Origin of the sequence: Devosia sp. 67-54, assembly GCF_001899075.1 — a bacterium.
GTDB lineage: Bacteria > Pseudomonadota > Alphaproteobacteria > Rhizobiales > Devosiaceae > Devosia_A.
In genome coordinates this window covers 447,554-502,383 of the sequence record NZ_MKVA01000005.1, presented here as the reverse complement: position 1 = coordinate 502,383, position 54,830 = coordinate 447,554, and the positions used below count along the sequence as shown (strand labels likewise).

Here is a 54,830-nt window from a genome sequence, read left to right as displayed (position 1 = left end):
CGAGCTGATCCAGAACGGGACTCTGCCGCCCCGGGAGCCGTGGCAGTCGATGCCCAACACCGGCACCTGGTAACGGCGCGCTAACCACGCGCCTTAGCAGCCGCTTCACCGCGTTTGCCTAGGATTGTTCCGAACTCGATCCCCCGCGGGGGACGGAGCGATCCTCGGAGCAATGGATGCGACGGCTATTCTTGGTGCTGCTCTGCGCGGCGACACTGGGCGCGTGCTCACTCTCGCCGTCGCGCGATCCCTACGCCGGCTACCAGCAGAACTTCGGCACCTACGTCACCAATTCGGGCGTCAACACCTTCTGCCTCGTGCCCAACCTCAGGCTCGCCATCTGGAGCATCGAGACCTTCTTCAGGAAGCGCGTGGTGGTCAGTTCGGGCTATCGCGACCCGTGGCACAATGCCGACGTCGGCGGCAAGGACGCCAGCTATCACATGAAGTGCATGGCGGCCGACATCTTCATCCCCGGCGTCGACAAGTCGCGGCTCATTGCCTACGCCTACCGCAACCCGCTGGTCGGCGGCCTCGGCTGCTATCCGGGCCGCAGCTTCATCCATATCGACGTGCGCAGCCGCCCGCGCGGCTGGGATCATCCGGTGACGTTCTCGGGCTGCTGATCAACAGCGGTTGGACGATCGGGCGCTCTTGCGACCGATCGTCCAGAGCGCAAACAAAACCTCTACCGGTTGGACGATCGGGCGCTCTTGCGACCGATCGGACAGAACGCAGACAAAAAACCTCTGCCGGTTGGACGATCGGGCGCTCTTGCGACCGATCGTCCAGAGCGCAAACAAAACCTCTGCCGGTTGGACGATCGGGCGCTCTTCGCGGCCGATCGGACAGAGCGCAGACAAGGCCATCGCCCAGGCGACGGAGAGATGCGCCGCGCTGCCCGCCGGATGAGCGGATTTGGCGCTTGCGCCGGCCCCGCTCCGTCTCTATAGACCGCGGGCGCCGGAGGCGCCCATCGTCTATCGGTTAGGACGCCACCCTTTCACGGTGGAGAGAGGGGTTCGATTCCCCTTGGGCGCGCCAGTCCTCGGTTGACGGGCAGCGGCGAAGCTTATACTTGGACCTGTCTCCGCGCCCATCGTCTAGCGGTCAGGACACCGCCCTCTCACGGCGGGAACAGGGGTTCGATTCCCCTTGGGCGCGCCACTCTCCCCGCCACTGTCGGAAAGACTGGCCCCGCACGCTGTCGCGCGGAGCCATAGCTGTCAGAACGGCGCCTTCAGGCGTTTCGCCTCGATGATCTCGCCGTCGCAACTGTCGACCAGCAGGCGGTAGCTGCTCATGCCGCGCCGGGCATCGACGGCGAACGCGTCATCGAGCTCGCGATAGTTGCGGAAGCGGCCAAAGCCCCGGTCGCTCAGATCGTTGAAGATCGCCCGAAGGCTGATGCAGTCGTAATAGCCCGGCGGGCCGTGCGGGCCATGCCATCCATGCCAGCCATGCGGGCCGCCGCCCGGCCCCCAGGGGCCGGGACCGCCCGGACCGCCGGGGCCCCATGGGCCGGGACCGGGGCCGAAGCCGGGAGGTGGCGGGGGTGGCGGCGGGTCGCCGATGGTGAATCCGAACTGGAAGGTCGGAGGCGCCGCCGTGGCGACTCCGACATTGGCGGCCGCCAGCAGCGACCCCAAGGCCAATGCGCCGATCAGGAGCTTGGTTCTCATCTATCCCTCTCAATGGCCACGTACCGTGGCCGATTCGCACACCGGACCTGTCCGCCGCTCACCCACCCCAAGGCCGTCGGCATCGCGATGTGCGCACGCACCGGCACCACGCCGGCCACGTTGTGTCGCCAATAGTGCTGGAAAAAGGAGAAATTACGCCGCGCGGGTCTGCTCGTTTACGCGCGTCGGCACGCCTGCGGTAGCCTTGCGGCTGTCCCACACCACCCAGTATTTGCCGTCGGCATCGGGCACCAGCACTTCGCTCGCCCGGTCCATGTGCGCCATGAACTGCGCCTGGTTGCGGGCTTCCATGGCGGCGGCCTCGCGGGTGTCGTGCGGCCCGTGGGCCCGCCCCTCGAAGTCCACCCACCATTTCCCCCGGCTCTGAATCACGATGTACAGAGCTGTCGCCATCTCAGGTCCCGCCGCACCACCCGAATGCCGTGGATTACCACGCGTCGCCGAGTCCGGCGCTGCGGCGTTTCCGTTACGCACAGAAGCTTTGCGGGGTGTGATGGCGGCGCCAGCGAATTACCAAAGCTTATGCCAGATTACTGATCGATAATGTTACTTTTACCGGCCGGACGACCATATTCGAGGCTGGAGCGCTCCTTGTGCCGGAGTGTGGATCATGGGTCGCGACATGAAGTTCATCATCCGCATCGCCATTGCCGTCGTCGTGCTCGCCGCCGCCGGGATCGGCGGCTGGATGTACCTCGCGCCCTCCGAGGCGCGGGTGGAGCCCTCGACCGTCAAGGTCGAGCGCGGCGACGTCGAGCAGACCGTGCTGGCGACCGGCTCGCTGCAGGCGAACTCGGTGACCAGCGTCGGCGCCGAAGTGTCGGGCACCATCCAGACGCTGTCGGTGAAGCTCGGCGACACGGTGAAGAAGGGCGACCTCATCGCCCAGATCGATTCCACCAACCAGCAGAACGCCGTGAAGTCGGCGCAGGCCTCGCTGCTGAACATGCAGGCGCAGCTTCAGGCCAAGCAGGCCGACCTGACCAGCGCCCAGGCCGCGCTCGAGCGCGCCAACAAGCTGGCGCCGCAAAAGCTCATCTCCGATGCCGACGTGATGACCGCGCAGGCCGGGCTGGCCTCGGCGCAGGCCGCCATCGCCTCGCTCAACGCCCAGATCAGCCAGGCGCAGCTCGCGGTCGACGACGCCAACCTCGCCCTCTCCCGCACCAAGATCACCGCGCCGACCGACGGCACCATCGTCGCCGTGCTGGTGACCGAGGGCCAGAGCGTCAACGCCAACCAGACCTCGCCGACCATCGTCAAGATCGCCAATCTCGACACCATGGTGATCAAGGCGCAGATCTCGGAGGCCGACGTGACCAAGGTCGCGCCGGGCCAGAAGGCAACGTTCACGATCCTGGGCGACCCGAACACCAAGATCCCGGCGACGCTGCTCTCGATCGAACCGGCGCCGGACGCGATCACCACCTCGGACACCGGTCTCTCCTCGTCCGACAACGCCGTCTACTACAACGGCCTGTTCTCGGTCGAGAACCCCGACCACCGGCTGCGCATCGCCATGACCGCGCAGGTGACCATCGTGGTCAATTCCGCCAAGGACGTGCTCACCCTGCCCGCCTCGGTGCTGACGGCCGGCCGCAACGGCACCTATCGCGTCGGGGTCTACAAGCCCGACGGCACCGTCGTTCCGACCCAGATCAAGGTCGGGCTCAACAACAACATCACCGCCGAAGTGAAAAGCGGCCTCAGCGAGGGCGACCTCGTGGTGGCGCCGCGCTCCTCCTCGGCGCCGGCCACCCAGACGGGCGGGCGCGGCGGCCGCTTCGGCGGCGGCCCGGCCATCTTCGGCGGCCCGCGCGGAGGCTGATCGTGGCCGCCCCGCTCATCCAGCTCCGCGGCCTCACCCGCCGCTTCGTCACGGGCGCCGAGACCGTCACGGTGCTCGACGACGTCAACCTCGACATCGAGGCCGGCGAGATGATCGCCATCGTCGGCCAGTCCGGGTCGGGCAAGTCGACGCTGATGAACATCCTCGGCTGCCTCGACCGCGCCAGCGAGGGGACCTACACCTTTGCCGGCCGAGATATCAGCAAGCTCGGTCCGGACGAGCTTGCCGAGCTCCGCCGCGAGCATTTCGGCTTCATCTTCCAGCGCTACCAGCTCCTCGCCGACCTCAGCGCCGTCGAGAACGCCGCCATGCCGGCGATCTATGCCGGCGTCGACAACGGCGCCCGCACGCGCCGCGCCACCGATTTGCTGGTGCGGCTCGGTCTCGGCGACCGCCTGCGCAACCGGCCCGGCGCGCTCTCGGGCGGCCAGCAGCAGCGCGTCAGCGTCGCCCGGGCGCTGATGAACGGCGGCGAGGTGATCCTCGCCGACGAGCCGACCGGCGCCCTCGATTCTCGCAGCGGCGCCGAGCTGATGGGGCTGCTGAAGGAGCTGCACGCCGAAGGCCACACCATCATCATCGTCACTCACGACCAGAAGATCGCCGAACAGACCGATCGGATGATCGAGATCAGCGACGGCCGCATCATCGCCGACACCCGCACCGGCGCCGCCGCCACGCCGGCCGGCGCGCAGGCCGCCCGCAAGGGCAAATTCTCGCCGTTCCAGGTGTTCGACCGCGGTGTCGAGGCACTGCGCATGGCGCTGCGGGCGATGTCCGCGCACAAGCTGCGCACCTTCCTCACCATGCTTGGCATCATCATCGGCATCGCCTCGGTGGTGTCGGTGGTCGCCCTCGGCCAGGGCAGCCAGCAGATGGTGCTCGAAAACATCGCCTCGATCGGCACCAACACCATCAACATCTATCCCGGCACCGGCTTCGGCGACCGCGGCCAGGGCCGTATCCGCACGCTGGTGGCCAGCGATGCCGACGCATTGGCGAAAGAGCCCTACGCCGACAGCGTCACCCCGCGCGTGTCCACCAACCAGTCGATCCTGTTCCAGAACGTCGCCGTGAACGCGCAGGTCTCGGGCGTCGGTGTCGACTATTTCCGCGTCAACGGCTCGACCCTTAACGAGGGCGGCGAGTTCGACAGCACCGCGGTCGACGAGCGCGCCCAGGTGGCGGTGATCGACACCAACGCGCAGACGGCCATCTTTACCCACGGCGAAAACCCGATCGGCCAGGTGATCGTGGTGGGCAAGGTGCCGGTGCGCGTGATCGGCGTCGTCGCCGTCACCTCGACCTTCGGGCCGGGCAGCTCCAACCCCTCGATCTATCTGCCCTACACCACGGTGATGGATCGCATTCTCGGCCAGCATTACCTCAGCCAGATCACCGTGCGCGTCGCCGACAGCGCCGACATGGACACCGCCGAGACCGAGATCACCGACCTGCTGACCCGGCTGCATGGCGGCAAAACCGACTTCTTCCTGCAGAACACCAACACCATCCGCGACACCATCCAGTCGACCAGCCAGACGCTGACGCTGCTGATTTCGGCCATCGCCGTGATTTCGCTGATCGTCGGCGGCATCGGGGTGATGAACATCATGCTGGTGTCGGTGAGCGAGCGCACCCGCGAGATCGGCATCCGCATGGCCGTGGGCGCGCGCCGCGGCGACATCCTGCGACAATTCCTTACCGAAGCGGTGCTGGTCTGCATCGTCGGCGGCATCGCCGGTATCGCGCTGAGCTTCGGTGTCGGCTTTGCGCTGACGCAGTTCCTCTCGGGCGCCCGCGTCTCCTACTCCACCCTGTCGATCGCCGCGGCGCTGCTGTCCTCGACGCTGATCGGCGTGGTCTTCGGCTTCATGCCCGCCCGCTCCGCCGCCCGGCTCGATCCGGTACAGGCGCTGGCGCGCGAATAGGAGCGTCTCCGGGAAAGGCGTACCCGGCGCCCTATCGCGCCCCGTCGATGCCGGTCTGCACCACCGCCTGCATGGCCTTGCGGGCCGCGTCGGGATCGCGGGCGGCGATGGCGTCGACGATGGCGCGGTGCTGTGCCACCGAGGCCTTGAGCCGGGCCGCGCTCTCGACCGGCGAGGACGCGGTGAGCATGGCGACCAGCGCCACCTCGATCAGCGTCGAGATCGACAGGAAGAACGGGTTGTTCGCCGCCTCGGCCACCGCCAGATGCAGGCCCAGATCGGCGTCGACGAAATCCTGCTGGCCGATGTCGGGATTGTCCATCCGGCCCGCCCAGTCCTCGAGCCCCTGCAATTGCCCGGGCGTCCGCCGGCTCGCCGCCAGCGCCGCCGCCTCCGGCTCGAGCGCCATGCGCATCTCGCCCAGATGCTTGAGGAATTCCGGCGCAAAGCCGATGCGGGCGTGCCAGACCAGCACGTCGGGATCGAACAGGTTCCAGTCGGCGCGCGGCCGGACCCGGGTGCCGATCCGCGCCTTGGCCTGCAGCAGCCCCTTGGCCGACAGCGTCTTCAGCGCCTCACGCAGCACCGTCCGCGACACGCCGTAGCGTTCGATCAGTTCGCCGTCGCCCGGCAGCAGGCTCCCCTGCTGCTGTGCACCGGACACGATCTTGAGCCCGAGGTCGTCGACGACGCGCGAGGTGTGCGAGCGCGCCGGCCGCGCCGTCTGGTACTGGTGTGGACTGGGCCGTTGCGGCACCGGGCAAGCCTCCGCGTGCCGTCAAACTACTCCCGCGACCTTAGCTGGCGAACGCGTTCGAATGCCACAGCGATGATGATGGCAAGACCGATTACCGTCCCTTGCCAGAACGGATTGATCCCGAGCAGGCCGAGGCTGTTGCGGATGATCTCGATCAGCGCCGCGCCGACCAGCGCGCCGATGGCGGTTCCGGTGCCCCCGATCAGGCTCGCCCCGCCGATTACCGCCGCAGCGATGACCTGCAGTTCCATGCCGGCGCCGATATTGGTGGTGACCGCCCCGAGCCAGCCCGTCTCGACGATGCCGGCGATCGCCGCCGTCAGCGACGAGATCATGAACACCACCACCTTGATCGGCCGCACCGGGATGCCGCTGAGCTCGGCCGCATGCTCGTTGCCGCCGATGGCGAACACGTGCCGCCCGAACCTGGTCCAGCGCAGGATGAAGCCGGCGATGGCGGCGAGGATCAGCGTGTAGATCACCGGCAGCGACACTTGCGCGCCGAGGATGTTGAGCGAGCCGCCCCCGAGATAGAGCAGCTTGTCGTGGTCCGGTCCGAACTGGAACACCGTCTGGTTGTTCGACACGATCATGGCGAAGCTGCGCCCGGCCGACAGCATGCCCAGCGTCACCACGAACGATGGAAACCCCAGATAGGCGATCAGCACGCCGTTGAAGAGCCCGACGCCGAGGCCGGTCAGCAGCGCCGCCGCCACGCCCACATAGAGCGGCGCCCCGGCATGCATCACCGTTGCGATCACCATCGAGCACAGGCACAGCACCGAGCCGACGCTGAGGTCGATGCCGCCGGTGATGATCACGAACGTCATGCCGAGCGCGATGATCGCCGTGAAGGTGAAGTTGCGGGTGATGTTGAAGACGTTCTGCGGCGTCAGGAACGCCCGCGTCTCGAAGCTCAGGAAGACGCAGGCGAGCAGCAGCGCGATGAACACCCAGAAGGCCTGGCTGCTGAACAGCGCCGACGTCCAGGTGTGCTGCCGCTTGGCGATGGTTTGCTCGAGGGTCATGGCCATGGTTACACCTGTTCGATCGCGCCGGTGATGAGGCCGGTGACCTCCTCCGGAGAACTGTGGGCAATACGTTTGTCGGCGACCTTGCGGCCGCGGCGCAGCACCACCACGCGGTCGCCCACCGAAAACACGTCGGGCATGCGGTGGCTGATCAGGACGATTGCCACCCCCTGGTCGCGCAGGTGCTTGATGTGGTTGAGCACCTCGGCCACCTGCCGCACCGAGATGGCCGCGGTCGGCTCGTCCATCAGCACCACCTTGGCCTTGCTGAGCATGGTGCGGGCGATGGCCACCGCCTGGCGCTGGCCGCCCGACATCTGCCGGATGAGGTCGCGCGGCCGCGTTTCCGATTTGAGCTCGGTGAACAGCTCCGCCGCGCGCCGATACATCCCCTGGTAGTCGAGCACGCGCAGCGGCCCCATCCCCTTGCGCATTTCGCGCCCGAGGAAGACGTTGGCCGCCGCCGTCAGATTGTTGCACAGCGCCAGATCCTGGTGGACGATCTCGATGCCGTGGCGGCGCGCGTCGACCGGCCGGCTCAGCGCGATCTCCTGCCCGTCGAGCTTCATCGACCCCGAGCTCGGCAGGAAATTGCCCGCCATCATCTTGACCAGCGTCGACTTGCCCGCGCCGTTGTCGCCCATCAGCCCGACGACCTCGCCGGGCTCGAGCGACAGCGACACCTCGTTCACCGCGTGGATCGCCCCGAAATGCTTCGAGATATTGTTGAGTTCAAGAACCGGCACGTTGCGTCAGCCCTCCCCTGTCGCCAGCCGGTTTTCGGCTGGCCTGCCCCGCCAACGATGAAGGCCTCTCCCCCGAGGCCGACCCCGCGCAAACCTTGCAGCGGTCAAATTGGTCGTCAACGCGTGCGCAGTCAATAAAAAGTATGACTTATTATTGACGAACGTGCCTCAGCTTGCTTAGCTCGCCCCCGTAGGGTCGTTTGGAGGCCGGTGGCCGTCTTGGGGCGGCGCCGGGAACGAACCCTCCGTTCAAAGGGAGGACTACCGATGAAGAGTCTCATTCTGCTGGCGGCGACCGCCGCGCTGGCCTTGGCCGGGCCGGCGGTTGCGCAGGACAAGAAGCAGCTCGTGATCGTGGTGAAGGGGCTCGACAACCCCTTCTTCGAAGCGATCCACCAAGGCTGCCTGAAGTGGAATTCGGAGAATGCCAGCTCCGAATATGAATGCTTCTACACCGGCCCGGCGTCCACGTCGGACGAAGCCGGCGAGGCGCAGATCGTCGCCGACATGCTGGCCAAGCCGACCACCGCGGCCATGGCGATCTCGCCCTCGAACGCGCCGCTGATCGCCCAGACCATCAAATCGGCCAATCCGCAGATCCCGGTCATGACCGTGGACGCCGATCTCGCCAAGGAAGACGCCGGTCTGCGCAAGAGCTATCTGGGCACCGACAACTACCTGATGGGCAAGCGCATCGGCGAGTACGTCAAGAAGGCGATCCCGAACGGCGGCAAGGTGTGCACCATCGAAGGCAACCCCGCCGCCGACAACATCCTGCGCCGCGCCCAGGGCTTCCGCGACGCGCTGACCGGCAAGGACGGGCTGACTGCCCTCGCCGGCGAAGGCGGCTGGACCGAAGCGCCCGGCTGCCCGGTGTTCACCAACGACGACGGCGCCAAGGGCGTGCAGGCGATGACCGACATCCTCGCCGCCAACCCCGACCTCGTCGCCTTCGGCATCATGGGCGGCTGGCCGCTGTTCGGCGCGCCGCAGCCCTACCGTGACCTCGTCGGGCCGCTGAAGGACAAGCTGGCCAGCAACAGCTTCGCCATCGGCGCCGCCGACACCATCGGCGACGAAGTGGCGATCGCCAAGGAAGGCCTCGTCACCGCCCTCGTCGGCCAGCGGCCGTTCGAGATGGGCTACAAGGCGCCCTCGGTCATGATCAGCCTGATCAAGGGCGAAAAGGTCGACGATCCGGTGTTCACCGGCCTCGACGAGTGCACCAAGGACAACACCGACACCTGCATCCAGAAGTAGGTCGCCGGAACATCAGTCTCCTCGGCGGGGGGCACGCTTCGGCGTGCCCCTTGCTTTTTGGCATGCGCCGCATGCGACCAATTATTGTGTCGAGACGGCTTTGCCGGGCGGCACTAACATGTCAGTGTCCGCTCGCCCGAATGCAGAGGATTCCAATGGTCGTGTTCAACAAGCGCAAGGTCGGCAGGACGGCGCTCGAGGTCACCGAATTCGGCTTCGGCAGCGCCACGCTGGTGGGCGCCGGCGGCACTATGGTGCCACCCGAGCAGGCGATCGCCACCATCCACGCCGCCCTCGACGCCGGCATCGGCTATTTCGACACGGCGCCGCATTACGGCTTCGGCCGCGCCGAGCACCTGCTCGGCGATGCCCTGCGCTTTTCCGACAAGCCGTTCGCGCTCTCGACCAAGGTCGGCCGGTTGCTGCGGCCGGTGCGCTCGGATGCCGAGCGGACCGTGCAGCACGGCTGGACGCAGCCCTTTCCGTTCGAGATCGCCTACGACTACAGCTATGACGGCATCATGCGCTCGTTCGAGGACAGCCTGCAGCGGCTGGGCCTGGGCAAGATCGACATCCTGCTGGTGCACGACATCGGCACCAAGACCCACGGCGTCGAAGGCAACCGCCGGCACTGGGCCGACCTCGCCGGCGGCGGCTACCGCGCGCTCGACGAGCTCCGCCGCCAGGGGCTGATCTCGGCCATCGGGCTGGGCGTCAACGAATGGCCGGTGCTGATGGACGCGCTCGCGATCGGCGACTGGGACGTCTTCCTGCTCGCCAACCGCTACACTCTGCTCGAACAGACCCCGCTCGATCCGCTGTTCACCACCTGCCGGGAGCGCGGCACCTCGGTGATCGCCGCCGGCCCGTTCGCCGCCGGCATCCTCGCCGGCACCAACATCTGGGGGCCGGCGACCGGCGCCTACCAGGCCGCCCCGCCGGAGATCATGGCGCGCGTCGAGGCACTGCGCGAGGTCTGCCGCAGCCACGGCGTGCCGCTCGGCGCCGCGGCGCTGCAATTCGCCCTGACCCATCCGGTGGTGTGCTCGGTGCTGACCGGCCCGAAATCGCCGGACGAGCTGCGGCAGAACCTCGACTGGTGGACGACGCCGATCCCGCCGGCGCTGTGGCGCGATCTCGTCACCGCCGGCCTGGTCGAGTCGAACACGCCGCTGCCGGCCTGACGTCACCAAACCCGCCGTCGCGCGTTGGCGTGCATAGGCTGCGACGCCGTTCTATTGCAGCGTCTGCGCGCCCTTGCCCAGCACTTCCTTGACCTTGGAGTTGATCTGGTCGAGCGAGTACGGCTTGGCCAGGAACTCGACCGAGCGGTCGTCGGCGATGTCCTGCCGCACGCTCTCTTCGGCATAGCCCGACACGAAGATCACCTTGAGGTTGGGCAGCCGCTCGCGCACCTTGATCAGCAGCGCCGGCCCGTCCATCTCGGGCATCACCACGTCCGAGATCATCAGGTCGATCTGCCCGCCGATATCGGCCAGGACGTCGAGCGCCTCCTCGCCGCTGTCGGCCTCGAACACCTCGTAGCCGGTGGCGCGCAGCGCCCGCGCCGAGAACGAGCGGACATTGTCCTCGTCCTCGACCAAGAGGATGCGTTCATGTCCGGTAAGGTCCTTGACCACCGCGGCCTGCTGCCGGGCGACCACCTCGCCCTCCGCCGGCACGTGCCGCGGCAGGAAGATCCTGAACACCGTGCCCTTGCCGACTTCGGATTCGGGATAGATGAAGCCGCCGGTCTGCTTGATGATGCCGTAGACGGTGGAGAGGCCGAGCCCGGTGCCCTTGCCGAGCTCCTTGGTGGAAAAGAACGGCTCGAAGATCTTCTCCATGATCTCCGGCGTCATGCCGGTGCCGGTGTCCTCCACCTCGATCAGCACGTAGTCGGCGGCCGGCATGCCGGTGTAGCTGAGCCCCGCCGCCTCGGCCTCGGGTACGTTGCGGGTACGGATGGTGATCGAGCCGCCATTGGGCATCGCGTCGCGGGCGTTGACCACGAGGTTCACCACCACCTGCTCGAGCTGCACCAGATCGGCCTTCACCGGCCAGATCGCCGGACCGTGATCGACGTGCAGCGCGATCTGCTCGCCGATGAGCCGCTTGAGCAGCACCGTGAGATCGTCGACATGCGTCGGGATTTCGAGGATTTGCGGCCGCAGCGTCTGCCGGCGCGAAAACGCCAGCAATTGCCGGGTGAGGCCGGCGGCGCGGTTGGCGCTCTGCTTGATCGACATCAGATCGGCAAAGCTCGGATCACCCGGCTTGTGCTTGAGCAGCAGCAGGTCGGAAAAGCCGATGATGGCGGTGAGGACGTTGTTGAAATCGTGCGCCACGCCGCCGGCGAGCTGGCCCACCGCCTGCATCTTCTGGCCCTGCGCGAACTGCGCCTCGAGCTTGCGCTGCTCGGTCATGTCGAGGGCGTAGACGTTGACCCGCTCGGGCGACCCCTCGGCCTCCTCGGAGCCGGAAATGTAGAGCCGGATGGCATGCTCGCCCTCGCGGCTGAGCTGCGCGTCGACCGGCTCGATCTCGGATTTGTTGGCGAGCGCCGCCTCGAACGCCTCGGCGAAGCGGGCGCGGCTCTGTTCGCCGAGCAGCTCCGGCATGGCGACCCGGTCGAGCGGCTTTTCGCTGCCCGACCAGTCGAAGATGCGGCTGAATGGCGCGTTGGTGCGGATGATGCGGCCATCCTTGTCGAGGGTGGCGATGGCGAACGGCGTGTCGTTGAAAAACCGCGAAAAGCGGATTTCGGAGGCACGCAGCGCCTCTTCGCCCTGTACGCCGTTGCGCCGGTCGAGCACCAGCGTCCGCGTCTCGCCCAGCTCGCCGTCGGCCATGCGCGCCGCCCGGTGCAGCAGCCGTACCGGAAACGAGGTGCCGTTCTGCTTGACGAGGTCGATGTCGATGATCTCGGTGCGGATTTCGCCGTCGGCCCGGCCGCGCATCAACAGGCTCGCGCCGTCGCCGCGCACGATGTCGCCGAGCCGCACCGTGCCCGCCTCGAACTCGGCGAGGTCGTGGCCCAGCCAGTCGGCCAGCGTCGAGTTGAGATACTGCACCCGCCCCTGCGGATCGGCGGAAAAGAACCCGGCCGGCGCGTGGTCGAGATAGTCGATCGCCCGCTGCAGCTCGAGAAAGGCGTTGTCCTGCCGCTCGCGGTCGCGCGTGATGTCCTCGACCGACCACAGTACCAGCGGCCTGCCAGCATCTTCGGTTTGCGGCAGCGCCCGCACCGCCAGCCGGTACCAGACCGGCTTGTTGGAGCCGCCCAGCGAGCCGCCGAGACCGCCCACCAGCCGCACGTCCTCGGTCGCGGGGCGGCCATCGCGCGCCGCGCGCGACAGCCGATAGATCGCCTCGCTGGCTTCCGGCTGCCCGGCGAACAGCCGCGGTACCCCGACCGGCACCCCTTCGCTCACCCCGCCGGCCAGCTCGCCATACTGTGCGTTCACGTAGGAGATGCGGCCGTCGCGGTCGCTGACCACGGCCCCGAACGGCAGGCTGTCGACGATGGCGCGCGACAGGGTCTGCGTCTCGCCCGCCGACGAGAACCGGAAAATCCCCGCCGTCAGCGCGAACAGGCAGAACACGCCGACCACCGCGAGCAGGCCGACGAACACCAGGATCACGTCGGGCGGGATGTATTCGCCCAGCGTCGAGATCGCCACAGCCACGACGATGAACGCCGCGGCCAGCGCCACCACGCGCCACAGGCCGGAGATGTTGCGGGTGCGGGAAAGCAGCGGGCTCGGATAGTTGTCCTCGTCAGCCGGCATGCTGGACATCCATTCGCCCCTCGCTCGCGGCCGAATCACCGCCCCAAAGCTCTAGCAAATGGCGGAGTCACCCTCTAGCGCGCAGAAGCCACTGCGCCCGCAATCCTCATGCTTTCCAGGCCCGCTTGTCGCGCATGCGCATGACGAAGCCGATCACCTGCGCCACCGCCTTGAAATGCTCGGTCGGGATGCTCTCGTCGACATCGACCGAGGCGAACAGCGCCCGCGCCAGCGGGGGGTTTTCCACAATGGGCACGTCGTGCGCCTTCGCCAGCTCGCGGATGCGGAACGCCACGTCGTCGGCGCCCTTGGCGAGGCAGAGCGGCGCCGACATCGAGCGGTCGTATTTGAGCGCCACCGCAAAGTGCGTCGGGTTGGTGATCACCACCGTCGCGTTCGGCACGTTGGCCATCATGCGGCGCCGGCTGCGCTCGTTGCGGATGGATTTGATGCGGCCCTTGATCTTGGGGTCGCCCTCCATCTGCTTGTACTCGTCGCGCACCTCCTGCACCGTCATCTTGAGCCGCGTCCACCAGCGCTGCCGCTGATAGACGTAGTCGGCGAGCGCGATCACCGTGACGATCGCCAGCACCGCCCCGAAGATCTTGAGCCCCATCTCCTGGAACGTCGGCAGCAGCGCCCCCGGATCGAGCGTCACCATCATCTCGAGCCGGTCGCGGTCGCTCCACATCACCGCAAACACCACGCCACCGACCACGCCCAGCTTGACGAGGCCCTTGACGAAATTGACCAGCGCGTCGCGCGAGAACAGCCGCTTGCCGCCCTGGATCGGCGAGATCTTGGAAAATTTCGGCGTGATCGGCTCGAGCGACAGCAGCGGCCGGTGCTGCACCAGATTGGCGGCGATGCCGAACACCATAAGAACCGTCAGCGGCACCAGCGCCACGGTGAGGATGGTGACGGCGAGCCCGGTGAAGAAATTCGTCAGCGCCGGCCCGCCGATATCGAACTGATCGGCATTGGCAAGGAGCGTTTTGAGGGAGGTCGCGAGCCCAGTGGTCGTCGGCGCCGCCATCAGCGAGAACAGCAGCCCCGACCCGGCGATCATGAACCAGTTGTTGACCTCCTGGCTCTTGACCACGTCGCCGCGCTTGTGCGCGTCGTCGAGTTTCTTCTGCGACGGGTCTTCTGTTTTCGAGGATTGTTCCGGCGCTTCGTCGCTCATCACCGCCCCCGGAACAGCTCGAGCTCATTCTGGAAATGCGTGAGGTACCAGCCCATCATCATCGACAGCAGCAGCGCCACAAGGCTCAGCCCGACCCAGATCGAGGCCGGCATGGCGACGAAGAACACCTGCAATTGCGGCATCATCCGCGCCAAAAGGCCCATGCCGAGGTAGAACACCAGCCCGAGCACGATGAACGGCGCCGACATCTGCACGCCGATGACGAACGCCGACGCCGCCGACTGCACCGCCATCTGCGCGGCGTCGCCGAACATCAGCGGCTCCTTGGGCGAAAAGATCATGTAGCTGTCGCGGATCCCCATCAGCGCCACATGGTGCAAATCCGTGGCGAAGATCAGCGTCACCCCCAGCATCGACAGGAAGGCGCCGATCAGCGCACCCTGCGTGCCGCCATTGATCGGATCGGCCCCCTGCGCGCCCGACAGCCCGGTCTGGAACGCGATCACCGCGCCGGCCACCGCGGCCGCCATGGTGACGAAACGGATGATGGCCCCCAGGATCAGCCCCACCGCAATCTCGTGCAGGAGATAGACGATGGTCTGCAGCACTTCGCTCGGCAGCGCCGGAAGCTGCGGCTGCACCAGCGGATAGAGCACCAGGCTGAACACCAGCGCAAAGCTCAGCCGCATGCGCGCTGGGATGGTCATTTCGCCCAGCGCCGGCAGCAGCATCAGGATGCTGCCGACCCGCGCGAAGATCAGCACGTAGAAATAGGCCGTCTCGGGCAGCCAGTTGAGCGAGATCATCCGCCGGTCACGATCATGTCGGCCAGCCGCGTCATGAAGCTCGACATGGTGGCGCCCATGAATGGCAGTGCGATCAGCATGGTGACGAAGATCGCGAGGATCTTGGGCACAAACACCAGCGTCTGTTCCTGGATCTGCGTCAGCGCCTGCACCAGCGCGATGACGATGCCCACCACCAGCCCGACCAGCATCATCGGCGCCGCGACCAGCACCATCACCCATATGCCGTCACGGGCGATATCGAGAACCTGGGCGCCGTTCATGCGAGTATCCTAGATTGGCATCCGCATGATTTCCTCATAGGCGGAAATCACCTTGTCGCGGATCGCCACCATGCTCTCCATCGCCAGTTGCGTCTGGCTGACGGCGGTGACGACATCCACGACGTTGGCCTTTCCGTTGAGCAGATCAAGCGACATCTTGTCCGAGGCCTTGCCGGAGTCGATGACGCCCTGCACCTGGTCGGCCAGAAGCTTGCCGAAATCAGGCGCTTGTCCCGCCTGCCCTAATGCGCCGCTCGAAGGCTTGGCGGCGTCGGTGATCAGCTTGGAGGCGTTGCTGTAGGCCGCGGCGACGGCGTTGAACGGCGTGGTCATCTGCTGATTCTACTCCGCTCAGCCCTTGAGGATGTCGAGGGTGCGCCCCAGCATCTGCCGGGTCACGGTGATGACGTTGAGGTTGGCTTCGTAGGTGCGCTGCGCCTCGCGCATGTCCATCGCCTCGATCAGTGGATCGACGTTCGGATATTTGACGTAGCCGTTCTTGTCGGCCGCCGGGTGCCCCGGCTCGTAGCGCTCCTGGAAGGCGGTCTGGTCGAGCGCGATCTTGCCCACCTTCACCACCTCGCCGCCGGCGTCGGCGTCCATCACCGCCTTGAACGTCGGGATGCGGCGCCGGTACGGCTCGTCGGTCGGCGTCTTGCCGGCGGAGTCCGCGTTGGCGAGGTTTTCCGCGATCACCCGCATGCGCGCGTTCTGCGCGTGCAGGCCGGTCGCGGCGATTTTCAGTGAAGAAAGGAAATCCGTCATCTGGGCGATCCTCAGGCCGAGCGCCCAAGGGCGGTGCGCAGGATCGCCATCGAGCGGGTATAGAGCGCGGTCACCGTCTGGTAGTCCATGTCGTTGCCGGCGACCTTCATCATCTCGTCTTCGAGCGTGACGCCGTTGCCGCTGGGGGTGATCTCGAAGGGCGTCTCGCGCGCGGCGTCGAACCCGCCGGTGTCGCCGGCGCTCGACACCGAAATGTGCATCGGACTGGTGCGGGCGACGCTCACCTGCGCCACCGACTGCACCTGGTCGTCGAAGCTGAGCGGCTTGAGGTCGCGCTCGATGTAGCCGGGCGTGTCGGCGTTAGCGATGTTTTCGGCCAGCACTTGCTGGCGCGACTGATGCCAGCGCATCTTGTCGGTCAGCGCCTGCAGCAGCGGAATGCTTCCTAGTCCGGCCATCTTCAGACTCTGTTCACCACGGTAGGCAAACTTTGCCGGGCGATGGTTAAGGGCTGGTTAACCACATGGGAACGTGCTGCCTTCGTCTCGCATTTTGCACAATCTGCCGGTAAGACTCGGCAAATTCTGCTTAGGTTCGGTCGTAAAGGGGGACGGCGACCGTGGAGCATTTCGATATGCAATTCATCGCGTCCCTGTTCGGCGGGTCGGAAAACACCCTTCTGCACTCCGCTTTTGCCCTCGGCATCGTCCTCGTCCTGATCGTTATGGGCTTGTGGCTGCTCAAGCTTTTGACGCGGGGCACGGCCCGCCTCGGCACCGCGCGCAAGCGCGTGCAGGTGGTCGACACCGCCATGGTCGACGGCAAGCGCCAGGTGGTGATCATCCGCCGGGACAACGTCGAGCACCTGATCATGACCGGCGGTCCGCAGGATCTGGTGATCGAATCCGGCATCGCCGCGCCCGAACCGGCGCCGGCGCCTGCCGCCCGCCGTCCGCAGCGACCGGCCGCACCTGCCGCCGCCGAGCCTTCCGACATCCGCACCCCGACCCCGCCCGAGCGGCCGGTGCCGCGCGAGGCGGTCGACCGGCTGCGCGACCTTGCCCGCCCGGCGCCGCTGACACCGCGCACCTCGTTGCGCCACACCAACCTGCTGCGTCCGGTCGACGGCAGCGACAAGGTTATCCCCATGGGCCCGGGGCTGCGCGTCGAGAATTCCGCGGGGGCCGGCGACGACTCAGCTAAACCCACGCCAAATGGCAGTGGGCATACCCCCTTTGGCGGCAGAAGCAGGCTCCTCCGCGGTCTCCGGCGCGGCACCGACAGCTAGAGCCCTCCCCCGCGGCCTGCTGCTCGCAGCGCTCGCCCTTGCCGTCATTGCCCTTCCCTCCGTCGCGCAGGCGCAGGACATCTCGGTCAATTTCGGCGACGATACGACGCTGACCCAGCGCGCCGTCCAACTCGTCGGCCTCATCACCGTCCTCGCCCTCGCCCCCTCGATCCTGATCATGGTGACGAGCTTCACCCGCATCGTGGTGGTGCTGTCGCTGCTGCGCACGGCGCTCGGCCTGCAGAGCGCGCCGCCCAATTCGGTGATGGTGTCGCTGGCGCTGTTCCTGACCTTCTTCATCATGCAGCCGACGCTGCAGGCGTCCTACGACCAGGGGGTGGCGCCGCTTCTCGCCGGCCAGATCCAGTTCCAGGAGGCGTTCGACCGCGGCTCGGTGCCGCTGCACGATTTCATGGCCGCCAACGTCCGAGAGCAGGACGTGCAGCTGTTCTACGACCTCAGCAACGAGCCGCCGCCGGCCGACGCCAAGACCATCCCGCTGAAGATCCTGATCCCGGCCTTCATGATCTCCGAGCTCCGCCGCGCCTTCGAGATCGGCTTCCTGCTGTTCCTGCCCTTCGTCATCATCGACATGGTGGTCGCCTCGGTGCTGATGTCGATGGGCATGATGATGCTGCCGCCGGTGGTGATCTCGCTGCCGTTCAAGCTGATCTTCTTCGTCCTGGTGGACGGCTGGCACCTGGTCGCCGGCTCGCTCGTGCGCAGCTTCACCGGCAGTTAGCCGCCGGCTACACCGCCGCCTTGGCGCTCGCCTCGGCCGGCGCGATCTTGGGATCGACCGGATAGATCTTGCGGTAGGCGTTGAGGAAGCCGGTGACCGTATCGATGCTCGCCACCGCCTTGGCGGCCGCCTTGAATTCGAGCCCGGTGACCTGCGCGTCCGGGCTGGTGATGTAGGCAAACATCGGACCTTCCGGCGTCTGCGCCAGCCGCTCCGAGAACTTCGCCCGCAGCCGGCTCATCCCCAGCGGATCGTTGGCCAGCACCAGACCCACCGCCGCCTTGACGATGTTCATCCGCGCGTCCTGGTTCAGCGGCTCGGTCGGATCGGCGGAATAGATGGTTTCCAGCAGGTCCGACGCCGCGCTGTAGTTCTTGGCCTTCCAGTAGCCGTCCACCTTCAGCAGATCGGCGTCGCGGCCGTCGATGCGGGCCAGCAGGTCGAGCGCCAGGTCTTCGCGGTCGGCGTCGATCAGCGCGCGCGCCTCGAGGATGCGGCGCTGCCGCTCCAGCGTCGGCGACAGATTGGCCATGCGCGTCTGGTTGAGGGCCTTGAGCGCCCCTTCCGGGTCGCGGTTGGCGATGCGGATCAGCGCCAGGTCCGCCGCCACCTGCGCCTGCGCCACGCCCTTCAGCCGGTTGTCGATCTGGTATTGCAGCAGGTCGGCCGCCTGCCCCAGCAGGTCCACCTGCACCAGCCGCCGCGCGAGGTTGCGGATCATCTCGTCGCCCTTGGCGCCAGCCGGCGTGAGCTCGCGGAAATCGTAGTAGAGGCTCAGCGCGTCCAGGTCGCCGAGCTGGCTCGCCCCGCCATTGAGGAAGAGGTCGGTGAACTGCTGCTGCGTCTCGGTCAGCAAATCGTCGACCGGCTTGCTCGGCGGGCTGTGCGCCGCCGCGTCCCGGGCCGTCTCGAAGCCGAGCCGATAGTCCTTGTTGGCGAAATAGAGCTCAGCCAGGAGCTTGTCCATGTCGACTTCGAGCGGGTTGCCGCGCCACAGGATCGCCTCGGCCGCGAGCGTCTGCGTCGCCTTGGTGAGGTCGATCTTGCCGGTCTGCCTGAGCAGCAGCAGCGTGCGGTACACCGCCTCGGCATGGGTCGGACGCACGTCGGCGGCGATCACCTGGCCGTAGGTGTCGAGCGCCTGCTGCGTCTGCCCCATGCTCTCGGCGACGCGTCCCTGGAACAGCTGGTAGAGCGTCACATCCTCGGGCGAGAGCTGCGCGAAGGTGATCAGCTTGAGGTATTTCTGCGCCGAGGCGAGGTCGTTCGTTTCGAGCGCGGCGCGGGTCGCCGCGAACAGGAATTTCTGCTGCACCCACACCGGATAGTTCTCGATCACCGCATCCGAGGCGAGCGCATCGGCGCGGGCGCCGGCATAGTCGTGCGCCGCGGTGCGCGCGATCGTCCGCCACATCAGGGCGTCGACTTCGTCGGCGAAGCCGGGGCTGTTGAGGATCGCCAGCGCGTCGGTGGGCCGATAGGCGATGACGTCGGCGATCGCAGTGCTGAGCTGCACCTTCTTGCGCAGCTCGTCGGTCTTGAGGTCGCGCTCCAGCACCTTGAGGACGCCGAGCGCCTCGGGCCCGAACTGGTTGCCGATATAGTATTGCGCCAGCGTCAGGCGCGCCACCTCGCGCGCCTGCCCTTCCTTGCTCGCCGCCACCTCGCTCAGATCCTCGGCGTGCTTGCTGAACACCGCCGGATTGTCCTGCTTCAGCGCCGCGAAATCGACGAAGCTGTCGCGCACTTCCGACGCCCGCCCCGCATCGAGCGCCCGCGGCCCGTTCTGGTCCGACAGGAACAGCCCGTCCGGCGACGAAATCAGCGCGTGGTCGTCGACGATGCTCACCTTGAGCTCGTCATTGTCCGGCCGCACCACCAGCCCGTGCACCGAGCGCAGCGCGTCGAAATCGACATAGCTGAGATCGCGCACCGTGCCGCGCGCCGGCGGATAGGCGGTGACGATGTCGAGCACGTCGCCGACATTCGGATCGCGGAAGCTGTGCACCTTGTACGGCTTGCCCAGCAGCGCCGTCATTTCGAAATGCCCGTCCTGGTCGCGGCTGCGCTTCATCTCCAGCGGCTCGGTCGCATCCAGCAGCACGTCGCCGATCGACAGCACCCATGACCGCCCCTCCGACGCCAGCGTCGCGAGCTTGGCCGTCGACAGGTCGACCCGCACGATCTGCGTCTCTCCCGCCGACGTCACCTCGAAGGCCGACGCGATCGACGACAGCGCCGGCGATTGCGCCGGCTGGTTGATCTGCGTCGGAGTGTCGAACAGCATCCACAGCGTATTGCCGCGCCGGAACACGGCCGAGGCCGTGTCGCGCTCGAACGGGAACATCATGCGCACCGTCCCCGAGACCATGTCGATCTTCGGCGTGATCGCCGCGCCGGTCGGTGCGTCGGTGCCTTGCGTGGCCTGCAGCTCGGCCGACGCCGAGGTCTGGCTTTGCGCCTGCCGAGCCGCCTCGGCGGCCGCTTCAGCCTCGGCCCGCTTCGCCGCCACTTCGGCGGTCACGCGGTTCTTGTCGATCTCGGCCGGCGCGAGGTCCACGTCGAAGGTGAAATGCTGCGGGTCCGCCGCATAAAAGCGCGGCGCGACGCCGTCGGCGAGGGTCAGCACCACCGAGCTGCCCGCCGGCGACACCGAATTGGTGACGGCGGTGATCTGCGCCGGCATGTCGGCCGCGAGGTCGGCGACATCCACCGCCACCGGCCAGTCGAAGGTGATCGTGGCGGTGTTGCCCTCCTGGCTGAACTCCGCCTTGGTGTCGGTGCTCCAGTCGAACTCGGCGCGGTAGAACGTCGGATTATGCCCGATATGGATGGTCGCGCGCGGATTGAGCGCCTTGGCGTCTTCCGCCTTGCGGCGCTGCTCGGCGAGGATCTCCGCATTCTTGGCGCGGCGCGCCAAATCCGCCACCACCTCCGGCGGCAGCGACGGCGGCAGCCCCTGCCAGCCGACCGGCAGCAGGTCGATGAACAGCTTTTCGCCCGCCTCCATGCTGTGGATGGTCACCGGGTTCCGGAGCCCGAAGCGCACGCCCTTGCCGTCCGGATCGACGCGGCCGATGGTGAGGTATTGCGGCAGCGTCGACGCCATGTCCGGCATCGCCATGTTCACCGGCCCCGAGAAGGTCACGGCAAGCACGTTGTTGTCGTAGTTGATCTTGTAGCCCGGCAGGTCGAGGCGGGTCGAAAACTCCAGCACCAGCCGCCCGAAGCCGGTCTCGGCCGTGGCCTGGAGTTGCACGCGGTCGTCGGCGGTCGCGGCGAAGGCGAGGGCAAGCCAAGCCAGCACGGCCAGGATTGGCCGCACCGGCACGCTCGCCCGCCGCACAAACTCACTCATCGCCGGCCGCTACTCAACGCATACGCAAACAGGCGTTAAGCATAGCGGCGGCGGCTTAACGCGCGCCTAAGACAGCATGGATTTTCCGGGGCCTTGCGGTGGCGGCGGCGCCTTAGTGGCCGACGATCTGCGGCAACTGCGACAGGTCCTGGCCGCCGGCCACCTGCGCGACCGTATCGGTGTCGCCGGTGGTCGCCAGCGCCGTGGTCAGCGCCTGCGCCGGCGCCGCGCTCATCGCGGCGAGGATCGGCGACATCTTCCGCGGATTCATCGCCTGCGCCACCTTGATCAGCACGTTGAGGTCGAGCGTATCGAAGATCTTGGCCGCGTCCTTGGGCTTCATCGTCTCGTACATCGACACGATCGCCTTGAAATTGGCCGCCTCGGACGCCTGCTTCTGGTCGACCAGGCTGGCCACCTGCTGCTGCAGCGCCGCCAGTTCCTTGGTGCGCTCGTCGAGCTTCTTTTCCGCCGCCGCCACCAGCGACTCGCGCATCGCCAGATCCGCCTCGCGCTTGTCGAGCTGCGCTCGCCGCTCGCCGAGCCGCGCCAGCAGCGCCTGCTCGCTGTTGTCGCCGTCGACCGCACTGAGCGGCTCCACCGCGCCCGTGGCCGTGCGGACGGTCGGCAGCGCATCGCCATGCGCGTTGACCGGCGCGGACGCGGCCTGGCAGCCCGCGGGCAATGCCGCCTCCGGCTGGCTGGCCGCGGCAGGCGCGCCCTCGGGCGGACACGCCTCGACGGCGCTCGCGGCCGAGGACGAGGTGCTGGCGTCGGCCGCCGCCGACGAGGCCGCCGCCGACGACGCGGCCGCTTCGTGGCTGCTCGCCACCGGCGGCGGTGCGTCGACCTTGGTGGCGAGCGTCGGCTGGGAATCGTCCATGGTCGGGCTGGTGTCGGCCATCGTCGCCTCGGATGGCGTCGCGATGGTCGCATCGGCGCTGGGCGTGTCGCTCTCCTCGGCCACCACCGCCACCGGTCCGGTCAGCACGTAGCCGCCATTGGTGACGAGCCCGATCCCCTTGAAGACCAGGAGCGCCAGCGCGGCGAAGATGACGACCGGTAGGAGGCGGATCGATCTCAAGCGGCCTTGCCTCCGATACCGGGCCGCATGGCGAGCTGCTGCAGCGCCGAATGCAGCCGGCTCTGCGGCTCGACCGCCACCGCCGGCTTGGCCGGCTCGGGCTTTGCCGCCGGTGCGTCGGGCAAAGGCTGCGTCTTGGCGGCCGCGGTGATGCGCGCAATTTTTTCGATGAGCTGCGAGCCGCTCGACACCTGCGCGTGCAACTCCGCCTCGAGTTCCCTGGCCTGCACCAGCCGGTCGTTGAGCTTGGCGTCGGCTTCGAGCGCCGCCGTCTTGAGCTCGGTGATCGCCGCATTGGCAAGGCCCGTCGCCTGCACCAGGTCGGAGACCATCTTGGCCAGCGTCTCGCGGTCCGAGTGCAGGCGCTTCAACCGCTGGTTGAGGATGGCGCAATAGCCGATGGTGACGGCGAGCAGCACCGCCACCGACCCCTCCACCAGCATCCCAAGGTTGAAGCCCACGATCACCGACCCTCCTCGGATTTGTCCAGCGCCTCGAACGCCGCCATGGTCACCTTGGGCGGGTTGAGGGGGCGCGTCACGCGCACCGATACATGATTGCCGATATGCCCCATCAGGGCCTCGGTCAGCTCGACGTCCCCGCAGCGCAGCGTCACCGGATCGTGCGGCGTGCGGTCGAACATGATGGTCTCGCCCGGCGCCAGCGCCAGCGCCCGGCTGAGCGGCAGGTCGAACTCGTGCAGCACCGCATCGAGCGTCACGTCGGCGGCATAGACCTCGGTGGCGAGATGGCCTTCCCAGATCGGGTCGCGGCCGAACTTCTCGCCCATGTACATCTGCAGCAATTGCTCGCGGATGGGCTCGATCGTGGCATAGGGCAGCAGGATTTCGATCTTGCCGCCGCGATCGTCCATCTCGATCCTGAGCTCGATCAGGATCGCCGCATTGGCCGGACGCGAGATCGCGGCGAAGCGCGGATTGGTCTCGAGCCGCTCCAGCCGGAAATTGACCTCGGTCACCGGCGCGAACGCCTTGTGCGTGTCCTCGAGGATCACCTCGATCATGCGCCGCGCCAGCGCCATCTCGATGGTGGTGTAGGGCCGCCCCTCGACGCGGATCTGCCCGCCGACGCGCCGCCCGCCCAGGAGCACGTCGATCATCGAGTAGATAAGGTTGCTGTCGACGGTGAGCAGGCCGAAATTGTCCCATTCCTCGGCCTTGATGACGCTGAGGATCGCCGGCAGTGGAATGGAGTTCAGATAGTCGCCGAAGCGCACCGAGGAGATCGACTCCATCGACACTTCGACATTGTCCGAGGTGAAGTTCCTGAGACTCGTCGTCGCCAGCCGCACCAGCCGGTCGAAGACGATTTCGAGCATCGGCAGGCGCTCGTACGACACCAGCGCTGAATTGATCAGCGCCTGCACGCCCGTGAGCTCGACATTGCTGGTGGTGTTGGCGTCGAACCCCAGCAGGCTGTCGATCTCGTCCTGGTTGAGCACCCGGTCGGTGCCGTCGGACGGCGACGCGCCGGCGCCGTCGCTCTCCAGCATCGCCGCCCAGTCGGCGGAAATGCCGTCGCCATCCGCCCCTACATTGGGGTTCCAGCTTTCGGCGAGCTTGTCCTGGTCCTGCGGCCCCGCCATCACTGCACCAGGATTTCCTTGAACAGGATGCCGTCGATCTGCGCCGGGAAGATCGCGACGTTGATGCGCCGCCGCAATTCCTCCTTCAGCCGGTAGACGCCTTCGGACCCTTCGAGGTCGCTCTTGCGCAGCTCGCGCAGGTACACCTGGAAGGCGTCGATCACCTTGGCCATGCGCGGCTGGATGTCCTTCATCACGCCCTCATTGGCGACTTCCAGCGCCACCGTGAGCTTCAGGAACTGGTCGGTCTTGGCCCCCTCGTCCGGCGCCAGATTCACCGTCATCGTCGGCAGGTTGAAGATGAAGCTGTCGAGCACCGCCGCGGCTTGCGCCCGCGCCGCATCGCTCGAGCGTCCGGCGAACACGAAGAAATAGAGCGCCGCTCCAGCCAGGAGCAGGACGATCAGTCCGGCGGCACCGATGATCAGGAGTCGCCGCGGGATGCCGCGCTTGGCGGCAACCTGGCCCTCGCCGTCCCCGTCTTCCGCCTCGGCGTCGACAGCCATGGCAAACCCCCGCAAATCCGGACGATTCCGCTTCCCGATGCAGCTAAGCGTCTGTTGGTTAACGATCCCTTACCAACTGTCCCAAAGCGGCAGAATTTGCCGGGTCGTTCTTGCCGCGGGGCACCGCAGGGTCTAGCGCCGCGAACCGGGCGAATGTTGGACATCGCTGAAATCGTTGAGCTTTTTGCTTTGGCACGGTTTCTGCACTGTTAACGCCGAGGCGACCCGCCTGGGGAGGTGGAACGCTTCGGGGACAGACGACGGGGATATGCGCGAATGGAAAATGCGCAGCTAGTTTCGCTCTCGCGACAGATCGCGTTGCAGCGCCAGATGGATGTCGTGGCCAACAACATGGCCAACATCAACACCACCGGCTTCAAGTCCGAGAGCATGTTGTTCCAGGACTATCTGATGCCGGTCGCCCGCGACAACGACTTCGCCGGCAGCGACGACATCGTGCACTACACCGAGGACTGGTCGACCATCCACGACATGTCGACCGGCTCGATCGAGCAGACCGGCAACCCGCTCGACGTGGCGCTCAGCGGCGAGGGCTTCCTCACCGTGCAGACGCCCGCCGGCCCGCGCTACAGCAAGAACGGCTCGCTGCAGATCGATGCCAAGGGCACCCTGGTCGACCTCGCCGGCAACCCGGTGCTGGGCAGCTCCGGCCCCATCACCTTCGACAGCGCCGACACCGACATCGCCATCAGTAGGGACGGCAGCATCAGCACCAGCCAGGGCAGCAAGGGCAAGCTGGCGCTGGTCGAGTTCGGCAACCCGCAGGTGCTGGCCCGTGAAGGCAACAACTACTATTCGGGGCCGGCCGGCACGCCGGCCACCAACACCGTCGTGGTCCAGGGCGCCGTCGAACGCTCCAACGTTTCGGGCGTGCAGTCGATGGCCGACATGATCCGCATCGAGCGTGCCTATCAGACACTGGCCGGCATCATGCAGCGCCAGGACGAACTGCGCTCCACTGCCGTGCAGAAGCTCGGCGACATGACCGCCTGAGCCGGAGGAAAAGATGAAAGCTCTCTACATCGCGTCCACCGGCATGGCTGCCCAGGAACGCAACGTCGAAATCATCTCCAACAACATCGCCAACATGCGCACCACTGGCTTCAAGCGCCAGCGCGCCGAATTCCAGGACCTGCTGTACCAGCAATATGCACGCGCCGGCGCCAGCACCTCGGACTCCGGCACCACCGCGCCGGTCGGCATCGAGGTGGGCTCCGGCGTCAAGACCGCCGCGACACCGCGCGTGATGAGCCAGGGCACGGTCAACCCGACGGAAAAGGACCTCGACCTCGCCGTGTCCGGCGAAGGCTATTTTGCCATCCAATTGCCCGACGGCCGCACCGGCTACACCCGCGACGGCTCGTTCGACCGCAGCCCCAACGGCCTCCTGGTCAATGTCGACGGCTACCAGGTGCAGCCCGGCATCACCATTCCCGACAACGCCAACTCGATCTCGATCAGCGCCGACGGCATCGTCCAGGCCTATGTCGGCACCTCCACGACGCCGACGCAATTGGGCCAGTTGCAGCTCTACCGCTTCGTCAATCCGTCGGGACTCGAATCCGTCGGCGACAACAATTTCGTCGAGACCGCCGCCAGCGGCGCCGCCCAGGCCGGCACGCCCAATTCCGACGGCATGGGCCATCTGATGCAGGGCTATCTCGAACAGGCCAACGTCAACCCGGTGACCGAGATCGCCGACCTGATCGCCGCGCAGCGCGCCTACGAAATGAACGCCCGCGTCATCACCGGCGCCGACGAGATGCTCTCGTCGGTAAGCCAGATGCGCTGAGGAGGCTGACCGATGAAATCCCTCATTCTGGCTTTGGCGATCGGCCTGCTCTCGACCGTTGCCGCTCTGGCGCAGCCGACGCTCAAGGGCGACATCACCGTCAATGCCGACCTCGTTACCATCGGCGACATGTTCGACAATCCCGGCGCCCTGTCGGAAACCGCGATCTTCCGCGCCCCGGCGCCCGGCACCACCGGCATCGTGCCCATCGCCAGCGTCGCGAGCGCGGCCAGGCTGGTCGGTCTCGCCGATTTCGACAATATCGGCTACACCCGCATCCGCGTCACCCGCCTCACCACCGTGGTCGATGCGCCGGCCCTGTCGAGCCTCATCACGGCCGAGCTCGACCGCCGCGGCGTGCTCACCAGCGGCGTCACCGCCGAGACGCATTTCGACCTTGCCAATGTGAGCTTCAACGCCAGCCAGGTGCCGGCGCCGGCCACCCTTGCCGACCTCCGCTATACGCCGCAGACCGGCCAGTTCGCCGCCCGCTTCATGATCGCCGGCATCGACCGGCCGGTCGACCTCACCGGCACGCTGCAATTGATGACCAAGGCGCCGCGCCTGCTCGACACCTACGCCGCCGGCACCATCCTGAGCGCCGCCGATTTCGAGCTCGCCGAGGTGCCGCTGAGCATGGCGGCGGCCGGCGGCTACGCCGATCTCGACCAGCTCGTCGGCAAGCAGCTGGTGCGCCAGAGCCGGGCCGGCATCATGCTCAAGGCGTCCGACGTGAGCGAGCCGACCGTGGTCACCCGCAACGCGCTGGTCACCGTGACCCTCAAGGCCGGCGCCATGACGCTGACGGTGCGCGGCCAGGCGCTGGGTACCGCCGCCGCCGGCCAGCCGGTCGACGTGCTCAACATCATCACCAAGAAAGTGCTGCACGGCGTCGCCCGCGCCGACGGCACCGTCGAAATCCTGTCCGCCGCCACCACCGTGGCCTCGCTCTGAGAGATGCACATGAACGCCCTCAAACTGATCACCACGCTCTCGCTGATGGCGCTGCTCGGCGGCTGTGCGACGATGGACCAGCTCTCCCGCGTCGGCGACGCGCCCAAGCTCACCGCCATCGCCGACCCGACGGCGCAGCCCGGCTACACCCCGGTCAACATGCCGATGCCGGCCGTGGTGCCGGCCAGCTACCAGCCCAATTCGCTGTTCTCGACCGACGCCCGCGGCTTCTTCAAGGACCAGCGCGCCCACAAGGTCGGCGACATCCTGACGGTGATCGTCACCATCGACGACAGCGCCCAGATCTCCAACGCCACCAGCCGCAAGCGCACCTCGGGTAACGACGCCAGCATCGGCACCAGCCTGGGCTCGCTGTTCGGCACCAAGGTGCCGGGCGTCGACGTCAGCCCGAGCGGTGGCGTCTCCACCGCCGGCACCATGAGCGACGGCGGCACCGGCTCGGTCAACCGCAACGAAAAGCTCACCACCAATGTCGCCGTGGTCGTCACCCAGACGCTGCCCAACGGCAACCTCGTCATCGAAGGGCACCAGGAGGTGCGGGTGAACTTCGAGATCCGCGACCTCGTCGTGCAGGGCATCGTGCGGCCGGAAGATATCCAGTCGGACAACACCATCCTGTCCGAAAAGATCGCCGAGGCCCGCATCTCCTACGGCGGCCGCGGCCAGATCACCGACGTGCAGCAGCCGCGCTACGGCCAGCAGATCGCCGACGCCATCCTGCCGTTCTAGCAGCACGCATCAATTCCCGGCGGCGCCGCCGCCGGTCCCAGCTCCGGCTCGCGCATTCCCCCAATGGCGCGCGCCGGCCCGAGGCGAAGTCCAGAAGGGCCCGCCTTTCTGAGGGGCGCAGTCCTCCCCGGCTGCGCCCCGTCCCCTTTATGCGCCGCTCAATTGAGATTCCGGATATAGCTGGCGCAATCGGAGTGGACGGAGCGGCAGGTGTTGAAGGGTGGGCCGGCGCCGACGCCGGTGCACCAGTGATACACCAGGCCGCGCACCCGCTGCAGTTCGCTGGAACGCGCATAGGCATTCACAGCCGTCGTGTAGCCGACCCAGTACCAATAGCCTGGGTGGCTGGGCGTGCCCCTGGACTCGATCGCCGCCATGCAGTCGCCGTTCTTGGACATCACGATCTTGCAGCCATTGGCGGTGCCGCCGCAGCGCTGCATCGCCAGCCTCTCGGTCGCCCCCCGGCTTCCCGCATCCATGGCCCAGCCGAATGCCCCCCGTTCATTCGCGGCATAGGCCAGCGGCGCGGCGGCCGCCGGCAGCGTCATCGCCACCCCGAGGCAGAACGCCAGGACGCGGTGAAAGTTACGCAGTTTCATGCGCCATCCTCCAAATTGGGCCATGAGCCCGATCCTGGCGAAGGCTGCCGGCGCTGTCGTCCACCACCCGGTGGACATCGGCCCGCCGTCTCTGCCCCGGAAATGCTGGCATCGCCGGGCATCGGGCCGGGCCCAACCCTTTACATCACGGCCCCGGTCCCTAAATGGGACCTTTGAAAGGAGACCGGACATGGCCGGCGACGAGACGGATCCCAAGAAGAAAACCAGCGCCAATCTGGCGCTCGGCATCGCCATCGGCGTTGGTCTGGGCGCCGTGATCGGCACGGTCTGGGGCAATCTGGCGACCGGCATCGGCCTGGGCATCGCCATCGGCGTGGCCATCGGCCTGTCGCTCGACCGGGTGCGGAAGTAGCTTCCAACCGGCGCTGCATTTGGCTATGCGCAGTCTCCCGCCCCACGGAGACGTCAAGATGTCCGCCAACTCCGCCTTCGCCAGACTGTCAGAGCTCGGCCACAAGCTCGAGGCCATCGAGCACGCCCAATCGATGCTGAGCGTCGACGAGGCGGTGACGATGCCGGTGGGCGGCGGCGAAAAGCGCGCCGAATCCATGGCGGTGCTGGCCGGCATGTATCACGAGATGGCCACGGCCCCGGAGATCGGCGACTGGCTGGCCGCGGCCGAGGACGAGCCGCTCGACGACATGCAGCAGGCGGCGATCCGCGAGCAGCGCCGCGTCTACACCAACATGACCTGCCTCTCCGCCGATTTCGTGCGCCGGCAGGTGGTGGCCCGCATGCGCTCCGAGCAGCTCTGGCGCGAGTTGCGCGGCAAGAACGACTGGGCCGGCTTCCTGCCCGCCTTCGAGGAGGTGGTCGGCATCGCCCGCGAGGAAGCCGAGCTGCGCGCCCGGGCGCTCGGCCTCGATCCCTACGACGCCATGATGGAACAGTACGATCCCGGCAACCGCGCCGCCGATATCGCTCCGGTGTTCGCGCGCCTCAAGCTCTTCCTCAGGGATTTCGTGCCGGCGGTGCTGGCGAAGCAGGAGGCCGACCGCGCCCGCCGCGCCCTGAAGCCGCTCAACGCCCCTTTCCCCATCGAGCGGCAGAAGGCCCTCGGCCTCGCCGTGATGGAAGCCATCGGCTTCGATTTCGCGCATGGCCGCCTCGATGTGTCGCACCACCCCTTCTGCGGCGGCGTGCCCACCGACGTGCGCATGACCACGCGCTACACCACCTCCGAATTCCTCTCTTCGCTGATGGGCATCATCCACGAGACCGGCCACGGCCTCTACGAGCAGGGTCTGCCCAAGGAGTGGTCGAACTTCGCCGTCGGCAAGGCGCGCGGCATGGCCATCCACGAAAGCCAGAGCCTGTTCATGGAAAAGCAGGTCGGCCGCTCCGCCGAATTCTGGGAATGGGCGATGCCGCTGGTCCGCCAGCACCTCGGCGACGAAGCCATCGCCGGCTGGGACATCGAGGACCTCCTGGCGCATGTGCACGAGGTCAGGACCGGCCTCATCCGCGTCGACGCCGACGAGGCCACCTACCCGCTGCACGTCATCCTGCGCTTCGAGATCGAGAAGGGCCTGATCGACGGCAGCATCCGCCCGCGCGACGTGCCGGAACAATGGCACGCCCGCATGACCGAATATCTGGGCCTGTCCACCCGCGACACCTACAAGGACGGCCCGATGCAGGACGTGCACTGGCCGAGCGGCGCCTTCGGCTACTTCCCGAGCTACACCCTCGGCGCCATGATCGCGGCGCAGCTCTGGGCGGCGATGGAAAAGGACATCCCCGATGCCCGCGAGCAGATGCGCCGCGGCCATTTCGTCGCCATCAACGATTGGCGCCGCGACCGGATCTGGACGCAGGCCTCGCGCTACTCGACCCCGGACCTCTTGGTGCACGCCACCGGCGAGAAGCTGAACGGCAACTACTTCGAGGCGCACCTCAGGCAGAGATACCTGCCCTAGCAGTCGGGAAATCCTCCCTTGCGCCGCAGGCGCGGGCGAGGATTCTCGACTGCACCACCGGAGAATGCAGTTCTATCGCCCCCCTCCCCCTTGCGGGGAGGGGCTGGGGGTGGGGGCCGCAGCCACCGGATTTCGCCCTGCCCCTATTGCGGCAGCACGTGCCCGGTGCCGATCAGCACGATCGAGGCGCGGCCCTGCACCGGCGCGTCGGCACTCGGCACCTTGAGCGTGAAGGTCGCGCCATTGGCCTTGAACCGCACCACCGTGATCGGCCCCTCGAACGAGGCCGAGACGATCTCGGCCGTCGGGGTGCCCTCGCTCCACGGCACCAGCCGCACCTGCTCGGGCCGCAGCATGATGCGCGCGGCGCCGTCGCGGGTGGTGCGCGTCACGCGCACCCGCCCGAGCGGGGTCTCCACTTCGCTGGCCCGCACCTCGGCATCGAGGATCAGTGCATCGCCCAGGAACCGCGCCAGCATCTCGGTACGCGGCTGCAGGTAGAGCTCGCGCGGCGAGCCGGCCTGCACCACGTGCCCGTCCTCCAACACCGCGAGCTGGTCGGCAAAGCTCAGCGCTTCCTGCTGGTCGTGCGTCACCAGAATGCCTGTGACGCCGTCGGCCTGCAGGCGCCGCTTCACCATCTCGCGCATGTTGGCGCGCAGGCCCGCATCCAGCGCCGAGAACGGCTCGTCGAGCAGCATCAGCTTGGGCCGCCGCGCCAGCGCCCGGGCCAACGCCACGCGCTGTTGCTGCCCGCCGCTCAATTCGTGCGGCATCCGCTTGCGGATGGCCGGATCGAGCTCCACCGCCCGGAGCAGCGCGTCGATCTCCGCCCGATCGGAACGCCGCTCCATGCCGAAGCCGATATTGCCGCCGACGCTGAGGTGCGGGAACAGCGCCCCCTCCTGCGCCACCAGCCCGATGCCGCGCCGATGCGGCGGCACCATGCGCAGCGGCCCCGCCACCTGCAGCTCGTCGAACACGATGCTGCCCTCGTCCGGCATCTCGAACCCGGCGATCAGCCGCAGCAGCGTGGTCTTGCCCGAGCCCGAGGCGCCGACGATGGCGGTGAGCGTGCCGGCCGCCACCGACAGCGTGGCGCGGTCGAGCGCCCGCACCTCGCCATAGCGCTTGCTCACCCCGCTCAGCGACAACAGGCTCATGCGGCGAGCGCCTTGTCGGCCTGCCGCCGCAGCAGCACCGTGAGCGGCAGCGACAGCACGATCAGCAGCAGCGCATAGGGCGCCGCCGCCACGTAGTCGAGCTCGCTGGTCAGCGCCCAGAATTTCGTTGCCAGCGTCCGCGTGCCGTTGGGCGCCAGCAGCAGCGTGCCGGTCAGCTCGTTGGCGATGCCGAGCGCCACCAGCGCCATGCTGGCGGCAATCCCCGGTGCCGCGAGCCGCATCGTCGTCTGCATCACCGCGACCATGGGCGGCCGCCCGAGGCTCATCGCCGCGCGCTCGAGCTCGATCGGCGCCTGCGCCATCGACGACCGCAGCCCCGTCAGCGCCCGCGGCAGGAACATCAGCACATAGGCGAAGGTCAGCGTCCACGCCGTCTGGTAGATCGGCAGCCGCACCGTGATCGACACCAGCGCCAGCGCCACGATGATCCCCGGCAGCGCCCCCACATACAGATGCGACGCCTCGAGCACGCGCTGCCAGCGCCCCGGCGCGCGGATCGTCAGCCACGCCATCGGCACCGCCAGCAGCGTCGTCAGCACGCCGCCGGCCAGCGCGTAGAACACCGATTGCCAGAGCGCCGCGCCGACCTGATCGAGCCGCCATACCGCGGTGCCGCCGATCCACAGCCAGCGCAACAGCGTGCCCAGGGTGACGCCGACCGACAGCACCGCCACCACGGTCAGGCCAGCCAGCGCCGGCGCCAGCCAGCGTCCGAGCTCGTGCCGCACCGGCTGCCGCGCCGCGCCGGCCCCCAGCCGGGCGTAGCGCCGGTCGCCGCGCAGCATCGTCTCGAGCCCGATCAGCACCACGGTGCACAGCACCAGCACGCCGCCCAGCAGATTGGCGGCCGGGCCGTTATAGACGCTCTCGAACTGGTCGACGATCGCCGTGGCGAAGGTGTCGTAGCGCATCAGCACGAACAGCCCGTATTCGCCCAGCAAATGCAGCCCGACCAGCAGCGCCCCGGCGCAGACCGGCCAGCGCAGTTGCGGCAGCACCACGCGAAAGAAGATCGCCCGCGGCCCCTTGCCCAGCGCCGCCGCGCCGTCCTCGAGCCCCGGATCGAGCCGGCGCAGTTGCGCCGCCACCGGCAGATAGACGAACGGCAGGTACGAGATCAGCGCGATCACCACCGCGCCCGGCAGGCCGTGCAGTTGCGGCAGAACACTGTTCCAGGCGTAGGATTGCACGAACGCCGGGATGGCCAGCGGCGCGACCATCAGCGCCGCCCACCAGCGCGCGCCGGGCAGCCTGGTGCGCTCGGTCAGCCAGGCGAGCCCCACCCCCAGCGCCGCTGCCACCGGCAGGGTGATCGCCTCGAGCCACAGCGTGTTGGCCAGCAGCTCGCCCACGCGCGGACGGAACACCAGCGTGCGCACCTGGTCCCAGCCGCCCGCCACCGCCACCCACGCGATGAAGCCGAGCGGGATCAGGCTCAGCGCCGCCACCAGCGTCGCCACCGCATAGGCAACCGCCCGCTGTGGCAGCCGGAGCGGCCGCGAGGCGGGCGGGGAAGCTGCGAGGGCACCACTCAAGACTTTGGACTTTCCGGGCTTTTCGACGCCCGCATAGCATCGCCTCGGCCCCGCCGGAAGCCGTTCCGGCAGGGCAAATCGTCCTATCCTCTAGATCAGGCCGGCCGCCGTCATCAACTCGGTGACCTTCTTGCTGTCGAGCCCGGAGGCATCGACCGTCGGCGCTTCGAGGCTGGAGAGCGGCGGCAGCGCCGGGTTCGACTCGGCGTCGACGCCCACCGCATATTCGTACGAGGTGCCGGTCTTCAGCACGTCCTGCCCGCCCTTGCCGGCGATCCACTTGAGGAAGGCCAGCGCTTCCGCCTTGTGCTTGCTCGATTTCAGCACCGCCCCGCCGGAGGTGGACACGAACGCCCCCGGATCCTGGCCCTTGAAGAAATGCAGCGCCACCTTGTTGCTGTTCTCGCCGGTCTTGGCCTTATCGCCGAAATAGTAATAGTGGTAGATCACCGCGCCCTGCACCTCGCCGGCGTTGACGCCCTTCATGGCGGCGGTATTGCCGCGATAGGCCACGGCGTTGTCCTTCATCGCCTTCAGCCAGTCGGCGGTCGCCTGCTCGCCCTTGAGCGACAGCATGGCGGCCACGATCGCCTGGAAGTCGGCGCCCGACGGCGAGGCCGCCCAGCGTCCCTTCCACTCGGGCTTGGCCAGATCCATGATCGACTTGGGAAGCTGGTCGGGCTTCAGCAGATCGGTGTTGTAGGCGAACACCGTCGAGCGCGCCGCGATGCCGATCCAGTTGCCCGAGGACGGGCGATAGGCCGGCGGCACCTCGTCGAGGATGTCCTGCGGCAGCTTCTCGAACAGGCCGGCATTGTCGACCAGCACCTGCGCCGGCGAGTTTTCGGTCAGGAACAGGTCGGCCGGCGACGCGGCGCCCTCCTGCAGCAATTGGTTGCCGAGCTCGGTGTCGCTACCGTTGCGCAGCGTCACCTTGATCCCGGTCTCCTTGCTGAAGCCGTCGGCCCATTCCTGCGTCAGCGCCTCGTGCTGCGCATTGTAGACGACCAGCCCGTCGTCCTGCGCCAGGGCAGGCAGGGCCAAAGCAGCGGCCACCAGGCCGCAGAGGAAAGCAAGACGCATGTTCACGGAACACCTCATGACGCGCGATTGAACTGCGGGCGGCATAGAAATGCGGATCGACGCCGTCAACTTAAAACGACCGACCCTGGAACAGGTCTAAACTAGCGACATTCCTCGCGGACAACCGGATGAACCGCCTTGTTCAGGTGTTGTCCTGTCCCGCCAGCGGCACCCGGAGCTCGAATGTCGCTCCACTGTCCGACGGCAGCAGCCTGATGCTCCCGCCATGCGCCGCCAGCATCGCACGCACGATCTGCAGCCCCATTCCCGTGCCGCCCGCCTCGCGCCGCGTGGTGAAGAACGGCTCGAACACCCGGTCGCGATTGCCCGGCGACACGCCGCTGCCATTGTCGGAAACGCGGATCCGCAGCATGCCGTCGTCGCGCGCCGCCTCGATCCGCACCGCGCTTGCGCCGTGCTCGGCGGCGTTGCGCAGCAATTGCCCGAACACCGCCTTGCCCGCCTCCGGGCCGAGCGCCATGCGCGCCTCGATCGTCCCGCCGGTCGTGACCAGCGCCTGCCCCGCCACTGCCTCGGCGACGCTGGTCGATCCCGGCGCCGCGTCGAGATCGGCGCGCGCCAGCTCGCGCAGCCGCTCCAGCAGCGCCGCCAGCCGGTCGGCATCGGCGATGATATGGTCGAGGAAGCGCGCCCGCTCCTGTTTGCTCATCTCGGCATCGCGCAGCAGCTCGGCCGAGCCCCGGATCGAGGTAATCGGCGATTTGAGCTCGTGGCTCACATGCGCGGCGAACGACGACACGTATTCGGTGCGGTCCACCAGCCGCTCGGCGAGGTCGAGAAAGCTCTGGCTCAGCGTCGCGATCTCGCGCGTGCCCAGCTGCTCCGGCGACACGATCGCCGCCCGGCCGCCGCGCCCGATGGCCTCGGCGCGCTTCACCAGCGCGTTGATCGGCCCGGTGATGGTGCGCAGGAACACCACCGCGATCACCACCGTGATCACCAGCGCCACTGCGAGCGCCCCGATCTCGATCGGCCTCAGCTCGCTGGTGTGCTCGAGATAGCGGAACCACACCACGATCGCCGCTGGCAGCACCAGCACCGTCAGCAGCACCGCGAACACGATCATCGCCAGCGTCGGTCGCCATTTCTGCGGAACGCTGCGGCCCGCCATCAGCCTGCCGCCCCCAGGCGGAAGCCGACGCCGTGCACCGTCTCGACGATCGAGCTGCATCCGGCCTCGGCGAATTTGGCGCGCAGATTGCGGATATGGCTGTCGATGGTGCGGTCGGACACGAAGGTGCCGCCGCCATACGCCGCTTCCATGATCTGCTCGCGGCTGAACACCACCTCCGGCCGTGCCATGAACGCGGCGAGAATCTCGAACTCCAGCGCCGTCAGCGTGATCGCCGTATCGCCGAACCACACGCCGTGCCGGCTGGCGTCGAGCCGCACGCGGCCGTGGCTTGCCGTGGCCGGCGCCTTCACCCCGTTGCGCGCCCGCTTCAGGATCACATTGACCCGCGCCACCAGCTCGCGCGCGCTGAACGGCTTGGTGACGTAGTCGTCGCCGCCGATCTCGAGCCCGAGCACGCGGTCGATCTCCTCGTCGCGCGCGCTGAGGAACAGGATCGGCACGTCCGAGCTCTTGCGGACCTGCCGGCACACTTCGAGCCCGTCCATTTCCGGCATGCCGATATCGAGCACGATCAGGTCGATCTGGCCACGCCGGAGCTGCTGCAGCGCCTCCGAGCCGTTGCGGGCGGTAGCCACGGCAAACCCCGCCCGCTCCAGCGCGAACGAAATCACCTCCCGGATGTTCGGCTCGTCGTCGGCGATGAGGATGCGCGGCATGCTCGGAGTGGTTCCCGGAAAGGTGTGCCGCGGCTTCCGGTTCGGAACCGCGACAGGACGGCAGCTAGTTCTTAGCCGCCGCCGCGTCGGGTGCAAATGGCTGCGTCGCAAGATAGGCCCGCACCCGCGTGTCGCGCCATGTCCAGCTCTGCCAGACAGGCGGCGCCTCGGCGTCGCGCTGCCGCAGCCGGTCGGCGAGCATGGTCCGCATCTTCGCGGCGCTGGCGAGCGTCTCCGGCGCGGCGAATTTCGCCGTGCGCAGGAACTGGTCGAACGCCGGGATCGCTCCCGCCCCCTGCCCCGCCAGATAGTAGGTGTCGACGGCGGGACCGCTGCCGGCCACCTCGCGGCTGTGCTCCACGTTGAAGCGCGCGATCAGCGCCGGCACGTCGATGAAGGCCACGCCCCACAGCGCCAGCATCAGCACCGCGAGATTGGCCATCACCAGCCAGCGATTGCTGCGGCCGGCCGCGATCTTGCCGACGATCAGCACCAGGCCGACGGCGACCAGCCCCATCCACACCCCGGCCGCGATCCGCATTTCGGTGAGGCCATAGGCCTCGACATAGAGGTCGAGCCGCAATAGCGACGAGACCACCAGCCAGACATTCTGCGCCACCCACAGATAGACCAGCGTCCGGATCAGCGGCGACTTCTCGCCCGGCCCGCCGCGCCGCATCGCCAAGAGCACGAATGCGCCCGCGAGGATCGCCGTTGCGATCAGCGGATAGGCCCCGCGATGCGCGTAGTCGGCATAGCTGAGCCCGTCGGGCAGACGCACGCCGCCCCACAGGAACAGCAGGTCCATCGCCGTCTGCACCGCAAACAGCGCATTGAACACGAGCAGCGAATTGCGTATCGCCGCCGTCCCGAAGACCAGGCTTTCCGGCTGCGGCTGCAGCGGTCCCTGCCACGCGCCGCCGAGGCGCCACGGCAGCAGCCGCGGCAGCAGCACCGGCCAGGCGGCCGCCGCGACCACGCACCAGATGAACACGCGCAGCGGATCGAGCCAGTCGAGCAGCGCCGCAAGCCGCACCGCATGCAGCACGTCCTCGAGCACCGGGTTGGCGGCGACGAACAGGAAAGCGAACACCGCGGCGCAGGCCACCGGCACGATCCACACCAGCGCGAGGCGCGCCAGGCGGCCGCCGAGCCGCTGCCGTCCCGCCGCCCCCAGCACCGCGGCGCCATCGGTCAGCCCGCGCACCGGCGACAGCAGCGCAAAACGCAGCACCGGACCCAGCCAGTCCTCGAAGCGCCCGAGATGGCCACCGAGCTCCAGCGCCAGCAGGCTGACGGCGCCGAGGGCGAACGGCACCCAGAGAAGATTCTCGAATTCGGCGAAAGGCAGCGCCGCCAATACCGCGACACCGAGCAGCACCACGGCGCGCGGGCGCCGCAGCGCCTGCCGGTGCAGCGCCGCCACGGCGGCGGTCAGCGCCAGAAAGAACACCGCCAGGCTGATACCCGGCTCGTGCCGAAAGAACAGCAGGTCGCCCGCGGCGATGAGCACGGCGAGAGCGAGGCTCGCCGTCGCCGCGCGGCGGCTCCACGGCAATTGGCTGGGCCGCTGGTCCTCAGCCGCGACGCTGTTCAGAGACTGGTCGGTCATGTGGGCCCTCTTCCCGCTCGCCGATGACAAGGCGCAGGACCGAGCCAGACCGTTCGCGCAATACGTCGCGTCGATCGGCCCACCAGGCATCCATCAGGATGCAGTCAGGAAGCGGGATGGGACGATTGGGCGAAGGCAGGATCGGATTGCGCATGTCGGGAGCATGCGCGCCCGCTTTGCAGTTTTTGTGCAGAGCCCGAAGAGCTTTTGAGGAGTCAGGCCTTTAGCAGGGCCAACAGCCGCGCCGCCGCGTCGAATTCGGCGCGCCGCTTGGCCCGACGCTCGGTGATTTCCTCGACCTCGCCCCACAGCGACACATTGTGGTCTTCGTCGACATGCGCCGCGACCCACACTTCTTCCGGCGTCAGCAGGCCGTGCCGCAGCGCCAGCGCCAGCAGTCCGGAGCCGGTGATCGACATCACCGCATTCATCGCCGCCAGCGTGAACAGATCCTCCGTCTCGAGCGCGGCCCGCAGGCGGGCGAGCGTCGGCGCCGGCTGCGCCTGGTGCACGACGCCGATGGTCGGCTGGAACGCCACGCCGAAATGCCGGGCGAGCTTTACCAGCGCCGCGTCCCACGCCTCTTCCTGCCGCCGCACCAGCGAGTCCGGCGTGTCGGCGCGATACAGCAGCAGGTCGCTGCCCACATATTTGACGATCTCGTCGCGCAGCGCCGGCGCCGTCTCCTCGCCCGCCTCGACCGCCGAATTGACCAGCCGGGTCATCGGCATGGTCATCGGGTCGATGTCCTTGTCCTGCGCCGCCCACTCCGCCGCCATCGCCTCGGCGATCGTGGCCAGCGGCACCACCACATGCTTCATCCCCGGCGTGCGCGGCACCTTGCCGTCGAGCGCCACCGCGAAGCCGCCCTCCATCGGCTTGACCGTCGCCTCGCTGTAGAACCGCTTGGGCAGTTGCGGCTTCACATGCGCCTGCGCGCGCCCATAGCCGTCATCGCGATGCTGGTTGGCGTCTTCGAGAAACTCACGCATGCCCGCCTCCCACCAGATCGTCGATCCTTGCATCCAGCTCGGAGAACGTCCGCAGCACCACATCGGCTCCCGCCTCGCGCAGGTCGCCGATCTCGTGATAGCCCCAGGTGACGCCGATCGCCTTGACGCCCGCCGCCTTGGCCATGCGCATGTCGTGCACGGTGTCGCCGACCATCACGGTCTGGCCGGCCTCGGCGCCGGCCTTGCGCATCGCCACCTCGATCATCTCGGGGTCCGGCTTGCCGCGATTGTGCGTCGGCGTCTCGATCGAATTGAACCGCCCGACAATGCCGTGGTGCTCGAGCAGCGTCACCGCCCCGGCATAGCCCTTGCCGGTCGCCACTGCGAGGACGGTCTCGGGCATCGCCTGCAGCCGGTCGAGCGCCTCCAGCGCCCCCTCGAACAGCGGCTCGCGCGTCGCGGTGCTGCGCGCCTGGTAATGCGACACATAGCTCTTGAGCAGCACCTCCACCCGCGCCGCGTCGGCCTTCGGCGCCAGCATCGCCAGCGCATCGCGCGCCGTGATCCCCGAGATCGCCCGGATGGCGTCCTCGTCCGGCACCGGCTCGTTCACCGCCTGGAACGCCTCGGTCACCGAGGCGACGATCAGCGCCTCGGAATCGATCAGCGTGCCGTCGAGGTCGAAAATCACCAGTCTCATTCGCGTTCGGGGTCCTGATCTTTCACGTCGTAGCGGTCGGCGTCGAAGCCGAGCGCCTCGAAGCTCTGCACCATGTGCGGCGGCAGCGGCGCGCTCACGTCGAGCAGCTTGCCGCTCCTGAGCGGCAGCCGGATGCGGCGGGCATGCAGGTGCAGCCCCTCGCCCAGCCCGGGCGCACCCTGGAAATTCTCGATGTTGAAGTAGCGCGGATCGCCCATGATCGGGTTGCCGAGCTGCGCCATGTGCACGCGCAGCTGGTGCGTCCGCCCGGTCACCGGCTTCAGCGTGACCCAGGAAAATCGCCGCGCCGCGCTGTCGGTGATCGAGTAGTAGGTCTTGGAGTGCTGCGCGCCCGGATAGTTCTGCTCCACCACCACCATCTGCTCGTTGTCGCCGACGATCTGCTTGGCGAGAAAGCACGAGATGCTGCCCTGCGCCGGCTTGGGCACGCCATACACCACCGCCCAGTAGATCTTCTGCGCCGCGTGCGACTGGAACACCTTTCCGAAATGCGACGCGGCGGCGCGCGTCTTGGCCACCACCAGCACGCCCGAAGTATCGCGGTCCAGCCGGTGCACCAGCCGCGGCGCCTCGCCCTGCTTGTTGGGCAGGCTCTTGAGCAGCCCGTCCATGTGCCGCTTGGTGCCGCTGCCGCCCTGGCTCGCCAACCCGGGCGGCTTGTTGAACACATAGAGCTCGTCGTCCTCGTAGAGGATCAGCGAGCGCAGGAACGCCGCATCCTCGGCGTTGATCTTCTGTTCGATGCGCCGCACCTCCGCCTCGAGCGGCGGAATGCGCACCTGCTGCCCCGCCGCGAGCCGCGAATTGGTCTTGGCGCGGGCGCTGTCGATGCGCACCTGCCCGGTGCGGATCAGCTTCTGCAGATGCCCGAACGTCACCTGCGGGAAATGCACCCCGAACCAGCGGTCGAGCCGCATGCCGTCTTCGTCGCGTCCGACCGTCTGGACTCGCGCTCCACTCATGCGCCGGCCCGCATCACCACGAGGCCGCCGAACAGCGCCGCAAGCCCGATCACCACCGACCCGACCACGTAGAACAGCGCCGGCCCGACGTCGCCACGCTCCAGCATCGAGATCGCATCGAGCGAGAACGACGAGAACGTGGTGAAACCGCCGAGGACGCCGATGGCCACGAACAGCCGCCCATCGGCCTGCCAGCCGGGCGTCGTGCGCACCAGGTAGCCGATGAACAGCCCCATCGCCAGCGACCCCGCCACGTTGATCAGCATCGTGGCCAGCGGGAACGTCGAGTCCCACACCTTGCCCACCAGCACGCCGGTGCCGTAGCGGGCCACCGATCCAAGTGCACCACCGATGGCGACGAGAAGATAGGGATACATGTCAAATGCTCGCGTGCTGCCCAAGGCGCTTGTCGCGCCGTCTTAACCAACCTTGCGCCCGGAAACCAGCATCACGCGCCAATCGCCCGGCCGTGAAATTCATGACAGGAGGCTCTCCCATTTGTAAGTCCATTTAAGGCAACATCCATGCGGCCGGCGAGTTAGATGCTCCCGAGGGCAACGCAGGAGTCCAATATGCATCTCTCTCATCTCACCTCAGCCGTCGCGCTGGGCGCCGCCATCGTCACCCTGAGCATCGGCGGCGCGTTCGCCGCGACCACGCTCGACAGCTCGGTCAGCGTTCTCGCCGGTCCCGGCGACAGCTACCACACGATCGCCAGGCTCAAGGCCGGCGACACCGTGAAGGTCACCCACGAAGCCAGCAATTGGTGCAAGATTTCCGCACCCGACATGGGCTGGGTTCCGTGCGGCGACATCGCCGGCATGACCCGGGCGAAGCTCGTCGCTCCCGCGGCGCCGGCCGCCTCCGCCGGTGTGTCGATCTACAATCCGCACGATGACGGCGAGGTCGCCGACCGCAACAACCCGAACAATCTCTAGGGTTCTGCTCCCGGGCGCCGCGGCTTCGCGGCGCCCCTACTCGCCGTCCTCGCGCTTTTTCACCCGCAGCTTGTCCCAATAGTCGAGCCGCTTGATGATTTCGCGTTCGAAGCCGCGTTCGACCGGCCGGTAGAAATTCTGCCGCCCGATCTTTTCGGGGAAATATTCCTGTCCCGAAAAGCCCTCGGGCGTGTCGTGGTCGTAGATATAGCCTTTGCCGTACCCCTGCCCCTTCATCAGCTTGGTCGGGGCATTGAGGATCGTCATCGGCGGCGGCGGCGACCCCGACGAACGCGCCAGCGCCATCGCCTCGTTGAACGCCACCTCGACCGAGTTCGATTTCGGCGCGGTCGCCAGATACACGCACAGCTCCGCCAGCGCCAGCTCGCCCTCGGGCGAGCCCAGCATCTCGTAGGCGTCGCGCGCCGCGATCGCCAGCGGCAGCGCCTGCGGGTCGGCCATGCCGATATCCTCGCTCGCCATGCGGATCATCCGCCGCGCCAAAAACAGCGGATCCTCGCCCGCCACCAGCATGCGCGCCAGATAATAGAGCGCCGCGTCGGGGTCGCTGCCGCGCACCGTCTTGTGCAGCGCCGAGATCAGATTGTAATGCCCGTCCTGCTTCTTGTCGTAGATCGGCGCCCGCCGCTGCACCACCTGCAGCAGCCCCGCCTGGTCCAGCACCTCGTCCGGCCGCGTCGCCGCGAAGATTTCCTCGATCAGGCCCAGCAGCGCCCGCCCGTCGCCGTCGGCCAGCGAATAGAGCGCCGTTCGCGCCTCCGCATCGAGCGGCAGCTTGCGCCCGACCGCCGCCTCGGCCCGTTCCGCCATCAATTCGAGCTCTTCCGGCCCGAACGGATCGAACCGCAGCACCTGCGCGCGCGACAGCAGCGCCGCGTTGAGCTCGAAGCTCGGATTTTCGGTGGTGGCCCCCACCAGCACCACCGTGCCGTCTTCCATCACCGGCAGGAACCCGTCCTGCTGCGCCCGGTTGAAGCGATGGATTTCGTCGACGAACAGCAGCGTCTTGTGCCCGCTGAGCCGCTCGAACCGCGCCTCCTCGAACACCTTCTTCAAATCGGCGACGCCCGAGAACACCGCCGAGATCTGCTTGAAGCGATAGTTCACCTGGTCGGCCAGCAGCCGCGCCACCGTGGTCTTGCCGGTTCCGGGCGGCCCCCACAGGATCAGCGAGCCGAGCCGCCCCGAGGCGATCATCCGCCTCAGCGTGCCGTCCGGTCCGAGCAGGTGCCGCTGCCCGATCACCTCGTCGAGCGAACGCGGCCGCAACTGGTCGGCGAGCGGACTGTCCGGCGATACCCCCGCGCTTTCGACCGCAAACAGATCAGCCATGGTGCTCCGCCGCGGCTAGCCGCTGATATAGGACTGGATCACCTGTCCGTTGCGCTGCAGAACGATCTGCCATCCATTGGTCCGTTTCGACACCAGAGCCTTGAACGCCCCGGCATCCTGCATGCCCTGGCCGTTGATGGAAAGGATGATGTCGCCTTTCCTGAGGCCCATGTCGTCCGCCGGCGAGCCGTCGGCAACGTCGGTCACCACCAGCCCCTTGCTGTCGAACGGCAGGTTCATGTCCTGCGCCAGGGGCGGCGTCAACGTGCTGACGGTCGTTCCGGCGAACCTTGTATTGCCGCTGACCGTGGCCGTCTGGTCCGGACCGGCGCCCGGCGCCGCGCTCACCGCCACCTTGGCGTCCGCCACCTGCCCGCCGCGGACATAGGTGATGTCGACCGTGGTGCCGAGCGGCTTGGTGGCGAAACGGAAATCGAACCCCTGCGGCGCGTCGATGTCGACGCCGTCGAGCTTGACGATGGCGTCGCCCGATTTGAGCCCGGCCTTGTCCGCCGGGCTGCCGGCGGCGACTTCGGTGATCAGCGCCCCGTGCGGCGGGTCGATGTTGAGGCTGTCGGCGATGTCGGTCGACACCTCCTGCAGCCGCGCCCCGAACCACGGCCGGGTGATGGTGCCGGTGGTCTCGCCCGCCGTCGCCACCGTCTTGGCCATGTTGGCCGGAATGGCGAAGCCGATCCCCACCGAACCGCCCGAGCGGGTGAAGATCGCGGTGTTGATGCCGACGAGCTGGCCTTGCAGATTGACCAGCGCCCCGCCCGAATTGCCCGGATTGATGGCCGCGTCGGTCTGGATGAAATAGTCGAAATTGCCGGTTTCGACCCCGGTCCGCGCCAGTGCCGACACGATGCCGCTGGTCACCGTCTGCCCTACCCCGAACGGATTGCCGATGGCGAGCACGAGGTCGCCCACCTCCACATCGTCGGAATTGGCAAAGCTCAGCGCCGGGAAGGTCCGGCCCTTGGCGTCCTGGATCTGCAGCACCGCGAGGTCCGATTTCGGATCGTCGAGCAGCAGCTTCACCGGGTATTCGCGCCCGCCGCTGAGCGCGATGTGGATTTCGTCGGCCCCGTGCACGACATGCGAATTGGTGACGATCACCCCCTTGCCGTCGACGATCACCCCCGAGCCCAGCGACTGGCTGGTCTGCGGCCGGCTCTGGAACAGATCGCCGCCGAACAGCTGCGAAAAGAACGGATCGTTGGCGAACGGCGAGCGGAACCCCTGCTCGGTCTTGGTCGCATAGACATTGACCACCGCCGGCGTCACCTGCTTGACCAGCGGCGCGAAGCTGAGCTGCTTCTCCTCGCTGGATTTCGGCACCGTCCGGGTCGCGGTGGTGGGCGCCACCGGCTGCGGCGCCGGCTCGCTCATCAGCACCGGCGGCGCTGCCTTGGCCGTGCCCGGCCGCTCCGCCACCAGCCAGCCGCCGCCGATCGCCAGCACGGCGACCAGCACCAGTCCCGATATCCCCAAGACCATTTGACGCTGCGACATTGCCGATCTCCGTCGTGTTCGTTGCCGCGGGATGTTTCGCCCCGCTTTCGCCACAGGCGAACGCCTCGATTTCGGCGCCTTTAAGGACGTGGCGTTACGGTTTTGTAAGCCGGGCAAATATGCGATTGTACCTGAAGGTGAACGACCCTATATGCAGCCGCGTTTTGCCTGTCCCCTGACCCGAAAGGCGCCGACCATGACTGCTCCGGCCTCCACCGCCTCCGCCGACGACGTGATCCAGCTTCATGCCCCGGCGCACGACAAGACGGTCTATGCCAATACCTCGCAGCTCATCGCCGCCGAGGAGCCCGATTTTCCGAGCTTCCTGTTCTCGGAAAAGGAGTTCCACCGCGCCGTGAAGGTGTTCCGCAAGGGTTTTGACGGGCTGCTGACCTACGCGGTCAAGTGCAATCCCTCGCCGCACATCCTCAAGCAGCTCCACAATGAGGGGCTGAAGGCGTTCGACGTCGCCTCCAACACCGAGATGGAGCTGGTGCGCGAGTTCTGCCCCGGCGCCGCCATGCACTACAACAACCCGATCAAGAACAAGCGCGAGATCCAGCGCGCCTACGAGGAGTTCGGGGTCCGCTCCTTCACCATCGACCACCCGCAGCAGCTCGACCAGCTCGCCGCCGTGGTCACGCCGTCGCGCGACATCGAGGTCACCACCCGCTTCAAGGCCGGCAAGGCCCTGAAGTCCTACGATTTCGGCATCAAGTTCGGCGTCATGCAGGACGGTGCCGCCGAGATCGTCAGGCTGGTCGACCAGATGGGCTTCACCCCCTCGCTCTGCTTCCACGTCGGCAGCCAGTGCGAGGACGCCTACGCCTATGAGCGCCACATCGCGGCCGCCGCCAAGATCGCCGAAGAGGCCGGCATCGAGCTCAAGCGCCTCAACATCGGCGGCGGCTATCCGGCGCCCTACCCGACCAGCGAAGCTCCGCCGATGGACGTCTATTTCGAGACCATCGCCGCCGCCGTGAAGGACAATTTCGGCAAGTCCGCCCCCGAGCTCATCATCGAGCCCGGCCGCGCCCTCGTGACCTCGTCGACCTCGCTGCTGCTGCGCGTAAAGCACCAGCGCGGCGGCGTGTCCGTCTATCTCAACGACGGCGCCTATGGCGCGCTGATGGAAGTGAAGTTCATGCACTTCACCCCGCCGGTGCGCGTCTGGCGCGGCCCGCGCCTGCACGACAATGACGGCCAGTTCTCCGACTTCACCGTCTGGGGCCCGACCTGCGACAGCTACGACGTGCTGCCGCAGATCTTCACTTTGCCCTCCGACGTCGACGAGGACGATTGGGTCGAGTTCGGCCTGATGGGCGCCTACACCCAGGCCTCCCTCACCCCCTTCAACGGCTTCGACCGCCGCGACCAGTACTGGGTCGAGGAGGTCTACACCGGCAAGGAACAGCAGCCGGAGTAACCCGCAGTCGGATCCTCCCCTGCATCGCAGATGCGGGGGAGGTGGCACGCGTCAGCGTGACGAACGGGGCCGCCGCACACACCGAACAACGGGCGGCCACCCATGAAACTGCACTACTATCCCGAGACCGATAGCCTCTACATCGAGTTCAACGCCGCGCCGGGCACGGAAACACGCGAGATTGCCCAAGGCGTCACTGCGGACGTCGATGCCTATGGCAAGATCGTCGGCATCGACATCGACCGCGCCTCCCGGCAGTCGGACCTGAGGTCGATCGAAGCCATCGGACTGCCAGCGCAAAAGCCGTACTCGACCTGAATCGACGCCCTTTCGGCGTCCCGCTCCCCGGTTGACAACACCGCCACGCCTGCCCTATCGCGCCCACCCGCAACGCCGGCAGGCAGGTGCCCCGTGGATTTCCCGCCCCTCGACCGCTTCGGCCGCCGCATCATGATCTGCGGCCCCTCCAACAGCGGCAAGTCCACGCTGGCGGTTGCCATCGGCCGCAAGCTCGGCCTGCCGGTGGTGCATCTCGACCGCCTGCATCATCTGCCCAACAGCGATTGGGTGAAGCGGCCGTACGACGAGTTTGCGCGCCTGCACGACGCCGCCATCGCCGGCGACGCCTGGGTCATGGAAGGCAACTACTCCTCGCTGTTTCCCCAGCGCATCGAGCGGGCGACCGGCATCATCCTGCTCGGCGACAACCGGTGGGCCAATCTGCGCCGCTACGTCGTCCGCACGCTGTTCCAGCGGCATCGCGCCGGCGACCTCGAGGGCAATGCAGACAGCATCAAATGGCTGATGGTGCGCTGGATCCTGTTCAACTCGCAGCGTAGCGTCAGGCGCTACCGCGAGCTGTTGCCACGCGCCGGCCGGCCCTATGTCGAACGCCGCAACATGGCCGAGCTCAACCGCCTCTACGCCGCCTGGGGTCTCGCCCGCGGTTGACATCGCTGCCGCCCGCCCCCATATCGCGGCCATCCGCAACGCAACAGGCAGGTGCCTCTTGGATTTCTCGCTGACCGATCGCTTCGCCCTGATCCGTCACCGGGACTCCCTCCATGCCCTCCATCCAGTTGCAAAGCCTGTCGCTACAGACGCCTGACGGCCGCGACCTTCTCCAAAATCTCGATCTGAGCTTCGGCGCCGAACGCACCGGCATCGTCGGCCGCAACGGCACCGGCAAGACCACGCTGCTGCGCGTCATCGCCGGCGAGCTCGTGCCCAAAGCCGGCGGCATCGCCGTCGACGGCCGCCTCGGCCTGCTGCGCCAGGCCGTCCGCGCCGACGACGCCAACGTCGCCGAGGCGCTTGGCGTGACCGGCGCCCTCGCTTGTCTCGCCCGCATCGACGCCGGCGCCGGCATCCCCGACGATTTCGAGGCCGCCGACTGGACCTTGGCCGCCCGCATCGGCGAAGCGCTGGCGCAAACGGGCCTGCCGCCGCTCGACCTCGGTCGCGGCGTCGACACGCTGAGCGGCGGCCAGCGCACCCGGCTGTCGCTCGCCGCCCTGCTGCTCGAACAGCCCGACATCCTGCTGCTCGACGAGCCCACCAACAACCTCGATGCCGATGGCCGCGCCGCCGTGGCCGAGCTGCTGCGCACCTGGACCGGCGGCGCCCTCGTCGTCAGCCACGACCGCGCGCTGCTGCGCGAGGTCGACCGCATCCTCGAGCTCACCAGCGTCGGCGCCAGGCTCTACGGCGGCAATTGGGACGCCTATCGCGAGCGGCAGGCCCTCGACCTCGCCGCTGCCGAGCACGATCTGGCGATCGCCGGCCGCCAGCTCGCCGAGATCGACCGCAAGGCGCAGGAGCGCAGCGAGCGCAAGGCCCGCGCCGACTCCCGCGGCAAGGCCAGGGGCGCCCGCGGCGACCTGCCGCGGATCGTCGCCGGCGCCCGCAAGCGCGCCGCCGAGACGACCAGCGGCACGCAGTCCCGCCTCGCCGGCCGCCAACATGCCGAGGCCACGTCCGCCCTTGCCGACGCCGGCGCCCGGATCGAGATCCTGCAGCCCCTCACCGTGACGCTGGAGAGCACCCGCCTGCCCCCTGGCCGCATCGTGCTGCAGATCGAAAATCTCACAGGCGGGCCAGGCGACAAGCCGATCATCCGGACTTTGTCGCTGAGCATCGCCGGGCCCGAGCGCATCGCCCTGACCGGTCCCAATGGCGCCGGCAAGACCACGCTGCTGCGCCTCGCCACCGGCGCGCTGGCGCCGCTGTCGGGCTCGGTGCGCGTCACCCCGCGCCATGCGCTGCTCGACCAGCAGATGGCGCTGCTCGATCCGGCCAAAACGCTGCGCGCCAACTATCTGCGCCTCAATCCCGGCGACAGCGAGAATGCCTGCCGCGCCGCGCTGGCCCGCTTCATGTTCCGCGCCGACGCCGCCCTCCGCCACGTCGGCGAACTGAGCGGCGGCGAGATGCTGCGCGCCGGCCTCGCCGTCACCATCGGCGCCACGCGCCCGCCGGAACTGCTGATCCTCGACGAGCCGACCAACCATCTCGACATCCACGCAATCGCCGCGGTGGAGTCCGGCCTCAGCGCCTATGACGGCGCCCTGCTGGTGGTGAGCCACGACCGGGAGTTCCTCGACGCCATCGGGGTGACGCGGGAGGTGGGGCTGAGGTGAATGGTGAATGGTGAATGGTGACGCCAAAAGCAAAGGGCCTGCCCGCCGGCAAGCCCATTCACCATTCACCACTTACCATTCACCGCCTACTCGTCCCGATACACCTTCTCGCGCCGCTCGTGCATTTCCTGGGCTTCGAGGCTCAGCGTCGCGATCGGGCGGGCGTCGAGCCGCGCGATCCCGATCGGGTCGCCCGTCTCCTCGCAATAGCCATAGGTGCCGTCTTCGATGCGCTTCAGCGCCGCGTCGATCTTGCTGATCAGCTTGCGCTGCCGGTCGCGGGTCCGCAACTCGAGGGCCCGGTCGCTTTCCGATGAGGCGCGGTCGGCCATGTCCGGATGGTTCTGGCTCTCTTCCTGGAGGTTTTCGAGCGTCTCGCGGCTTTCCCGGAGGATGTCGTCCTTCCAGTTCTCGAGCTTCTTGCGGAAGTACTCCCGCTGCCGCGGGTTCATGAAGGGTTCGTTTTCAGTCGGCCGATAGTCAGCCTCAGCAACCGCGCTTCGCACCATATGGACTCAACTCACCATCCCGAGTTGCCGGCCTTATAGTGATCGGCAAACCGCTCGGCAAGCTTTGCCGGGTGCCATGATGAATTCGTGAATCCCGTGGCCGTACCGGGGGTTACATGCCGGGGTAGCGCCCGAACTTGGCCAGCTCCACCCGCGCCCTGAGCTCGATGTCGTCGAGCACCCCGTCCAGCCCCGGCAGGTTGCGGTCGCGCGCCTGCCCGATCAGCGCCATCAGTTGGTTGAGCCGCCCCTCGCTCACCTGCCCCAGCAACAGGTCCGCCTTGATCGATTCCAGCGTGTCGAGCAGCGCATTTCCCCGCCGCAGCGCCTTCTTTCTGGCGAACAGCGGGTCCTCGACCGCCTGCAGCGCCAGCAGCGCGTCGAGGCTCGACGCCGCCGCCACCGGCGCGGCCGTGGCGGCCCGCTGCGTCGCCGCACCGTCGTCGACGAAAAACCCGCCGCCCTGCGCCCGGCCGACGCCGCCGCTACGGCTCAACGAACTGGATCTGGCGGTACTTTCGACGCGCAATTGTCGCGACTCTCGGGGCGCCCATCGCCTGGCCGGCAAAATCTGCCGCCAGCCGTTAACAACCCCTTAACGACCCGGCAAAAGCTGCTCCGCGCCAGCCCTCCGGTTTTGGCAAAAAGCTGCAATATCAGCCGCTTGGCGAAACTGGCACGCATTTCGCATTGCTCTTGCCGATTGCGTGCGCCGTGGGGACGGCGCGCCAACCGGGGATCGACAATGAGATATCGGGCATTCCTGCGGGCAGTGACGGCGCTTCTGGTGGCGGCGAGCCTGTTCGCTCCCGCCGCGCCGGCCGCGGCGGCCACCGCGCGCATCAAGGACATCGTCAACATCGAGGGCGTCCGCGACAACCAGCTCGTCGGCTACGGCCTCGTGGTCGGCCTCAACGGCACCGGCGACAGCCTCAACAACTCGCCCTTCACCAAGCAGAGCCTGCAGGCCATGCTGGAGCGGCTCGGCGTCAACACCCGCGGCGAGAACATGCGCACCGGCAACGTCGCCGCCGTGATGGTGACGGCCAATCTCCCCGCCTTCTCCACCCAGGGCTCGCGCCTCGACGTCTCGGTCTCCTCGCTCGGCGACGCCTCGAGCCTGCAGGGCGGCACCCTGCTGGTGACGCCCCTGCTCGGCGCCGATGGCGAGGTCTATGCCATCGCCCAGGGCTCGGTGACCATCAACGGCTTCAAGGCCTCCGGCGACGCCGCCACCGTGATCTCGGGCGTGCCGACCACCGGCCGCATCTCCTCGGGCGGCCTGATCGAGCGCGAGATCGGCTTTTCGCTGGGTGCCCAGCGCAGCCTGCGCCTCGCCCTCAAGAACCCCGACTTCACCACCTCGCGCCGCGTGGCGCTGTCGATCAACGACTTCATCGGCACCCCCTGCGCCGTTCCCGAGGACCAGGCGACGGTGCGCATCACCCTGCCGCAGAACTTCAACGGCAACATCGTCGACCTCATCACCGACATCGAGCAACTCGTCGTCGACACCGACCAGCCGGCGAGGATCGTCATCGACGAAAACTCCGGCATCATCGTCATGGGCAAGGACGTGCGCGTCTCCAGCGTCGCCGTGGCTCAGTCCAACCTCACCGTCACCGTCGCCGAAACGCCGCAGGTCAGCCAGCCGCCGCCGCTCAGCAACGGCGTCACCACCGAGGTGCCGCGCACCGATCTCGGCGTCAACTTCGTCAACTCCGACCTCGCCGTGGTCAAGGACTCGGTCAGCCTGCAACAGCTCGTCGACGGCCTCAATGCGCTTGGCATCAGCCCGCGCGACCTCATCGCCATCCTGCAGGCGATCAAGGCCGCCGGCGCGCTGCAGGCCGACATCGAGGTGATGTGATGCAGAGCGCCGTTCCACTGCCCAAGGTCGACACCGCCAGCCCCGCTTACGCCAGGCTGCACCAGCAGGCCAAGGACCTCGAGGGCGTGTTCCTCACCTCGCTGATGAAGGAGATGTTCTCCTCCATCAAGACCGACGACCAGAGTTTCGGCGGCGGCTTCGCCGAACAGACCTGGCGCGGCATGCAGGCCGAACAGCTCGCCGGCGCCATGGCCGACCGCGGCGGCATCGGCCTCGCCGATCAGCTGATGCCCACCTTGCTGCGGATGCAGGAAGCCGCCCCGGCATCATGACAAGCACCTCGCACGCGCATTCCACCGCATCGTCCTCTGAATCGAGAGTCTAGACATGTCCGCCGCGCAACGCCTCGCCGCCCTCGACGATCTGCCCGCCCGCGACCTCATCGCCTTTACCGACGGGACGCTGCGGGCGCTCGTCGACATCATGAACCGCGAGACCACGTTGCTCCGCGCCGGCCATCACGCCGACGCCATGCAGCTCGGCGCCGAAAAGACCCGTCTCGCGCAGGACTACGTCACCTATTCGCGCGCCGTGCAGCGCCAGCTCGACCGGCTCAACGCCGAAGCTCCCGGCGGGGTCGCCGGGCTCAAGCACGGCCACGAGCAGCTGGCGACGCAGATGGCCGAGAATTTGCGCGTCATCGCCACCGTGCGCAGCGTCACCGAGGATCTGTTGACCGACGTCGCCCAGCGCGTCGCCGGCGCCGCCCGCCCCAAGACCTATGGCGCCGTCGGCGAGCTGACGGCGCCGGCGGCCGGCAGCGGCGGCATCGCCCTCAACCGCTCGCTCTGAGCCGTTTCAATTTGACATAAATCCACCCGCGCCGCGCCACCGCCCGGCAAGATTTGCGATCCTAGCCTCTCCGCCGAAGGGCCAGGAAACCCGAGGCCCTGCACGCGCTGGATGTGGATCGTGGTCGCTAGAATTGCGCCAGAGCCGATCGTCTTGGGAACCGCGGTGACCCAGTACCGGGCGCGCGGCGACACCGGCGCGCGCACCGCTTCCCTCGCCGACACGCCGCTGCCGCCCATCCTGCCGCCGGTTCCCGAGCCGGTGCCGGCGCCCGCCATTCTGCCGCCCAACCAGGTTCTCGCCGCCGCCCTGGTGGCCCAGCAATTGCCCGCCCGCGCTCCGTCGCTGGCCGAGGTGAAGCTGCGCCTGCCGAGCGGCTGGCAGGCTCCCGACTCGCCCCTTCGGCTGGCTGACCGCAAGGTCTGAGCGCGGCCTTCGTTAACTCCGTGTGACACTCCGGCGCGCTCGCCCGGCAAACTTTGCCGCCTGCCCGAAAGCCGCGGAATTCCGGGCTTTTACGCCTCGTTTACCGAGACCCGGCGCGGCGCACTTAATCTCAATCCCGCGGTCCGCCATTAACTTTTCTTTACGAGGTCGGGCCGATAGTCGCCGGGACGCTTCAGGAAGAGGCGCTAGGACTGGACCCAGAAGAGGAACACTATGTCTAACATCACGCTTTCAGCATCGGTTCGTTCGAACCTGCTGTCCCTCCAGAACACTGCTTCGCTGCTCGACACCACCCAGACCCGTCTGGCGACCGGCAACAAGGTCAACAGTGCTCTCGACAACCCGACCTCGTACTTCACCGCTCAGTCGCTGAACGCCCGTGCGTCGGACCTCGGCAACCTGCTGGACTCGGTTGGCAACGCCATCCAGACCATCCAGGCCGCCAACGACGGCATCACCTCGATCCAGAAGCTCGTCGACTCCGCCAAATCCACGGCGAACCAGGCGCAGCAGCTCTCCGAGACCGTTGCGAGCCCCGAGCACCTCTCGTCGGTTCAGGCGACCTATACCGCGCCGTCGGGCTCTGCTGCGACGCTTAAGATCAACGGCACGGACGTCTCGATCGCCGATGGCGCTGACATCGACGCAGCGATTACGGCCATCAATACCGCCGCGATTTCCGGCATCAGCGCGTCGAAGGACACTGCTGGGACCAAGCTGGTCATCAGTGGCGCGGCCGGCACCACGGTGACCATCGGCTCGACCGCCGTCGGCTTCACCTCGGGTGCAACCGATGCCTACGTTGCCGCTGGCGCTGGTGCAGCGGTCGCCAACCCGGCTCGCGCCGCTCTGATCTCGCAGTATAATGGCCTGCTCGATCAGATCGACCAGTTGACCAAGGACGCTGGCTTCAATGGCAACAACCTGCTGGCGGGCACCTCCACCCAGCTCAAGGTGGTGTTCAACGAAACCGGCACCTCGAACCTGACCATCACCGGCGCCGACACCAGCGCGACCGGCCTCGGCCTCGCGCAGCTCAGCGCCACCGGCTTCGACACCAACGCCGGCATCACCACCATCCTGTCCAAGCTCAAGGGTGCGTCGGACACGCTGCGTGCGAATGCCTCGAGCTTCGGTTCGCAGCTGTCGATCGTGCAGACCCGTCAGGACTTCACCAAGGCCCTGATCAACACGCTGCAGACCGGTGCGTCGAACCTGACGCTGGCCGACTCCAACGAGGAAGCCGCCAACCTGCTCGCGCTGCAGACCCGCCAGAGCCTCAGCACCAAGGCCCTGTCGCTGGCCTCGCAGTCGGACCAGAACGTGCTCCGTCTGCTCCAGTAGTCCGGACCAGGCATCGACTACGGAAGGCGGGCCCACGAGCCCGCCTTTCTCTTTGCGGCGGCGCCCATGGCCGACTAGATTGCACGGCGCAAATCGTTGAACAGACGTCGAGGTTGTCCGGTGTCCCTGAAAGTCGAGCTGAAGCCGCATGAGCGCCTGATCATCGGCAATTGCGTGGTCACCAACTCCGACCAGCGCACCCGCCTGTTCATCGACGGCAACGCGCCGATCCTGCGCGAGAAGGACATTCTAACGCCCGAGACCGCCAACTCGCCTGCCAGGCGCATCTACCTGGCCGTGCAGCTCATGTATCTCGACAACGACATCTCGAAGCTGCGCGGCGAGTATTTCGCCCTGGTCAACGACATCGTCACCGCGGCGCCGTCCTGCATCCCCATTGTCGACGAAATCAATAACGACATCTTAACCGGGTCGCTGTACAAAGCGCTGAAGGCCGCCAAGCGGTTGATCCAGTACGAACAGGACCTCCTCACAAATGCAGCATCACGGGGCTAACGCCTACCAGCAGGTGGGCAAGCAGACCGCCAATCCCCGCGACCTCGAGGCCAATCTGCTGGTGAAGTCGGCGACAAATATGCAGCGCATCCGCGACAATTGGGACGGCGCGACGCGCGACGATCTCGCCGCCGCCCTCAAGTTCAACCAGCGCCTGTGGACCGTGTTCATGGGCTCGGTCACCGACCCAGCAAGCCCGCTGCCCGTCGACGTCCGCCAGAACGTCGCCAACCTCGGCATCTTCATCGCCAAGCACATGCTGCAGCTGCAGATCGAACCCGCCGCGCAAAAGCTCGACGTGCTGATCAACATCAACCGTCAGCTCGCCGCCGGCCTGCGCGCCACGCCGACCGAGTAGTTCAAGAACATCGTTATGGTGAATGGCCGGTAGGGCTCAGCGCCCGCCGCTAGCAAGCCCATTCACCACTTACCATTCACCATTCATCTCAGGTAGTTCACCAGCGACAGCTTCGAGATCAGCGACGTCGTCTGGTACGTCGCCTGCAGCCGGGTCTGCAGCGCCGCGATCTGCACCGCCACTTCGTTGTCGTCCGACTTCTCGATGCCGGCGAGCAGCCCTTGCATCTGCGTGCTGTAGTCGTCGTGCCGGGACTTGATGTCGCCCACCTGCACCTTGGCGTTGTTGAGCTCGATGCTCAGCATCGCGATCGAGCCCTGCGTGCTGTTGTTGCTGACCGACAGGTTCTGCACGTTGCGCGAGGCGATGGCGTCGAACCGGCCCTCGGTGTTCGGATCCGAGGTGCTGAACGTCTGGATCGCCAGCACCGCCAGCGAGCGCACCAGTTGCGCCGTGCCGCTCTCGTTGGCCTGCGCCCCGTAATTGACCGTCTGCGCATCGTCGACGCGCGCCTGGATGCTGGCGCGCGGATTGCTGGAATCGCCGCCCGTGTACCACGTCACCGTGGTCGTCGGATCGGCCGTCACCAG

Annotated in this window: 59 protein-coding genes and 2 tRNA genes (2 of these 61 running past the window's edge); 28 read left to right on the top strand and 33 right to left on the bottom strand. The window is 67.5% G+C overall.

Going from position 1 to position 54,830, the window contains the following annotated elements:
• The 4 genes from BGO82_RS07475 to BGO82_RS07460 all read left to right on the top strand — a co-directional run.
• Nucleotides 1-73, top strand: partial view of a VOC family protein gene (locus BGO82_RS07475; RefSeq protein ID WP_291304935.1) — the 3' end only. It extends 344 nt beyond the left edge of the window; the window shows 73 of its 417 coding nt (coding positions 345-417); the start codon falls outside the window, past its left edge; the stop codon is at nt 71-73.
• A 103-nt stretch (nt 74-176) separates the two neighbouring features.
• Nucleotides 177-626, top strand: a complete 450-nt coding sequence (locus BGO82_RS07470; RefSeq protein ID WP_291304934.1) for a D-Ala-D-Ala carboxypeptidase family metallohydrolase — start codon at nt 177-179, stop codon at nt 624-626.
• Between the two features lie 343 nt (nt 627-969).
• Nucleotides 970-1,044, top strand: a tRNA-Glu gene (locus BGO82_RS07465).
• 48 nt (nt 1,045-1,092) lie between these two features.
• A tRNA-Glu gene (locus BGO82_RS07460) sits at nt 1,093-1,167 on the top strand.
• 59 nt (nt 1,168-1,226) lie between these two features.
• On the opposite strand, the gene BGO82_RS07455 is transcribed toward BGO82_RS07460, so the two are convergent.
• Both BGO82_RS07455 and BGO82_RS07450 read right to left on the bottom strand, forming a co-directional pair.
• The gene (locus BGO82_RS07455; protein ID WP_291304933.1) at nt 1,227-1,682 is read right to left on the bottom strand and encodes a hypothetical protein; all 456 of its coding nucleotides are present in this window, start codon (nt 1,680-1,682) and stop codon (nt 1,227-1,229) included.
• 153 nt (nt 1,683-1,835) lie between these two features.
• Complete coding sequence (locus BGO82_RS07450) at nt 1,836-2,096, bottom strand: hypothetical protein (protein ID WP_291304932.1); 261 nt, start codon at nt 2,094-2,096, stop codon at nt 1,836-1,838.
• 217 nt (nt 2,097-2,313) lie between these two features.
• Between BGO82_RS07450 and BGO82_RS07445 the strand changes: the two genes are divergently transcribed.
• Both BGO82_RS07445 and BGO82_RS07440 read left to right on the top strand, forming a co-directional pair.
• Entirely contained in the window at nt 2,314-3,531 is a 1,218-nt protein-coding gene (locus BGO82_RS07445; RefSeq protein WP_291304931.1) for an efflux RND transporter periplasmic adaptor subunit, read from the top strand.
• Nucleotides 3,532-3,533: 2 nt separating this feature from the next.
• A complete protein-coding gene (locus BGO82_RS07440; protein WP_291304930.1) occupies nt 3,534-5,483 on the top strand; it encodes a MacB family efflux pump subunit in 1,950 nt (649 codons plus the stop codon).
• 31 nt (nt 5,484-5,514) lie between these two features.
• Here BGO82_RS07440 and BGO82_RS07435 read toward each other — a convergent pair whose 3' ends face one another.
• From BGO82_RS07435 to BGO82_RS07425, 3 genes are read right to left on the bottom strand one after another with little or no spacing between them, the layout of a single operon-like run.
• Nucleotides 5,515-6,240: a FadR/GntR family transcriptional regulator gene (locus BGO82_RS07435; RefSeq protein WP_291304929.1), complete on the bottom strand. Its 726-nt coding sequence runs from the start codon at nt 6,238-6,240 to the stop codon at nt 5,515-5,517.
• A gap of 26 nt (nt 6,241-6,266) precedes the next feature.
• Nucleotides 6,267-7,274, bottom strand: coding sequence for an ABC transporter permease (locus BGO82_RS07430; RefSeq protein WP_291304928.1), 1,008 nt, complete (start codon nt 7,272-7,274; stop codon nt 6,267-6,269).
• Nucleotides 7,275-7,276: 2 nt separating this feature from the next.
• Nucleotides 7,277-8,017 carry an ATP-binding cassette domain-containing protein gene (locus tag BGO82_RS07425; protein WP_291304927.1) on the bottom strand — a complete coding sequence of 247 codons (741 nt, stop codon included), beginning with the start codon at nt 8,015-8,017 and terminating at the stop codon, nt 7,277-7,279.
• Between the two features lie 267 nt (nt 8,018-8,284).
• Between BGO82_RS07425 and BGO82_RS07420 the strand changes: the two genes are divergently transcribed.
• Nucleotides 8,285-9,277: a sugar-binding protein gene (locus tag BGO82_RS07420; RefSeq protein WP_291304926.1), complete on the top strand. Its 993-nt coding sequence runs from the start codon at nt 8,285-8,287 to the stop codon at nt 9,275-9,277.
• Between the two features lie 155 nt (nt 9,278-9,432).
• On the top strand, nt 9,433-10,461 hold the full coding sequence (locus BGO82_RS07415; RefSeq protein WP_291304925.1) for an aldo/keto reductase: 1,029 nt from the start codon (nt 9,433-9,435) through the stop codon (nt 10,459-10,461).
• A 51-nt stretch (nt 10,462-10,512) separates the two neighbouring features.
• Here BGO82_RS07415 and cckA read toward each other — a convergent pair whose 3' ends face one another.
• The 7 genes from cckA to flgB all read right to left on the bottom strand — a co-directional run bounded on the left by cckA (nt 10,513) and on the right by flgB (nt 16,468).
• Entirely contained in the window at nt 10,513-13,068 is a 2,556-nt protein-coding gene (gene cckA / locus BGO82_RS07410; protein ID WP_291304924.1) for a cell cycle histidine kinase CckA, read from the bottom strand.
• 106 nt (nt 13,069-13,174) lie between these two features.
• Nucleotides 13,175-14,254, bottom strand: coding sequence for a flagellar biosynthesis protein FlhB (gene flhB, locus BGO82_RS07405; RefSeq protein ID WP_291304923.1), 1,080 nt, complete (start codon nt 14,252-14,254; stop codon nt 13,175-13,177).
• Nucleotides 14,254-15,021, bottom strand: coding sequence for a flagellar biosynthetic protein FliR (gene fliR / locus BGO82_RS07400; RefSeq protein WP_291304922.1), 768 nt, complete (start codon nt 15,019-15,021; stop codon nt 14,254-14,256). Before fliR ends, flhB begins: the two co-directional genes overlap by 1 nt.
• Nucleotides 15,018-15,284: a flagellar biosynthesis protein FliQ gene (gene fliQ / locus BGO82_RS07395; RefSeq protein WP_291304921.1), complete on the bottom strand. Its 267-nt coding sequence runs from the start codon at nt 15,282-15,284 to the stop codon at nt 15,018-15,020. The genes fliR and fliQ overlap by 4 nt, the downstream gene beginning before the upstream one ends.
• A 9-nt stretch (nt 15,285-15,293) precedes the next feature.
• Nucleotides 15,294-15,617, bottom strand: coding sequence for a flagellar hook-basal body complex protein FliE (fliE, locus tag BGO82_RS07390; protein WP_291304920.1), 324 nt, complete (start codon nt 15,615-15,617; stop codon nt 15,294-15,296).
• Between the two features lie 18 nt (nt 15,618-15,635).
• Nucleotides 15,636-16,049, bottom strand: coding sequence for a flagellar basal body rod protein FlgC (gene flgC, locus BGO82_RS07385; protein ID WP_291304919.1), 414 nt, complete (start codon nt 16,047-16,049; stop codon nt 15,636-15,638).
• A gap of 11 nt (nt 16,050-16,060) precedes the next feature.
• Nucleotides 16,061-16,468 (bottom strand): flagellar basal body rod protein FlgB, encoded by a 408-nt coding sequence (gene flgB, locus BGO82_RS07380; protein ID WP_291304918.1) that lies wholly within the window; start codon nt 16,466-16,468, stop codon nt 16,061-16,063.
• 161 nt (nt 16,469-16,629) lie between these two features.
• Here flgB and BGO82_RS07375 point away from each other — a divergent pair, with 161 nt between their 5' ends.
• Both BGO82_RS07375 and fliP read left to right on the top strand, forming a co-directional pair.
• Nucleotides 16,630-17,298 carry a flagellar biosynthetic protein FliO gene (locus BGO82_RS07375; protein WP_291304917.1) on the top strand — a complete coding sequence of 223 codons (669 nt, stop codon included), beginning with the start codon at nt 16,630-16,632 and terminating at the stop codon, nt 17,296-17,298.
• A gap of 16 nt (nt 17,299-17,314) precedes the next feature.
• On the top strand, nt 17,315-18,040 hold the full coding sequence (fliP, locus tag BGO82_RS07370; protein WP_291305689.1) for a flagellar type III secretion system pore protein FliP: 726 nt from the start codon (nt 17,315-17,317) through the stop codon (nt 18,038-18,040).
• Nucleotides 18,041-18,047: 7 nt separating this feature from the next.
• On the opposite strand, the gene BGO82_RS07365 is transcribed toward fliP, so the two are convergent.
• The 5 genes from BGO82_RS07365 to BGO82_RS07345 all read right to left on the bottom strand — a co-directional run bounded on the left by BGO82_RS07365 (nt 18,048) and on the right by BGO82_RS07345 (nt 24,594).
• Entirely contained in the window at nt 18,048-21,398 is a 3,351-nt protein-coding gene (locus tag BGO82_RS07365) for a hypothetical protein (protein WP_291304916.1), read from the bottom strand.
• 112 nt (nt 21,399-21,510) lie between these two features.
• Nucleotides 21,511-22,482 (bottom strand): hypothetical protein, encoded by a 972-nt coding sequence (locus tag BGO82_RS07360; RefSeq protein WP_291304915.1) that lies wholly within the window; start codon nt 22,480-22,482, stop codon nt 21,511-21,513.
• Complete coding sequence (locus BGO82_RS07355) at nt 22,479-22,949, bottom strand: DUF6468 domain-containing protein (RefSeq protein WP_291304914.1); 471 nt, start codon at nt 22,947-22,949, stop codon at nt 22,479-22,481. Before BGO82_RS07355 ends, BGO82_RS07360 begins: the two co-directional genes overlap by 4 nt.
• Nucleotides 22,946-24,088 (bottom strand): flagellar motor switch protein FliM, encoded by a 1,143-nt coding sequence (gene fliM, locus BGO82_RS07350; protein WP_291304913.1) that lies wholly within the window; start codon nt 24,086-24,088, stop codon nt 22,946-22,948. Before fliM ends, BGO82_RS07355 begins: the two co-directional genes overlap by 4 nt.
• The gene (locus BGO82_RS07345; RefSeq protein ID WP_291304912.1) at nt 24,088-24,594 is read right to left on the bottom strand and encodes a flagellar basal body-associated FliL family protein; all 507 of its coding nucleotides are present in this window, start codon (nt 24,592-24,594) and stop codon (nt 24,088-24,090) included. The genes fliM and BGO82_RS07345 overlap by 1 nt, the downstream gene beginning before the upstream one ends.
• Nucleotides 24,595-24,870: 276 nt before the next feature.
• Between BGO82_RS07345 and flgF the strand changes: the two genes are divergently transcribed.
• The 4 genes from flgF to flgH are packed head-to-tail and all read left to right on the top strand — an operon-like array spanning nt 24,871 to nt 28,111.
• Entirely contained in the window at nt 24,871-25,608 is a 738-nt protein-coding gene (gene flgF / locus BGO82_RS07340; RefSeq protein ID WP_291304911.1) for a flagellar basal-body rod protein FlgF, read from the top strand.
• A 13-nt stretch (nt 25,609-25,621) separates the two neighbouring features.
• Nucleotides 25,622-26,407 carry a flagellar basal-body rod protein FlgG gene (flgG, locus tag BGO82_RS07335; RefSeq protein WP_291304910.1) on the top strand — a complete coding sequence of 262 codons (786 nt, stop codon included), beginning with the start codon at nt 25,622-25,624 and terminating at the stop codon, nt 26,405-26,407.
• Nucleotides 26,408-26,419: 12 nt separating this feature from the next.
• Complete coding sequence (flgA, locus tag BGO82_RS07330; protein ID WP_291304909.1) at nt 26,420-27,361, top strand: flagellar basal body P-ring formation chaperone FlgA; 942 nt, start codon at nt 26,420-26,422, stop codon at nt 27,359-27,361.
• 9 nt (nt 27,362-27,370) lie between these two features.
• The gene (flgH, locus tag BGO82_RS07325) at nt 27,371-28,111 is read left to right on the top strand and encodes a flagellar basal body L-ring protein FlgH (RefSeq protein ID WP_291304908.1); all 741 of its coding nucleotides are present in this window, start codon (nt 27,371-27,373) and stop codon (nt 28,109-28,111) included.
• 158 nt (nt 28,112-28,269) lie between these two features.
• Here flgH and BGO82_RS07320 read toward each other — a convergent pair whose 3' ends face one another.
• Nucleotides 28,270-28,710 carry a DUF4189 domain-containing protein gene (locus tag BGO82_RS07320; RefSeq protein ID WP_291304907.1) on the bottom strand — a complete coding sequence of 147 codons (441 nt, stop codon included), beginning with the start codon at nt 28,708-28,710 and terminating at the stop codon, nt 28,270-28,272.
• Between the two features lie 190 nt (nt 28,711-28,900).
• Between BGO82_RS07320 and BGO82_RS07315 the strand changes: the two genes are divergently transcribed.
• Both BGO82_RS07315 and BGO82_RS07310 read left to right on the top strand, forming a co-directional pair.
• Complete coding sequence (locus tag BGO82_RS07315; RefSeq protein WP_291305714.1) at nt 28,901-29,083, top strand: hypothetical protein; 183 nt, start codon at nt 28,901-28,903, stop codon at nt 29,081-29,083.
• 58 nt (nt 29,084-29,141) lie between these two features.
• Entirely contained in the window at nt 29,142-30,650 is a 1,509-nt protein-coding gene (locus tag BGO82_RS07310; RefSeq protein WP_291304906.1) for a carboxypeptidase M32, read from the top strand.
• 143 nt (nt 30,651-30,793) lie between these two features.
• On the opposite strand, the gene BGO82_RS07305 is transcribed toward BGO82_RS07310, so the two are convergent.
• From BGO82_RS07305 to crcB, 10 genes are all read right to left on the bottom strand, one after another.
• The gene (locus tag BGO82_RS07305; protein ID WP_291304905.1) at nt 30,794-31,813 is read right to left on the bottom strand and encodes an ABC transporter ATP-binding protein; all 1,020 of its coding nucleotides are present in this window, start codon (nt 31,811-31,813) and stop codon (nt 30,794-30,796) included.
• Nucleotides 31,810-33,321 (bottom strand): iron ABC transporter permease, encoded by a 1,512-nt coding sequence (locus tag BGO82_RS07300; protein WP_291305688.1) that lies wholly within the window; start codon nt 33,319-33,321, stop codon nt 31,810-31,812. Before BGO82_RS07300 ends, BGO82_RS07305 begins: the two co-directional genes overlap by 4 nt.
• A gap of 138 nt (nt 33,322-33,459) precedes the next feature.
• Nucleotides 33,460-34,470, bottom strand: a complete 1,011-nt coding sequence (locus BGO82_RS07295) for an iron ABC transporter substrate-binding protein (RefSeq protein ID WP_291304904.1) — start codon at nt 34,468-34,470, stop codon at nt 33,460-33,462.
• Between the two features lie 124 nt (nt 34,471-34,594).
• Nucleotides 34,595-35,584 carry a HAMP domain-containing sensor histidine kinase gene (locus BGO82_RS07290; RefSeq protein WP_291304903.1) on the bottom strand — a complete coding sequence of 330 codons (990 nt, stop codon included), beginning with the start codon at nt 35,582-35,584 and terminating at the stop codon, nt 34,595-34,597.
• Nucleotides 35,584-36,264, bottom strand: coding sequence for a response regulator transcription factor (locus tag BGO82_RS07285; protein ID WP_291304902.1), 681 nt, complete (start codon nt 36,262-36,264; stop codon nt 35,584-35,586). Before BGO82_RS07285 ends, BGO82_RS07290 begins: the two co-directional genes overlap by 1 nt.
• A 64-nt stretch (nt 36,265-36,328) precedes the next feature.
• Nucleotides 36,329-37,876: a DUF4173 domain-containing protein gene (locus BGO82_RS07280; protein ID WP_291304901.1), complete on the bottom strand. Its 1,548-nt coding sequence runs from the start codon at nt 37,874-37,876 to the stop codon at nt 36,329-36,331.
• A gap of 215 nt (nt 37,877-38,091) precedes the next feature.
• Nucleotides 38,092-38,868: an ATP12 family protein gene (locus tag BGO82_RS07275; RefSeq protein ID WP_291304900.1), complete on the bottom strand. Its 777-nt coding sequence runs from the start codon at nt 38,866-38,868 to the stop codon at nt 38,092-38,094.
• Nucleotides 38,861-39,529 (bottom strand): HAD-IA family hydrolase, encoded by a 669-nt coding sequence (locus BGO82_RS07270; protein ID WP_291304899.1) that lies wholly within the window; start codon nt 39,527-39,529, stop codon nt 38,861-38,863. The genes BGO82_RS07275 and BGO82_RS07270 overlap by 8 nt, the downstream gene beginning before the upstream one ends.
• Entirely contained in the window at nt 39,526-40,512 is a 987-nt protein-coding gene (locus BGO82_RS07265) for an RluA family pseudouridine synthase (RefSeq protein ID WP_291304898.1), read from the bottom strand. The genes BGO82_RS07270 and BGO82_RS07265 overlap by 4 nt, the downstream gene beginning before the upstream one ends.
• Complete coding sequence (gene crcB, locus BGO82_RS07260; RefSeq protein WP_291304897.1) at nt 40,509-40,889, bottom strand: fluoride efflux transporter CrcB; 381 nt, start codon at nt 40,887-40,889, stop codon at nt 40,509-40,511. The genes BGO82_RS07265 and crcB overlap by 4 nt, the downstream gene beginning before the upstream one ends.
• Before the next feature lie 195 nt (nt 40,890-41,084).
• Here crcB and BGO82_RS07255 point away from each other — a divergent pair, with 195 nt between their 5' ends.
• The gene (locus BGO82_RS07255; protein ID WP_291304896.1) at nt 41,085-41,450 is read left to right on the top strand and encodes an SH3 domain-containing protein; all 366 of its coding nucleotides are present in this window, start codon (nt 41,085-41,087) and stop codon (nt 41,448-41,450) included.
• A 36-nt stretch (nt 41,451-41,486) separates the two neighbouring features.
• Here the strand turns inward: BGO82_RS07255 and BGO82_RS07250 are convergent, their stop codons facing one another.
• Together BGO82_RS07250 and BGO82_RS07245 are read right to left on the bottom strand one after the other, a co-directional pair.
• Nucleotides 41,487-42,803, bottom strand: a complete 1,317-nt coding sequence (locus BGO82_RS07250) for a replication-associated recombination protein A (RefSeq protein ID WP_291304895.1) — start codon at nt 42,801-42,803, stop codon at nt 41,487-41,489.
• Between the two features lie 15 nt (nt 42,804-42,818).
• Nucleotides 42,819-44,318, bottom strand: a complete 1,500-nt coding sequence (locus tag BGO82_RS07245; RefSeq protein ID WP_291304894.1) for a DegQ family serine endoprotease — start codon at nt 44,316-44,318, stop codon at nt 42,819-42,821.
• A 196-nt stretch (nt 44,319-44,514) separates the two neighbouring features.
• On the opposite strand from BGO82_RS07245, the gene BGO82_RS07240 reads away from it, so the two are divergent.
• From BGO82_RS07240 to BGO82_RS07225, 4 genes are all read left to right on the top strand, one after another.
• The gene (locus tag BGO82_RS07240) at nt 44,515-45,744 is read left to right on the top strand and encodes a hypothetical protein (protein WP_291304893.1); all 1,230 of its coding nucleotides are present in this window, start codon (nt 44,515-44,517) and stop codon (nt 45,742-45,744) included.
• Between the two features lie 102 nt (nt 45,745-45,846).
• A complete protein-coding gene (locus BGO82_RS07235; RefSeq protein ID WP_291304892.1) occupies nt 45,847-46,062 on the top strand; it encodes a DUF2283 domain-containing protein in 216 nt (71 codons plus the stop codon).
• 93 nt (nt 46,063-46,155) lie between these two features.
• Nucleotides 46,156-46,695, top strand: coding sequence for an AAA family ATPase (locus tag BGO82_RS07230; RefSeq protein WP_291304891.1), 540 nt, complete (start codon nt 46,156-46,158; stop codon nt 46,693-46,695).
• Nucleotides 46,696-46,808: 113 nt separating this feature from the next.
• On the top strand, nt 46,809-48,383 hold the full coding sequence (locus BGO82_RS07225; RefSeq protein WP_291304890.1) for an ABC-F family ATP-binding cassette domain-containing protein: 1,575 nt from the start codon (nt 46,809-46,811) through the stop codon (nt 48,381-48,383).
• Between the two features lie 86 nt (nt 48,384-48,469).
• Here the strand turns inward: BGO82_RS07225 and dksA are convergent, their stop codons facing one another.
• Together dksA and BGO82_RS07215 are read right to left on the bottom strand one after the other, a co-directional pair.
• Nucleotides 48,470-48,892, bottom strand: a complete 423-nt coding sequence (gene dksA / locus BGO82_RS07220; RefSeq protein WP_291304889.1) for an RNA polymerase-binding protein DksA — start codon at nt 48,890-48,892, stop codon at nt 48,470-48,472.
• A gap of 112 nt (nt 48,893-49,004) precedes the next feature.
• Nucleotides 49,005-49,421 carry a flagellar assembly protein FliX gene (locus BGO82_RS07215; protein ID WP_291304888.1) on the bottom strand — a complete coding sequence of 139 codons (417 nt, stop codon included), beginning with the start codon at nt 49,419-49,421 and terminating at the stop codon, nt 49,005-49,007.
• Between the two features lie 216 nt (nt 49,422-49,637).
• Here BGO82_RS07215 and BGO82_RS07210 point away from each other — a divergent pair, with 216 nt between their 5' ends.
• The 7 genes from BGO82_RS07210 to flaF all read left to right on the top strand — a co-directional run bounded on the left by BGO82_RS07210 (nt 49,638) and on the right by flaF (nt 54,240).
• Nucleotides 49,638-50,762 carry a flagellar basal body P-ring protein FlgI gene (locus BGO82_RS07210; RefSeq protein ID WP_291304887.1) on the top strand — a complete coding sequence of 375 codons (1,125 nt, stop codon included), beginning with the start codon at nt 49,638-49,640 and terminating at the stop codon, nt 50,760-50,762.
• On the top strand, nt 50,762-51,055 hold the full coding sequence (locus tag BGO82_RS07205; RefSeq protein WP_291304886.1) for a rod-binding protein: 294 nt from the start codon (nt 50,762-50,764) through the stop codon (nt 51,053-51,055). The genes BGO82_RS07210 and BGO82_RS07205 overlap by 1 nt, the downstream gene beginning before the upstream one ends.
• A 55-nt stretch (nt 51,056-51,110) precedes the next feature.
• A complete protein-coding gene (locus tag BGO82_RS07200) occupies nt 51,111-51,575 on the top strand; it encodes a hypothetical protein (protein ID WP_291304885.1) in 465 nt (154 codons plus the stop codon).
• Nucleotides 51,576-51,695: 120 nt separating this feature from the next.
• On the top strand, nt 51,696-52,001 hold the full coding sequence (locus tag BGO82_RS07195; RefSeq protein WP_291304884.1) for a hypothetical protein: 306 nt from the start codon (nt 51,696-51,698) through the stop codon (nt 51,999-52,001).
• Between the two features lie 234 nt (nt 52,002-52,235).
• Nucleotides 52,236-53,366, top strand: coding sequence for a flagellin (locus BGO82_RS07190; RefSeq protein ID WP_291304883.1), 1,131 nt, complete (start codon nt 52,236-52,238; stop codon nt 53,364-53,366).
• 120 nt (nt 53,367-53,486) lie between these two features.
• The gene (gene flbT / locus BGO82_RS07185) at nt 53,487-53,882 is read left to right on the top strand and encodes a flagellar biosynthesis repressor FlbT (protein ID WP_291304882.1); all 396 of its coding nucleotides are present in this window, start codon (nt 53,487-53,489) and stop codon (nt 53,880-53,882) included.
• A complete protein-coding gene (gene flaF, locus BGO82_RS07180; RefSeq protein ID WP_291304881.1) occupies nt 53,863-54,240 on the top strand; it encodes a flagellar biosynthesis regulator FlaF in 378 nt (125 codons plus the stop codon). Before flbT ends, flaF begins: the two co-directional genes overlap by 20 nt.
• 83 nt (nt 54,241-54,323) lie before the next feature.
• Here the strand turns inward: flaF and BGO82_RS07175 are convergent, their stop codons facing one another.
• Nucleotides 54,324-54,830 carry the end of a hypothetical protein gene (locus BGO82_RS07175; RefSeq protein ID WP_291304880.1) on the bottom strand. It continues 996 nt past the right edge of the window, so the window shows 507 of its 1,503 coding nt (coding positions 997-1,503); the start codon falls outside the window, past its right edge; its stop codon occupies nt 54,324-54,326.

Excerpts from the sequence above, each read along its gene's own strand:
- BGO82_RS07210 (WP_291304887.1), top strand. The coding sequence starts at position 49,638 with ATGAGATATCGGGCATTCCTGCGGGCAGTGACGGCGCTTCTGGTGGCG.
- BGO82_RS07310 (WP_291304906.1), top strand. The coding sequence starts at position 29,142 with ATGTCCGCCAACTCCGCCTTCGCCAGACTGTCAGAGCTCGGCCACAAG.
- fliE (WP_291304920.1), bottom strand. The coding sequence starts at position 15,617 with ATGACCACGCCGTTCAACGCCGTCGCCGCGGCCTACAGCAACGCCTCC.
- BGO82_RS07245 (WP_291304894.1), bottom strand. The coding sequence starts at position 44,318 with ATGTCGCAGCGTCAAATGGTCTTGGGGATATCGGGACTGGTGCTGGTC.
- flaF (WP_291304881.1), top strand. The coding sequence starts at position 53,863 with ATGCAGCATCACGGGGCTAACGCCTACCAGCAGGTGGGCAAGCAGACC.
- BGO82_RS07450 (WP_291304932.1), bottom strand. The coding sequence starts at position 2,096 with ATGGCGACAGCTCTGTACATCGTGATTCAGAGCCGGGGGAAATGGTGG.
- fliM (WP_291304913.1), bottom strand. The coding sequence starts at position 24,088 with ATGGCGGGGCCGCAGGACCAGGACAAGCTCGCCGAAAGCTGGAACCCC.
- flgC (WP_291304919.1), bottom strand. The coding sequence starts at position 16,049 with ATGACGGATTTCCTTTCTTCACTGAAAATCGCCGCGACCGGCCTGCAC.
- crcB (WP_291304897.1), bottom strand. The coding sequence starts at position 40,889 with ATGTATCCCTATCTTCTCGTCGCCATCGGTGGTGCACTTGGATCGGTG.
- BGO82_RS07470 (WP_291304934.1), top strand. The coding sequence starts at position 177 with ATGCGACGGCTATTCTTGGTGCTGCTCTGCGCGGCGACACTGGGCGCG.
- BGO82_RS07250 (WP_291304895.1), bottom strand. The coding sequence starts at position 42,803 with ATGGCTGATCTGTTTGCGGTCGAAAGCGCGGGGGTATCGCCGGACAGT.
- dksA (WP_291304889.1), bottom strand. The coding sequence starts at position 48,892 with ATGGTGCGAAGCGCGGTTGCTGAGGCTGACTATCGGCCGACTGAAAAC.
- BGO82_RS07415 (WP_291304925.1), top strand. The coding sequence starts at position 9,433 with ATGGTCGTGTTCAACAAGCGCAAGGTCGGCAGGACGGCGCTCGAGGTC.
- BGO82_RS07200 (WP_291304885.1), top strand. The coding sequence starts at position 51,111 with ATGTCCGCCGCGCAACGCCTCGCCGCCCTCGACGATCTGCCCGCCCGC.
- BGO82_RS07320 (WP_291304907.1), bottom strand. The coding sequence starts at position 28,710 with ATGAAACTGCGTAACTTTCACCGCGTCCTGGCGTTCTGCCTCGGGGTG.
- BGO82_RS07295 (WP_291304904.1), bottom strand. The coding sequence starts at position 34,470 with ATGAGGTGTTCCGTGAACATGCGTCTTGCTTTCCTCTGCGGCCTGGTG.
- BGO82_RS07365 (WP_291304916.1), bottom strand. The coding sequence starts at position 21,398 with ATGAGTGAGTTTGTGCGGCGGGCGAGCGTGCCGGTGCGGCCAATCCTG.
- BGO82_RS07280 (WP_291304901.1), bottom strand. The coding sequence starts at position 37,876 with ATGACCGACCAGTCTCTGAACAGCGTCGCGGCTGAGGACCAGCGGCCC.
- BGO82_RS07285 (WP_291304902.1), bottom strand. The coding sequence starts at position 36,264 with ATGCCGCGCATCCTCATCGCCGACGACGAGCCGAACATCCGGGAGGTG.
- BGO82_RS07345 (WP_291304912.1), bottom strand. The coding sequence starts at position 24,594 with ATGGCTGTCGACGCCGAGGCGGAAGACGGGGACGGCGAGGGCCAGGTT.
- BGO82_RS07290 (WP_291304903.1), bottom strand. The coding sequence starts at position 35,584 with ATGGCGGGCCGCAGCGTTCCGCAGAAATGGCGACCGACGCTGGCGATG.
- flgA (WP_291304909.1), top strand. The coding sequence starts at position 26,420 with ATGAAATCCCTCATTCTGGCTTTGGCGATCGGCCTGCTCTCGACCGTT.
- BGO82_RS07430 (WP_291304928.1), bottom strand. The coding sequence starts at position 7,274 with ATGGCCATGACCCTCGAGCAAACCATCGCCAAGCGGCAGCACACCTGG.
- BGO82_RS07420 (WP_291304926.1), top strand. The coding sequence starts at position 8,285 with ATGAAGAGTCTCATTCTGCTGGCGGCGACCGCCGCGCTGGCCTTGGCC.
- flgF (WP_291304911.1), top strand. The coding sequence starts at position 24,871 with ATGGAAAATGCGCAGCTAGTTTCGCTCTCGCGACAGATCGCGTTGCAG.
- BGO82_RS07205 (WP_291304886.1), top strand. The coding sequence starts at position 50,762 with ATGCAGAGCGCCGTTCCACTGCCCAAGGTCGACACCGCCAGCCCCGCT.
- flhB (WP_291304923.1), bottom strand. The coding sequence starts at position 14,254 with ATGAGCGACGAAGCGCCGGAACAATCCTCGAAAACAGAAGACCCGTCG.
- BGO82_RS07190 (WP_291304883.1), top strand. The coding sequence starts at position 52,236 with ATGTCTAACATCACGCTTTCAGCATCGGTTCGTTCGAACCTGCTGTCC.
- BGO82_RS07225 (WP_291304890.1), top strand. The coding sequence starts at position 46,809 with ATGCCCTCCATCCAGTTGCAAAGCCTGTCGCTACAGACGCCTGACGGC.
- cckA (WP_291304924.1), bottom strand. The coding sequence starts at position 13,068 with ATGCCGGCTGACGAGGACAACTATCCGAGCCCGCTGCTTTCCCGCACC.
- fliQ (WP_291304921.1), bottom strand. The coding sequence starts at position 15,284 with ATGAACGGCGCCCAGGTTCTCGATATCGCCCGTGACGGCATATGGGTG.
- BGO82_RS07275 (WP_291304900.1), bottom strand. The coding sequence starts at position 38,868 with ATGCGTGAGTTTCTCGAAGACGCCAACCAGCATCGCGATGACGGCTAT.
- BGO82_RS07315 (WP_291305714.1), top strand. The coding sequence starts at position 28,901 with ATGGCCGGCGACGAGACGGATCCCAAGAAGAAAACCAGCGCCAATCTG.
- BGO82_RS07270 (WP_291304899.1), bottom strand. The coding sequence starts at position 39,529 with ATGAGACTGGTGATTTTCGACCTCGACGGCACGCTGATCGATTCCGAG.
- BGO82_RS07455 (WP_291304933.1), bottom strand. The coding sequence starts at position 1,682 with ATGAGAACCAAGCTCCTGATCGGCGCATTGGCCTTGGGGTCGCTGCTG.
- BGO82_RS07235 (WP_291304892.1), top strand. The coding sequence starts at position 45,847 with ATGAAACTGCACTACTATCCCGAGACCGATAGCCTCTACATCGAGTTC.
- BGO82_RS07305 (WP_291304905.1), bottom strand. The coding sequence starts at position 31,813 with ATGAGCCTGTTGTCGCTGAGCGGGGTGAGCAAGCGCTATGGCGAGGTG.
- fliR (WP_291304922.1), bottom strand. The coding sequence starts at position 15,021 with ATGATCTCGCTCAACTGGCTGCCCGAGACGGCCTATTTCTACGTGCTG.
- BGO82_RS07265 (WP_291304898.1), bottom strand. The coding sequence starts at position 40,512 with ATGAGTGGAGCGCGAGTCCAGACGGTCGGACGCGACGAAGACGGCATG.
- flgH (WP_291304908.1), top strand. The coding sequence starts at position 27,371 with ATGAACGCCCTCAAACTGATCACCACGCTCTCGCTGATGGCGCTGCTC.
- BGO82_RS07255 (WP_291304896.1), top strand. The coding sequence starts at position 41,085 with ATGCATCTCTCTCATCTCACCTCAGCCGTCGCGCTGGGCGCCGCCATC.
- BGO82_RS07445 (WP_291304931.1), top strand. The coding sequence starts at position 2,314 with ATGGGTCGCGACATGAAGTTCATCATCCGCATCGCCATTGCCGTCGTC.
- flgB (WP_291304918.1), bottom strand. The coding sequence starts at position 16,468 with ATGGCCGGACTAGGAAGCATTCCGCTGCTGCAGGCGCTGACCGACAAG.
- flgG (WP_291304910.1), top strand. The coding sequence starts at position 25,622 with ATGAAAGCTCTCTACATCGCGTCCACCGGCATGGCTGCCCAGGAACGC.
- BGO82_RS07240 (WP_291304893.1), top strand. The coding sequence starts at position 44,515 with ATGACTGCTCCGGCCTCCACCGCCTCCGCCGACGACGTGATCCAGCTT.